Below are 41,182 nucleotides of genomic sequence, written 5' to 3'. Positions count from 1 at the left end.
GAGCTAGACAAATATCGAATTTGCAATATGCTAAAAAACCGCTGCTTTTAATGGCAGCGGTTGTTTTAAATATAAAGTATCTTTACTGTTTTTTGCTTCTCATCTCTTCATTCAATGTTTTAATTTCAGCTATCAGTGTTTTCATTTCATCTTTCGCATCAGGATATGTATCATTCCAGTGCTTGGCTAAAGGCGGCATGGATTTCGCAATAAAAGAATAAAGTGCCCAAGCTTCAACCTTTTCTTTTAACTCCGGAGTGGCCTCGCCGATTAGGAGTTCGGTATATTTTTCAAGCAGGCCATCCAGCTGTTCCTTCAAACGATCATTCATCAGGAATCCTCCTTTTACTGGTGCAGGAAAGTGGACAAGTCCCGCATCGTTTACCGCTGCTGGTCAAGTAGGAGTAGCAGCATGTTTTTCTGGGCCGCACCATTTCCCCGGTGTTTTCACTCAATATTTTCCTGTTGTCAAATTTCTTTAAGGGATTGGTATTTTCATCCCCGAATAAATTGCCTGGAGCTTCCTCCAGGATAAACCGATAATCTTCAGCCGCTCTTTCCGAATGTGTTTCCAAGGGTAAAATCTTTTCGTAAAGCCAGAACAGATAAATCGCTATATTCTCCCAAAGAATAAGTTTAGAGACTTTTGCTTCGCCAGCTATTCTATTGATCACCTGAAAGATATGGCCATTAAAAAGAGTTCTCACTGCATCCTCTCTCCATTGATCCCTATCTGTCCCGGCGCCTTGACCCTGAAGGCTGTCAAAACGAAAAACCGGAAGCCACAGACCGTCTCTTTCCTGACTGACAAATGTTATATTTTCATGCCTGATATCCAATTTCACGTTCCAGGACGTCATGCAATACAAGTAAATGACAGGCAGAAAGGCATACCTTTTGATTAAAATAGAAGCTGCCGTTTTGTTATCAGGTGCTCCTAAATGGTTCTTCACTTCTTTCAGATACGCACTCGTTTGAGATGAATCCAGCAAATTTTCCACTTTAATGGTTAAAGGAGAGCTTTCTCCTGAATTCCGGGCAAGCCTGAATTGCCCGAGAGCTTCTGCCTGTTCTCCTGTTAATTTAATCATCCCTGAAGTCCTTGCCCCTTTAAAATACATCTCCCTTTCCCATAGGGGATGCAAAGCGGTGTGCCGAATAACGGGTCTATCGTCACTTCGCATTCCATGCCAAACACGTTTTTAACCAATCCGCAATTAATGACATGTTCCGGCTTGCCCTGAGCAAAAACCTTTTGATCCTTTATCGCAACAATATTATGAGCATAGCGGCAGGCCAAATTCAAATCATGAAGCACCATGACAATGGTACGCTGCTCCTTTTCATTCAGCTCGAATAATAAATCAAGGATTTCAATTTGATGTGTCATATCCAAATAGGTTGTTGGCTCATCCAGCAGAATGGTATCTGTATCCTGTGCCAGAGTCATGGCAATCCAGGCCCTCTGACGCTGCCCCCCTGACAGGGAATCGACTGTCCGGTCTTTCAATTCTTCCATTCGTGTTGCCTTCAAAGCATTTCTGACTTTTAACTCGTCTTCAGTAGACCATTGCTTCAGCCATGTTTGATAGGGGTATCTTCCCTGTTTGACAAGCTGAAGAACAGTGAGACCTTCCGGAGCTAAAGGAGATTGAGGCAGAATCGCCATCTTTCTGGCAACATCTTTCGTGGAAAGTTTAGCTATAGCCTCACCTTCCAATAATACAGCACCAGATTTCGGCTTTAGCAGCCTGGCAATAGACCTTAGTAATGTCGATTTCCCGCAGCCATTTCCACCAATAAATACAGTGATTTCCCCTTTAGGTATTTCCAGGTCCAGTTCATTAATAATAATGGTGTCTCCATATGACAAGGTTAAGTCTTTGGTAGCGATTGCTTGCCCTGCTGTCATCTCTGCCCTCTCCTTTTCCTAATATTTATATCTATAGGCTCTCCAGTTGCCTGTATCATACGAGTTTCAAGCTTTTCCAGTTTATGCGTTTCTTGTCTTGAAAAGCAGGTAAATAAAGTAAGGTGCGCCGATGCTGGCTGTAAACACCCCCGCCGGAATCTCAAGCGGCGAGAACAAAGTCCTGCCTATCAGATCGGCTGCCATGACCAGGATTCCGCCAATCAGAGCAGAAGCCGGAAGCAAAGCGCCAAAAGCAGAGCCTACCATCCTTCGTGCCATATGAGGAGCCATTAAGCCGACAAAGCCTATCCCTCCACCGAATGCGACAGCTCCGCCAATTAATGCCGTGCTGACCATCAGCAGCAGAAACCGGTATTTCTGTACAGTGCTGCCTACACCCATGGCAATATCATCGCCAAGTTCCTGGATATTGACATTACGCGAGAGAACAAACGCCAGTACCAGAAACACGAGCGTCCATGGGACTAAAATTGCGACATTATCCCAATTTGAGCCGTAAACTGTCCCGGTTATCCAGATATTCGCCTGGCTTGCCTGATAAATTGGCCCAAATACCATCATCAAAGTGGTCAGTGCCTTCATTAAGCTTGCAAGCCCAATCCCAATTAAAACAAGGCGTATTGGCGACACTCCATCCTTGTAGGCCAGAAAATAAACAAGGAAAGCCAAAATAGCAGCACCCGCAAAAGCTGCAAGAGGCATCCAATTAATACTTACTGTTAATGCATTGTTTTTGTCACTAAAGAAAGCAAGAAACCCTACAACTGCTACAGATGCTCCCCCTGTAATCCCGATAATATCAGGCGATGCAAGCGGATTTCTGATAATTCCCTGCAGGATGCCCCCCGCTGCAGCAAGCGCCATTCCCACCATTAAGGCAACGATGATTCTTGGCAGTCTGAATGATTGAATGATCAGCCTATCCATATCCGAACCACCGCCAAAGAATACCTGGACTACCTTTAGAGGGCTAATTTTCATTTCACCCGTGCCGGTGCTGATTACGAATACTCCAGCAGCAGCTGCTGCCAATAATAAAAATGTGATAAGTGCTTTCCGATTTACTAAAAAAGATATCTTATCGCCAAAAAGGCGCAGATTATAATATTTTTTCATTATTTATTGAACCCCCTTCTGGCAATATACACAAAGAAAGGAGTTCCAATAACGGCGGTCATGACGCCGACAGGTACTTCCTGCGGCATGATGATGTACCTGGATGCTATGTCTGCAATCAGAAGGAGCATCCCGCCTAGAAGACCTGCATAGGGAATAACCCAGCGATGATCAATGCCCACGACAGCCCGGGTCAAATGTGGAATGACAATGCCTAGAAAGCCAATGGGACCTGCGACAGCTACCGCTCCTCCTGAGAGAAGAACGGTAGCAATACCTGCACCCAATTTAAGCAATCCTGTTTTCAAGCCCAGCCCCTTCGCAACGTCCTCACCCATTGACAGGACATTCAACTTTCCAGCAATGATTAATGAAAAGATCCAGCCGGCCAGCAAATATGGGAATACAGCTGCAAGGGTCTCAAGCTTCCTTCCGGAAACAGACCCTGCCAGCCAAAACAGCACCTGCTCCAGGGCAGTCTCATTAATGACGAGAAAGCCTTGTGTCATCGAAGAAAACATGGCACTCATTGCCGCACCGGCAAGGGTTAATTTCATAGGCGTCAGCCCTTCCCTGCCGATAGAGCCGATAATATATACAAATATAAATGAAACAGCTGCTCCCAGAAATGATACCCATGTAAAGACCTGCAGATTACTGATGGAAAATAGCGTTACTGTTATGACAACTGCAAATCCGGCACCTGCGTTAATTCCGAAGATCTCAGGAGCAGCAAGAGGATTCTTTGTTAATGACTGGAGCAGGACACCCGCAATGGCTAAGCTTGCCCCTACAGAGGCTGCAATCAAAGCTCTCGGCAGACGGACAGATTGAATGATTATATGTTCATTCGTTCCATCAAAATTTGTAAATGCATCAATTGCCATCTTCCAGGTTGTGTCGGTATATCCGTATACAATACTGAAAGACATTAATACTAGTAATAGGAGAACAGCTGCCAATAGCCCAGCCCATCTCAGAGAATTTGTTTTTAATAGCATCGAAAGACCCTTCTTGCATCTATTTAATAAGGTTTAGTTACATTTTCAGTCTATTGTACAGAGGATTAGCTGTCAACGAGTTTGAAAATCATTTTCAATGAAAATGATTTTCAATTACCTATTGACAATGTAAAGCGTTCACATTAGTATAAAAATATCAAATGAAAATGATTATCATTAACAACGCAAAATGGAGGAGTACATAATGAAATTAAAGTCTTTACTAGCCATTCTTTCCGTTTTCACAATCTTGTTCCTGGCTGCCTGCGGGAATAGCAGCGAACAGGACGAGAAAGCCGATAAGGAAAAAGAAGGAACCAAAACAGAAGATACAGGCTATACAGTTGAGCATGCAATGGGCACAACTAAGCTTGACAAAGCACCTGAAAAAGTAGTCATTTTGACAAACGAAGGTACTGAGGCATTACTTTCCATGGGTGTTACTCCAGTTGGTGCTGTTCAGTCCTGGACTGGCGATCCATGGTATGACCATATCGCTGATGATATGAAAGATGTTCAGGTTGTTGGTACAGAAAGTGAAGTAAATGTAGAGGCAATCGCAGCGCTGCAGCCAGACCTTATTATAGGAAACAAAATGCGCCAGGAAAAAATCTATGATCAATTAAATGACATTGCTCCTACTGTCTTTGCTGAAACATTGCGCGGAGACTGGAAGGAAAATTTCGAGCTTTACGCAAAAGCAATTAATAAAGAAGAAGAAGGCAAAAAAGTCCTTGCTGATTATGACAGCCGCATCGAAGAAATTAAAACGAGCCTTGGAGATAAATTAAACCAGGAAGTTTCCATTGTCCGCTTCATGGCTGGGGATGTCCGCATCTACCATAAAGACTCCTTCTCAGGCGTCATTCTTGATCAAATTGGACTTGCGCGTCCGGAAAGCCAGAATGTTAATGACTTCGCTGAAAAGAATGCTACGAAAGAGCGCATTCCTGCCATGGATGGAGATGTATTATTCTACTTCACATATGAAACAGGCGATGGCGAAGCAAACAAACTTGCTAAAGAATGGATTGAAGATCCATTATTCAAAAACCTTAAAGTAGCTCAGGAAGGCAATGTTCATGAAGTCAGTGACACCATCTGGAATACTGCCGGAGGCGTTATTGCTGCTAACCTGCTATTGGATGACATTGAAAAATACCTTGTGAAGTAATGCAAAACTTGTGATTGCGCTCCCATAATACCCCCTCTTTTATGAGAGCTCAAATATATTTTAAATTCAGCGCCTGCCCAACGGACTAGAGTGGCCAGGCGCCGGATCTTAACAAAAAAGGAACCTGACCCAGGTTCCTTTTTTATTTGCCCTCACTATCTTCTAAAATTACTCGACATCTAAACCTTTTTTTTTATTGCCTTCCATTCATAAGTTTTCCAAAACCGGCAACAATAAGCGTAATGCCGAAAATGATGGTGATTTACCTATGAGGAAATGGTTGAAGAATAAACGGATTAAAGAGGATATAGAGCATAAGGAATGGGAGCAATCCTTCATTAAATCCAAAGACTTTAAAAAAATCTTTTATTATAACCAAAAAACGAATGTGCGTTTTGGACTTACTTTCATGGCTACGTTAATCGATGAAAATATTATCCAGGATGGCATTCTCCCTAATCTGCTCGAAGACGAGTTCCGGGAAATCGAGGACATTAAACAGCTTGTTCCTGTGGCTGATGTGCAGATATGCGACGACCCTTCTTTAATTGAACAAAAGCTGATGAATGGCTACGTCATGCTGACCATTGAGACAGAGCTCAAACATTTCGGCTTTATAGCTGCTCAAAAAGAAATAGTCAGAGGCTTAAGCCAGCCTGAGGTTGAGTTTTCTGTTATCGGTCCCAAGGAAGCCTTTGTAGAATCAATGGGCCAAAATTTGAATTTAATCCGGAAACGTCTGCCTGTAAAAGAACTGATCATTGAAGAATTCACACTGGGAAGCCTGTCAAAGACTTCAGTCGCAATGCTTTATATGGAAAATATCACAAATGAGGATAATATAAATACTGTCAGGCAGAGACTTAAAAACGTGAAATTTGATGCCATCACAGACAGTTCCTATATTGTCCAGCTGATTAGTGATAATTCCAATTCCCCTTTCCCGCAGCTTCTTGATACAGAGCGGCCTGACAGGGTCGCGGGGATCTTGGCAGAGGGGAAAATTGCTATTGTGGTTGACGGCTCACCACATGTATTAATAACGCCAACCACACTAGTTGAGTTTTTCAGCTCTTTTGAAGATTATTTTTTAAATTATATTTTATCTTCATTTTTCCGGCTTATCCGATTGTTCGCGGTTGCATTTTCTATTCTGATTACACCTATTTATGTAGCAACTCTTTCATATCATTATGAACTGATTCCAAAGGATTTGATGAGTACTTTAATCACATCAAGACGGGAAATTCCGCTTCCTCCTATTCTTGAAGCGCTGTTTTTGGAGCTTACGATTGAATTGCTGCGCGAGGCTGGAGCACGCCTTCCGACGAAGGTCGGCCAGACAATCGGTATCGTGGGAGGAATTGTAATAGGAACTGCATCAGTAGAAGCAGGCCTGACGAGTAACGTCCTGCTTATTATTGTAGCCCTTGCAGCTCTCGCTTCCTTTACAACACCTGTATACAGGATGGGCAATACGATTCGTTTGCTTCGCTTTCCTTTTCTGTTTTTCGCAGAGTTATGGGGCCTGCTCGGAATTGTATTTTGCTTCTGTGTACTGTTGACTCATTTAACCAGGCTGACTTCACTTGGAAGGCCATTCCTTGAACCGCTCTATCCCCCTCGGGTGGTGGATATGAAGGATGCCCTTATCCGGCTTCCATTTGAAGCACAATCCAAAAGGCCGATATTTTTAAGGACAAAAAACCCTATCCGTTTTAATAAGAAAAAAGCAAAGAAGAAAAAAGATATTGATGAATAATGAAGCAGGTATCTGCTCAGAGTGTTTTGAGATTATCATATGGAGGTGAACCAGATGAAGGAACAGCCTATACCAGAGAGATTACAAATATCCCCCTTTTTAGTATTTTACATGGTCATGTCCATACAAATCGGAATTGGCGTATTAGGTTATCAGAGGATTATTGCAATGGATGCAGGATACGATGCCTGGATGTCTATATTATTTGCCGGCGGATGCATTCACGTAATTATTTGGATGATCTATAAAATCTGTGATACTGCTGGCGGTGATATTGTAACTGCACATAAATACGTCGCAGGAAACTTTATTGGCAAAGCTCTCAGCGCCATTTTTATTGGATATTTTATCCTGTTTTCTTTAACAGTATTAAGGACATTTATAGAAGTCATTCAGGTTTGGATGTTTCCGGAAATCAACACCTTCTGGTTCTCCTTCGGCTTTTTGGCGCTTTGTGTATACATTATTTTTGGGGGATTTAGGACTGTCGTGGGTATCGCATTCTTCGGGCTTGTTTTGCCGGCCTACCTTCTCCTTACATTTGGCTGGGCGATTAAATTCTCCAACTTTTACAATCTGCTGCCCATTTGGGATCATTCCGTAAAAGAGATGCTTACGGCTTCTTATCATATGTCCCTTACTTTTATTGGGTTTGAAAGCATCATTTTTTTCTATCCCTTTATAAAAGAACCAAAGAAATCCCAGAAATGGGCTCATTTGGCCGTAATGACAACTACACTTATATATACGGTTTTAGCCATTATTACCTTTGCCTATTTTTCCGAAGAACAGCTGTCTAAACAAATTTGGGCCAGTTTAACAATGTGGAAAATAGTAGAAATGCCCTTTGTTGAACGATTCGAATATATTGGAATCGCCAACTGGAACTTAATCATTCTTCCTAATATATGCATATCCGTATGGATCGCCTCTCGCCTTATTAAAAGGGTCTTTAATATCCGGCAGAAAGTGGGCGTGTTTTTTGTTGTTCTAGCAGTGCTTTCCATAATAACTTTTTTGGATACAAGGGAAAAAATTAATTTGCTTAATGACTCTGTTGGGAAAATGGGATTTGTTTTTAACTTTATTTATATTCCTTTGCTTTTCTCTGCTGTCATGATCGCAAAGAAGCTAAAAAAGGGGAAAAAGAAATGAGAAAGCTGCTTATACTTTTCAGCCTTGTCCTGTTCCTTACCGGCTGTGTGGATAAAGAAATACTGGATGATATTAATATTGAAGTAGGAGTGGGCTACGACTTAGCAGAGGATCCAAAAGACAAGTACAGAGGGACAGTATTATTTCAGGAATTTCAGCCTGATAAAAGTGTGATTAACCGGACCTTTTCAGGAAATGGAAAGCTCAGGCAAGATCTTACAATAGATGTGACCCGGCAATCATCTGAGCCGGTAGTGACTGGAGGGTTAAAGGTGGCGGTCTTTGGACCTAAAATTTCGAGGCAAGGGATCTATGACCTGATAGATTCCTTTCAAAGAGACCCAAGTATAGGAGCACGGGTATTTGTTGTGACCTCGGAAGATAAAGCAGAAGATTTGATGAAGGGAGAGTATGGAACAAGAGGAAATTCAACTTACATATATAATTTGATACAGCATAATATTGAGCATCGGGATATTCCGAAAACCAACCTCCACATTGTTTCCCGTAATTATTATGAGAAAGGGAGCGATATGTTTCTTCCCCGCCTCAAAAAGATTGCGGATGATAAAGTGGAGATCATTGGAGTTAGCCTTTTCGACCAGGATAAGGAGGTAGAAATCCTGCCTTTAAAGGATTTGTTCTTTTTTAAGCTGCTGGTTGACAAATATAGTGAAGGAAATTTCGACGTTAAATTAGAAAAAGGAAATCTTGCTGCTGTAAAGAGTATTAAATCCAAACATAAAATTAAAATTACTGATAATCATGCTTCCATCAACATTAATATTGAAGGCATAATCCGTGAGTATACCGGCACTAAACTGACTTCTGCGGTGGTTAAGGACGCAGAAAAAAAACTGGAGAAAAAGGTTGAAAGGGAATGCCTCAAGCTGCTTAAGCAGTTTCAGGAGCTTGGAATTGATCCAGTTGGACTGGGCCAAATAAAAAAAACACAGCACCGGAATTTTGATTATAAAAAATGGGAGGATGAATATAAAACCCTTGTTTTTGATGTTAAATGCAATGTCAATGTCGAAGAAACCGGAATTATTGAGTAAGAGCGGGCTGTCATAAGCCCGCTCTTTCTATTTAATCACTAGTCGAGAACATATATTTTTTATAATGGTAGCGAATGGAGAAGATCAGCCCCATAGCCAGCATATTCCCCATCAGCGAGCTTCCCCCATAGCTGATGAAAGGAAGCGGAATGCCTGTGATGGGCAAAAGGCCTATAGTCATTCCGATATTCTGAAAGACATGGAATGTAACCATGCTGATAACACCTACACAAATATAGGTATAGAAATTGTTCTTCGTTTCCATGCCAATCTTGGTAATATGATAGATCAGCAGAAAGAAAAGACTGACCACAATACTTGCCCCTACAAAACCAAATTCTTCACCTACAATACTGAAAATAAAATCGGTATGGCTTTCAGGCAGGTAGACCTCCCTCGTTCCATATCCTTTCCCGCTTGTTTCACCGGACCCAATGGCAAGGAGAGAACGTGTCAGCTGAAACCCGGTTGAACTTTGGTAATTATAGGGGTCAATCCAGGAATAGATGCGCGCAAACTGATATTCCTTTACTCCAAGATATTTCTCAAGGATATCGGGATGCCATAAAACAAAATATAAAATGGTGCCTGCAAGAGCCGCTCCTGTTCCAAATATAGGGGCCAGCAGCTTCCAGCTGATTCCTGAAATGAAGATCATGCCAAGCATGATTGCCAGAAATACAAGGCTTGTCCCTAAATCAGGCTGCTGCATAACCAGCAGCAGGGGCACCATTGTTAATCCAACCAATTTAATCAGCAGCCATAAATCAGACTGCATGGTTTTGTACACATTTTTTTGATGATGCTCGTCTATCGTTTTCGCCAATACCAGAATAATGAACACTTTAACAAGCTCAGCTGGCTGAAGGGATCCCATCCCAGGAACCTTGTACCATGCTTTTGCCCCATTAATGACAGGAGCTATGCTTGCTGGCGCCACAACCAGGAATCCAAGCAGTACAATCCCCAGGCCATACACATACCAGGAAATCTTCTTAAGCTGATCGGAATCCAGCGTGATTACCGCAGCGATGATTCCTGAACCAACGGCATACCAAACAACCTGCTTCAAAAGGAAGTTTTCTGTATATTGTCCTGTAGTCTGTGCGCTGTAAATAGATATGGCACTTACCAGGAATAGCAGCATTAATATTAATACTAAGCCCCAATCCAGCTTAGGAGGTGTATATCGATTTGAGGTCATGATCATTCTCCTTTAAAAAACAAAACCATTTACCTTTTAAGGCATAACGGAGCACAGCGAAAGGAATAGCATATGTACCTCACATTATTCCTCGCTACAATATTTCATTATATTTTTTATAGAGATAAATCACAACTTCTAAAAGCGAATGGTTATTATTTCAAATTTTTACAATTACTGAGAATGGTTATTTACGGCCATATTCAGCGTACTCTAAGATACTCTTTATTCGGATGCAAAAGGTATTAAGACCCGGTTTTAAACTCACCGCTGAAATATCTCACTTTTATATCATCTCTCATCCACTCGAGATTATTAGGCACCTGAGGGATGCTGTATCCAATGAAAATTGGCGTTGTAATATAGCGCGGAACAATTTTCGCGTAAATCTCCCTGCCCAGCTTGTAGAAAAACAAGTTATAACTATTGCTTGGAAAAGGAAAGGCATTCAGAATATAATGGGCAGCAGTCTGGATGCATTTCGCAAAGTACGGAATATCATCCTGATCGGCAAGCTTCACATTAAATTCATAAAAGCCGATTCTCGGGGAAGTCGATAAAGTGAACACCGTGCCGCTTTCCTCATGAATGAGAAGTCCTTCAAAATCCTTTGCCTGTATTTTTTCCTTATAATCTATATTTTTCAATCCCACAATCTGCATATGCGGATGGGCGATACTTCCCCCGGATAATGGCCCATGGTTTTTGAAAAATAATACAGATTCATATTCCCCGCTTTCTTCCATAAGCAGCCAATGTTTTAAACCAAATGAAATTAACCTGACCAAATGCTCCTCAGGGTAAACCGAAAGCTCACCATCACATTGATCCGTTTCAATCAGCACCGTCTGATAGGAGTTTTCCAGAACAGGAAACTTATTTTTCAGCAAAATAATTGAATCCTCTACCGCGATGATATCTGTCAGTTCCTCCCTTGCACAAAAAGGGCAGCTGATATCTTTATTCCGAATGCTATTAGGCTTTTGGACCCCAATCCCCGTATTAAAATGCAAATGTGTATCTGACATATCTCTGACACCTGCTTTTCTGTAATCTCTCCTTCTATATTATCATGAAACTGGGGGTGGGGTATCTTTGCCAGTTTCATGAGTGCTCTAGTCAGAAGGCTCCTGGGGGGCGGGGAGGGGTTTGGACATTCATCGGATTCTTCCGGGGTTTTGAGTCTGAAGTTGCACCTTGTTCTGACTCAAACTGACTGCTTCCTGCAGTTTGTGTCTGAAGTTGCCCTGACTTCCGACTCAAACTGAGTGCTTCCGGCGGTTTGTGTCTGAAGTTGCCCCGGCTTCGGACTTTAATCGAACTTTTCAGGGGTTTTGTGTCCGAAGTTCCCGCCAAAATTTTATCTGGTAAACTAAAAGAATCAGCGGGGTAATTAATCCTCCCCGCTGAAAAGTATTTATTGCACCGTTAATTCAGTTTCTGTGTGCTCGTGAATGTCGTCGCCTTTTTCGACATGTGTCGTAATGGTGTATGTGCCTGCATTTATAAACTGATGGCCGGCAGTGTATTTGCCCGGTTCTGTTTCAGACATATTCACCCATTGAGGTGTATCACCATTCAGTGAGATTTCAAGTTTTACTTTAGCATCCGCCAGCGGTTCCCCTTCATTATCAACCAGGACAGATAATTGCGTTTGTTCGTTTGCTTGGATTTGCTCAGGGGCCTGCAGCTCAATGGATACCTCACCGCCATGGCCATGAGAGTGGCCTTCTTCATGGCCCTCATTTTCCTGATCATGCCCCGTTCCTGAGTCCTCCGCTTTTGCTTCACCAACTTGTATCGAAACCATTGGCATAGTATGCTGGCTTCTTGCTGTTACATGGGACTGAACATAGTAAAGGCCTTCCTCAACAAAAGCATGATCAGCAGTATATTTGCCCTCTGATCCGTGCTTTGCCTCTATCATTTCTCCGTTTTCTTTTTGTCCTTCCTGCCAGACTTCAAATTTCACCTCATCTGCATCTGTTACAGCCTCACCGCCTTGTTTAACAGTGACAGCAAGGGATGCCTCCCCGCCAGGGTTAATCGTTTCAGGCACCTCGATGACAGCTTCAATGATTTGCGGCACTTCCTCTTTTTTTGCTGGCTTTTCTTCTTCAGATTGGCTGCATCCGCCAAGAACCAGCAACCCCGCCATTAGGCTGAATAATATCTTTTTCAATTTAGTGTCCCTCTCTTTATCTATATTGTTCTTTGATAAGCTAACTATAAAAGCCATTTGTGATAAAACAATGAAATCTTTTCAAAAAATAAAAGGCCTTTTCAGGCCTTTTGAGATTTAGTAAAAAGGATTGCTTTTTATTATGTATTTTATACTAAATGGTTGCAAGGTCATTCAGGACCACTTTTTTGTCCTCTTCTTTTGCGATCTCTTCGGCAGCCTCGTAAGCAAACTTTTTATATTGCTGCACTTTTTCTTCATCGCCGGCTATTTTATAGGCGCGGGCCAAAGCTTCGTAGGCGAATGCCAAATCAAAGTCCCTAATTTTGTTAGAAAGACAAATTTCAAGATTTCTTTTAGCATGAAATAGAGCGGGTTCAGCCCTGTTTAAGACTGTATATACTCTGGATATCTGCCACTCTCCCCTTGAGAGATTAACAGGCTGCCCGACAATTCCCCAATGATAGCGCGATGTATGTACCATATGGATCATTTCGAGGTTTTCTTCTTCCGTTCTATCGGGATTTTCCATCAGGTCCCATACTTTGTTGAATAAGCTGATGGCCAATTTTTTATGTTCGTCTTTTTCCATTAATACTTGCTGTACCATTTCAGTCATCTCCTTTTTATAGACTCCTTTAATAAATTCGTCAAACAGCCTGATTTCCCTTTCGTCCCTTGTCTTCTAATTCAGCTTATCCGTCATATATTTAGAGAGTGGAGGGATTGATATGAATTCTAAATTAAGTGTCCATTCTCTATTCTTTTATATAAACAGCTGGCTTTTCAGTATTTGTGCAGTCGTGGCGCTTGCCGGGACCGTTACGCTTTATCCGGCTGCCTTTTCTTCGTCACATATGAATGTGCTGCTGAAGGATATTAAAGCCGACCAGCTCTTCATTCACTTTCTAAAAGCTGAAAATCATTATTTTTATAAGGAAACTCCTGCCGAAAGCTACTCCCTGTCCGGAACCCTCTTTAAGCTGGCAACCAACACACAGCCGCAGGATATTAGAACATTCCTTGGCCGGGAGCTTCCTGGTTTTTCGATCTTTGATACCGGTATTGCCGTGGCTGGTGAGGGCACCGATTTTACCAACCTGCCAGTGGAATCTGCACCTCCACTTGAAGTTCTTTTAAAAGAAAAAGAACTGGCTATGAATAACGGCCAAAGTGAGGATAATGCTGCTCCCCCGGTAATTCCAGACAAAAAAGGGGTTTTTATTTACCAATCCCATAGCTGGGAATCGTTTGCTCCGTTATTAAAAGATGTAAAGAATACAGATGAGGCTGTTAGCCCCAATGAACAGGTTAATGTTATTGCTGTCGGAAAAAAGCTTAGTGAAGAACTGGCGAGAAAAGGCATAGGTGCTGAGCATGATAAAACCAATATAGCCGCAGAGCTGAAAAAGAAGGGCTGGAACTGGGAAAATTCCTATGCGATGTCAAGAGAAACTGTCCAGACTGCCATGACAGAGAATAAAGATGTTAAATTCCTGATTGATATCCACAGAGATTCGCTGCCACGCGGGAAAACAACCGCATTAATTGATCAGAAGCCATACGCGAGACTATTTTTTGTCGTCGGGAAGGAGCACAAAAACTATGAGCAAAACTTAAAAGTGGCTACGGAGCTCCATCAGGCACTGGAAGCAAAATATAAGGGAATTAGCAGAGGCGTCATTGTGAAAGGAAAAAGTGAAGGCAATGGCATATATAACCAGGATCTTTCCGAACGGGCCCTGCTGCTGGAATTCGGTGGTGTGGAAAATAATCTGGAAGAACTGAATCATTCCATTAAAGCATTTGCAGATGTGTTCAGTGATTATTACTGGAAGGCAGAGCCGGTCAATGCGAAAAATTAGCGCTTGCCATTATTGTCTCCTGTTTACTTTTTTCAGCACCTGTTTTCTTTACTTTCTGTTTGGCATAAGCACGATTACGGTTGCCTGCCTGTTTTCAGGAATGACCCTCTCCATTATCAATTTAATAGAGGATGAAATGAAGGCATTTAGGGAGGAACATTATGGCCGATACAGGAAAAAATAATTGTTTTCTGCTTTAATAGTAGATAATCAAGCAGAAAATAGGAGTGATGAATGTGAAATTGGCAATTATAACAGGCGCATCAAAAGGGTTAGGTGCTTCCATAGCCAGGAGAATGGTGATGGAAGGAACTGGAATCATTTCTGTTTCAAGGACCGAAAACCCGGAATTAGCTAAGCTTGCTGCAGAGAAAAATGTATTCTATGCTCAATATTTCTGCAACCTGTCCTCATCGGATGAGCTTGAATCTGTTTTCAGCGAACTGACAGCCTTATTGCAGGAAAAACAGCCGGAGACCGTATATGTATTTAACAACGCAGGGGTCATTGATCCAATCGGTACAGCCGGGAATCTCAATCATGCGGCATTAATTCAAAATGCTCACGTTAATCTGATTGCTCCTATAATGATTTCAAACATCCTGCTGCGTGAAGTTTCATGTGATATGGTCATTGTCAATATTACTTCAGGCGCTGCGGAAAGACCTATACAGGGGTGGAGTGCCTACTGCAGCACAAAAGCCGGAATAAATATGTTCACGGAAACTGCTGCATTGGAATTGCAGACAGCAGGAAGCAGCCATAAGATTATAGCCTTTAGTCCAGGTGTCATGGACACAGATATGCAGGGAACCATTCGTTCTTCAGCAAAGGAATCCTTTCATGATCTGGAAAAATTCCAGGCATATAAGGAAAAGGGTATGCTAAGGGATACGGAAACTGTGGCAAACACATTGGCCCGTCTGCTGCATAAGGAGATTGAGAGCGGCAAAGTGTATTATGTAAATGACTTAATTTAAAAATGTCAAAAGCCGGCTGGAGGGCCGGCTTTCTTATTTATCTTCCAATATATTACTATCAACAATACCATGATGAATACGCAGTACTTCATGGTTATTTCCTCTTTGTATAACAAAAAAACCATTTGAGAAATCGGAGGATAATGTTTTAAAGAAAGTGCCATTTATTCCATTCTCATGACTTTCTCCAAGGATTAGATGATAATCGGAGCCTTTCTTGACGACCTGTGCCGGCATCCCTTTATCTGTGTCATCAGAAGGATCATGGACCTTTCTGGAAACTTCTGCGACATGAATATCCACCCCATCAAGCAGCTGAAATAATTCATTGATCAGCGAAGCTTTTACCAGCCGCTCCAGCTTGGTTTGAACAGCCTGTCCAAGAATAATCTGGGTAATTTTATACTCCTCGGCCACATCGGCAATCACCCTGGCAGTTTTTTTCTCCCCGGCATACTTGGCGAGCATCTTCATCCCGTATTTCTCTGCTAAACTTTCGAACAAGTATTTTGTCTGAAGCTCGTTAAAGTTAAACTCTTCCTGTTTCCGGTTTTCTACGGAAAGAATATAACCCTCTCCCTGAAAAGCTTCCTTCAGTTTTTTGCCTCTCTGGACCAGTCTTTCCGCATGATCGGGATTGCTTACACATATTAATATATTTTCCTTCATAATTAGCACCTCTCCCACCGGATTCTATTTTTAGTATAGCACGAATAATATGGAATAAACCTCTAGCGAAAGGGCTCTAAATCAAGGGTTATTTTTTAAAAAAATATGAATAAGAACTCCTTTGTCCGGGCATACTAATCCTACAAGTGTAAATCCCCCTTTTTTTCAGCTTCCTTTCAAGGAAGCATTTTTTTTGCCCTATTTATAAGAATAACCCTCCTTTTTAAAAGAGGGTGTGCATTGGCTCTTATCCATAAGACGGTTTTTTCAAAGAGCATTTAGAAGCTTCTTCCGCCAGTTCAGGAGCATAGTAGCTGAGTTTTTTTATTAAATAGCAGGCTTCAGGGAAATGATGTTCGAGAAATCTCAAAGTTGTTTTATTGAGAATTCTTTTGCTGGCATACTTTTGGACAATACCTTTAATGTATTCATTCATTTCAATCACAGCAGCCCCAACGTCCCTCGCCATTTCCTGCTGGCGCGGAAACCCCGGCTGTGTGAATCGGAGATATCCCCTCATATGTCGGTTCTGCACGAGGAATCCCTGAAAAACCCTCGTATAAATTTGGGCCTGTTCTTCAACAAAAACCTCAATCGGATCAATCGAATTCCGTAGAAGAAGGACATGCCCCAGCTGATCCTCGAGCCACAAATCCAGCAGGTCAAAAAGGGATTGCGGCGGAGGTGTTTGCCCTTTTGCATAGTAAGACAGAAGCCGCAAATATTCCTGGTTTTCATTTAATGTGCCGTTAAAATACGTTGGCGAAAGATTAATATTGATCATGTTATTGATTCTCAAATTCTGAAGTTTTCCTTCGAATTGAAAATAGCCATTGGCAATCGGCCATATCTCCATGGCCATCGATGCAGCTTCCTGTGAGTTTGCCTGTGCTGAAGGAGATAACTGCTTAAGCCTGGTCCTAAGGTTCCGGAAGGCTTGCCTGTATTCATCCGCTCTTTTTACATACTTATCTTCTGCTGAGGAAAGATGGTCCCTGACAAAAATCGCATGATCCTCAAGAATCTCCAGCCAAAAAGCATGCTCCTCCCACGGTGTCAAACCTATTTCATTCATCCAGATCCCCCCATAATAATCCTTTTAAATGTATATGCAATTTAAAAGGAAACATGAAGGCCGGTCCGGATAAAAAGAAAGTGATTTAGAGACAATAAGGAAGCATTTTAACGAAAGGAGAATCCCCATGACTAAAAAGTTCAATAAAGGCAGCCACAATCAAAATTCACCAAGAGGGAATCAATCCCCGATCAGCGGTGATAACAGCAAGGGCAACAAGAGGAACAAAGACCAAAAAGATAAGACAGATTTGGATTAAGAAAAGCGCAAGGCGCCCGCCTATCGGCTACAAGCATAAGACAAGCCGGCTGAAAGGTTGTTCTTTAACCTTTTGGACGGATTGGCTTAGACCCGAGAGCCGATGGCGCCTGGAGCTAGACAGTTATCGAAGTTCAAAGTTATACTTTTAATCCTTTAAGAGAAAGCCGGCTTCAGTTAGAAGCCGGCTTTTAAATATTAAATACTATCCATAACTGAGTTTTCTGGAACTTTGAACGGGTCGTTTTTATCAATTCGATCATAAAACATAATTCCGTTCAGATGGTCGATTTCATGCTGCATGATGATTGACGGAATCCCCTTAAACCGGAGTGTCACTTCCTCGCCATCAAGATTATATGCTTTTACCTTAATGCGCTCATAACGGGGCACATACCCTTTTACATCACGGTCTACAGACAGGCACCCTTCACCCTCCGGAAGAAAAATGACACCGACAGAGTGGCTGATAATTTTCGGGTTAATGATATAATGCTCCTGCGGCTCACCTTTTTCATTGGTAAAATAAGCTGTAAACATGCGCTTGTTCAGGCCAATTTGGTTGGCGGATAGCCCAATGCCCGGACGCAAGCCATATTTCTTTGCAGCAGCAGGGTCCTGGCTGTTCTTCAAATACTGCATCATCGCAATCAGCGTTCCGCGATCTTCTTCAGTCAAAGGCACTGTGACTTCTTTTGTTACTTCACGCAGGATCGGATCACCCTCACGTACAATATCCTTCATCGTAATGATTGTATCAGCATTAAATTTACTCATAAATAAACAATTCATCTACCTTTACTTTAAGTGTTTTAAAAAATATAAAAGCGAGTTATTTTCTGTGCAATTGTTTTCCTGTACACTGCACTCTTGAGCGGGCCTTTTCCAAGCCGAAACTGATTTTATGTTAGCATTCGAGGCAGTGACATGTCCAATTCTTTTACATTACTGATTGTGTATAAAATCCATTATATACACCACATACCTACAGTGGTTATAGATTAATTTTCATAGCTTCTCCTATTTTTTCCTTTTATAATAAGGTAAAAGATGTGAAAAGAGAATACTTTTCAGAACGGCAGGCGGAATCTGCACAAAAAACATAATCCTATATCCCATACGCCTCAAGTCCTAGCAGGAAATAAAGCTGCGGCTCAATGTGCAAAGACCTCGCCTTTTTGTAAGATATACATAAGAAATCGATAGAATGAAAGCAGGGGATCACTTTGAAAAGGATATTTGTCATATTTATTATTTTAATCAGTTCCTATTTACTCTTTACCGGCGTGAACAGCTGGCTCAGCTTTGGAGGCAACAGTACCGAAGCTACCCTCAGCAAGAGGATAAATACTATCAGCATAGATGTATCAAGCTCAGATACAGTCATTATTCCTGAAAAGAGAAATGATGTTAGTGCCGAGCTTGACGGTAAAGGCAAAGTGACAATAAATAAGTCTGGAAACGAAATTCGTGTTGAATATAAAAGAAAGTGGCTGGATGGCTTTCAGTTTTTCAATAACAAAAGCAATCTGAAAATCTACATTCCTGAAGATTTCAATAAATCCATGTCCATTGACATCGGTTCCGGCCATTTGAATTTTGCCGGTGAATCCGAGAGCAGGCCTTTCGAGCTTGAGAGCCTGGATGTTAATATGAGCTCAGGAAAAGTCAGCCTGGCCAACATTAAGACGGATGAGTTTGAGCATGAAGGCTCGTCGGGAATGATGGATGCAGATCACTTATTTGCCCGTTCAGGCGAAATAGATATGAGTTCAGGCAAAGTGAAGATCCGCAACTACCAGGGCAAGCTTGACGCCGGGGTCTCATCTGGACAGCTCGATATAATGGTTGGCAAATTGATTGATTCTATTAAAGTGGAAGCCAGTTCAGGCTTTGTCCGCCTTGATTTGCCTGATGATGCAGACTTCACCTTAAAAGGCAAAGCAAGCAGCGGCCATATCAGCAGCAATTTCGAATTGGATGATGAAGAGAGGGATAAAAATGATATTTCTGGCAAACATGGATCAGGAGAACATGACATCCGCATCTCTGTATCCAGCGGGAAAGCCGAAATTAACTAAGTCCGGGAAACCGGGCTTTTTTTAATGCAAATAAGGATCAAGGAGAAGTTCATTGCCGGATAGGAACAAATAGGGAGACAGGCAATCACTTATGTGGATAAATTTAAAGAAGAGTATGTATGGGGATAACTTTTTATCTCGATCATGATTGCCTATGTGGATAACTCTATTGTCTCCTTGGATTATCCACGCTGTGTGGATGAAACGGGCAAAAAACCCTTCTAATTGTGGATACTTCTGAAAAATTCAAAAAATCAATGAATTAGTTATTCACATAATGGAAAACTCTAAATGAAAATACCTCCCATCTGTGAATGACTTTTACATTTAACAAGCGGTTTATTAGGAAATTTACCTCCTTTCGGGTAGTATATGAATGATTTTTTTAGAGGAGGAAAAACGATGCATACATTAAAAGGAAAAACAGCTCTCATCACGGGAGCAGGCAGAGGAATCGGCCGTGCAGCAGCTATCGCGCTTGCAAAAGAAGGCGTCCATATTGGTTTGCTTGGCCGCACGATTGAAAATCTGGAAAAAATGGCGGATGAACTTAGCCAGTACGATGTGAATGTATCTGCTGCAGCAGCCGATGTTGCTGACCTTGAAGCCGTTACTCATGCAGTCGAGCATATTAAATCGGACCTTGGCTCTGTGGATATCCTGATTAACAATGCCGGAATTGCTAAGTTCGGAGGATTCCTGGAGTTATCGCCTGACGAGTGGGAAAGCATCATCCAGGTCAACTTGATGGGTGTTTATAATGTTACAAGAGCCGTTCTTCCTGAAATGATCGAACAGAAGTCCGGAGACATTATCAACATTGCATCCACAGCCGGACAAAAAGGAGCGCCTGTCACCAGTGCATACAGCGCATCCAAATTTGCCGTTTTAGGCTTAACAGAGTCCCTGATGCTTGAGGTCAGAAAACACAATATCCGGGTTAGCGCGTTAACTCCAAGCACGGTTGCCACTGACCTTGCGATTGAGACAAACCTGACAGACGGCAACCCTGAAAAAGTCATGCAGCCGGAAGATCTGGCAGAATTCATGGTAGCACAGCTGAAATTGAACCCTCGGGTGTTTGTGAAAACAGCCGGCATGTGGTCGACAAATCCGTAAGCTCCGTAAGCAAGGGGAAGCAGACCTTCGTAAGGTCTGCTTTTTATGCAATTGGTTCTATGATTGATTTCTTCTCAGCACTCCCTGCCGAGTATTCCGAAACAAAATAACGTTCCAGACTGCACAAAGCGTTGCCACAGCAGGGGCAACGCTTTCATAAAAACTATTTATTACTCGGGAATGCAAATGACAAACCACTGTTTTCGCTTGGGGCCAGCCAGCGCTCTGAAACCATCTTTGATTTTGTATAGAAATTTGCCTGATCTGGACCAAACATTTGACCATCACCAAATCTTGAACCTTTAAAACCTGCAAAGTTATGATAGCCAACGGGAATCGGAATAGGTACATTTACACCAACCATTCCTACATCAATTTCAGTTGTGAACTTCCTTGCTGCCAGACCAGCATTGGTGAAAATTGTAACACCATTCCCTAATTCATGCTGATTGATTAAGTCAATCGCTTCTTCTAAATTATCTACGCGTACAATATTTCGAACTGGACCAAAGACTTCTTCCTCATAAATTTCCATACCCGGCTTAACATTATCAAGCAAGGTTGGTGCCAGAAAGAAGCCATTGCTATTTTTTGTAATGTCTTTGTAACGTCCATCGCAAACGATTTTCGCACCTTCTTCTTCACTGCGATCTATGGCTTTTAAAATATTTTCTTTCGCTTGTCGGGAAATAACAGGGCCATAATCGGCATTGTCTGTATAAGCCCCCACTTTTAAGTTTTCAATCTTTTCTTTTAATATTTCTACTAAACGATCAGCGGTTTCTTGTCCTACCGGCATTAATGTAGAGATTGCCATACAACGTTGGGAAGCAGCTCCATACCCTGCACTGATGAAAGCATTTGCTACTTGTTCCAGATCAGCATCCGGCATGACTACCATATTGTTTTTTCCTCCGCCTAAAGCAACAACACGTTTGCCATATTTAGCGCTTGTTTCATAAATATAATGTGCTACCGGTGTTGAGCCAACAAAAGAAACTGCCTGTACTGCCGGATTCTCGAGCAGTTCATTGACTGCCTCTTTATCTCCATTGATTACTGTCCAAATACCATCTGGGAGTCCTGCTTCTTTCCATAACTCACTCATGAATAAAGCTGTCATTGGAACCCGCTCAGACGCTTTTAAAATAACTGCATTTCCAACCGCTACCGCCATACTTGTCTGAGCGAGCGGCACCATGATTGGAAAATTAAATGGAGAGATTGCTGTTACTACACCTAGCGGATATTTAGCAGAATAAGCATTAATTTGCCCGCCAACATTTACTGAATATTCGCCTTTCATCAAATGAGGAGCATTAATAGCTAAATCTACAGATTCGATTCCACGGGTAATTTCACCTAATGCATCTTCTTCGGTTTTCCCGCTTTCCGTGCAGATTAATTCAATTAATTTTTCTTTATTTTCCGTCAGCAAGTGCCTGAATTTCATTACAATTTCTGCACGCTTTGCTACTGAGAGATCACGCCATGCAGGGAACGCAGCTTCTGCTTTTTCAATTGCCTCCTTCACTTCCCCTGCGGAAGCTAATGGCACTTTCGCAATGACCTCTCCTGTTGCAGGATTGAAAACTTCGGAGAAACGGCCGCTTTTACCAGTGATCATTTTTCCCTCAATAAAATGTGTAAGTTCTTTTACATCCGTAATGTTTGCCATCTACGTTTTCTCCTTTCGATATTAACAGGTCTTTACGCTCTCCCTGCTTTAATTCACCGGAAATTCTGCTCGTTGGAATATTTACTTACTTATAAAGTTTCAATTGCCTGCACTATGCCTGCAATAATAAAATCTTTCTCCTCAAGGGTAATGTTTAGCGGCGGGGAAAGTGTTAATACATTGTTGTATCCTGCCACTGTCACACCATTTTTCCCAATAATCAGACGCTTCTCCCTGCACTTTGCAATCACTTGATTCACTTTCTCTGCAGGTAAAGGACTTTTTGTAATGCGGTCTTCTACCAGCTCGATTCCTATAAGCAATCCTTTTCCTCGAATATCCCCAACATAAGGACAATGTGATATTTTGTCTTTTAATTCAGAAACAAGAATATCACCCATTGATGAAGATTGTTCAAATAAATTCTCACGTTCCATTATTTCAAGATTTTTTAATGCAACTGCACATGCAGCGGGAGAGCCCCCAAATGTATTAACATGGCGGAAAAAATCATAGTTTCCGTTTCTAGTAAACTCTTCATAAACTTCTCTCTTAACCGCTGTTGCAGAAAGCGGCATATAAGCACTCGTAAGCCCCTTTGCCATCGTAACAATGTCAGGCTGCACTCCATAATGCTGATGGCCAAAGGCTTTGCCAGTACGTCCAAAACCGCAGATTACTTCATCTACTATTAATAAAGCGCCATGCTTCTCGCAAACTTCTTTTACACCTTTTAAATAGTTATCAGGAGGCATGATTACTCCCCCTCCTGTAATAATCGGTTCCAAAATCATCGCCGCTATTGTATCTGAGTGTTCCCATGTCATAATTTCGTCTACCGCTTGAACAGAAGGTAAATCAGCTGCACTCTTATATCCATCCTCATTGTAACGATACTGATCCGGAGCTTTAGCATGAATAAATCCTGGAGCTAATGGTTCATACTTGTATTTCCGCTCAGCTTGCCCTGTTGCTGCGAGTGCACCCATAGAGTTTCCATGATATGCGCGATAACGCGAAACAATTTTATACCGGGTTCCTTGCCCTTTCTGCTGATAATACTGGCGGGCGATTTTAAATGCTGTTTCATTTGCCTCAGAACCGCTGTTGGAGAAAAACACAACATAATCTCCGCCTAATAGATTACTTATTTTCTCGGCAAGTAAAATCGCTGAAGGATGACTAACAGTTAAGGGAGTATAATTATTCTCAAGGAGCTGGTCATATGCAGCTTTTGCAATTTCTTCCCTTCCATAACCAACGTTTACACACCATAAACCTGACATGGCATCCAGATAACGATTCCCCTCAATATCCGTCAGCCAGGCTCCTTGCGCTTTTTGAATAATGGCTGTTGCTTGCGGGTTATATGGCTTCATTGAATGCCAAAGGTATTTTTCATCCTTCGCTGCTAAATTATCTGCAATATGAACATTGCCCATTTGAGTCACTCCTTTAGAAATTTGATTCATCTGTCTTTATTCTGAAGTTAAATTTCGTGTTTATCATCAGACATAATGTAAAATGTTTGCTAAATATCATTTCACATATTGACTCTGTATGATGTCTATTAAACTCGCTTTTCATAAGATCCGCGAACGGAAAATACGGTCAGGGAGACTTCTTTTAGCAAGACTTTGTACAGTATTTGAATGCGAAATGCCACGGACTGACTTTTTTGCTTTCAGCCCAGTTGCTTAAAGAGGCAGTGAGTTTTAACAACACTTATATTTACTATTTGACAAATGAAAGGAGCGCTTAAGGATAAAACCTCAAGCGAAACAATAACTGAAGATTCTAAAATTAATGATTATAAACCCTCTAATCCTGATTTTCGATGCCGGCAGACTGAAAGTTATATTGAGTAGCCAGCAGCATTATTTCTACAGCAAGGCGTTTGGGAGGAAGCATATAATCACTTCCTATTAAACTTTCAATTTTGGATAAACGATGATATAGCGTCTGGCGAACAATGAATAACTTTTGAGCGGTTTCTTTTTTGAGACAATTACACTGTAAATAAACTTGTAACGTTACAATCAGCTGTCCATTATTTTTTGCATCGTATTCATAAAGAGGCTTTAAATAGTTTTTAGCTAAATCCATAATTGCTTTATTTTTTTGCATTTGCAGAACTAATTGATGTATGTAAAGATCTTCATAAAAATAGGAAAGCTGAAGAGCGTTATTCCGGATTAACAGAGTATCCTGTGCAGTTTCGAAGCTTTGGCGGACTGATTTAAAATTATTGATAATCTGCCCCACAGCAGTAGTGACCGATAGATTTATATAATTATTGTTCTTTCTAAAGTTACTGATTTTCTCAATGCAGTCTATGATACGGTGTTTTATATCATGTCCATAGATATCAGCAATTACATATATAAGCCTTTGCTTTTCTTCTAATAAAAATGGGATGAAGCCTCTATTCTCAAAAATATTGCGGGAATATAATTTATAATAGTTTAAATCATACTCTTTTTTTGTATTTTTGATTTGATCGATTAATACAAAATAAGAGCAATTTAATAAATTATGAAAACCCTGTTCCTGTAAGAAGGATGTAATGGCAGAATCTTCAACTGTTCCATCCAGCCAGGACTCCAATAAAAGACGGGAGTGAATGTTTTGTTTCTCCTCTATATATAGACTTCGCAGCAGATATTGTGATAATGCAGTAACCGTTCTATCCAGCACCAATAATTCAAACTCATTTATAGTTCGGTTCTCTGTGAAGATACATACCTCTCCATAGCTTTCCTCTAAAATATTTACTTCACATTTGGCGAAATGCTTTCCTTCCCCTTTTTTTTCGTACTTTTCCCTTAAGTTATGATATATGTGATGCTTCTCATTTGGAATAAACAATGGCTGCTGCCCTTTTATAATGAATGCAACGCTTAGATTTAAATATTTATAAAGCCTCATTAAAATATGTTCATAATGGGTTATTTTTAAAGTTAATTTATTAATTTCCTGTGAATAATTTTCGAGACGTTTGATCATTTCGTACTGCTGGTTAATTAACATACTATGTATCTCTTGCGTTATTTCAATAAATGGGACGATTTCGTTAAATACAATAATCGGTAAATTGTACTGATTAGCCAGTTCAATTACATTCTTTGGAACCGTTTGAATATGTTCACCAAATTCAATGCATAATGCAGCAGCTTCTTTATTGATGAGCTGTTCAACAAATTCAAACAGTGTTTCTTCATGGATTAGCTGAATTCCCATCGTTAATATTAATTCATTTCCTTTAATGAAAGTGCCTATCTCTTTTGATTCCAGTATATGTACCCACTTGATCGTATTCAAAATTCCGTTATGACCTGCTATCACTTCTGCCTTTTGGAAATGGTTTTTATCAAATAAGTCTTGAACTGTCAGTGAATATGACATATTTTACCCTCCCCAGAAAAAAGGTTTATGAAACTTTATACAGAAAAATATAACATAATGTAAAACGATATAGGGAACTACTTTACATAATGTTCATATCAAGCTCTTAAATAGCTATGTTATATTTTTTTTATAACCTTATTTGTGACAAGGAGGGTGAGCCCATGAATCAGACAGCTTTAATTAATGGCGAAGTGATTACAGTTAATAGTAAAAACGAAGTCTATGAAGCATGTTTGATAGAAGAGAATAAGATAGCAGCGGTTGGTAAAACAGAAGAAATAAAAAAACTCGTTAAATCCTCGGCAAAAGTCATTGATTTGCATGGAAGATCTGTTTTGCCTGGTCTAATTGATGCTCATATGCATCTTTTTTTATACGGCAATACATTAATGCATCTCAACTGTAAAGACCCTGTGATTACTTCGGTTGAAGAACTTTTGAGCAAATTATCAGAAATTGTCCAAAAGACTAAAAATGGACAAATCATACGGGTTTTTGGGTTCAATGAGCTTATGGTACAGGAACAGCGTTATCCTTCAATCCAGGAACTTGATCACCTATCACAAGAACACCCAATCGTCATTACCCGTACTTGCGGTCATATCGGCATGGTTAATTCAGCTGCCTTAAAGCTGGCCGATATAGATTCATCAACTTCTGATCCCCAAGGCGGAACCATTGAAAAAGACGGCCGTGGAAGATTAACGGGCCGCCTCATCGAGAATGCCTTTTTACATTTTAATCAGTATGTGACTTATAGTGATGAAGAATTATTTAACGCACTTTCAAAGGCCCATGAACAATTATTATCCTATGGAATTACAAGTGTACATGATGCAGGAGGATTTGATGAAAACAGCTTTAGAATTATGCAAATTGCTTCACACAAGAAGCTAATAAAGACCAGGATTTATGCAATGATCGGCAGTCTGAATGATTGCGAGAACTTTACTAAAAACATGCTGAATGCTGGTGTAATAACCCATACAGGCAATGACTTTTTCAAAATTGGCCCTGCTAAACTATTTACTGATGGAAGCAGTACAGGGCCGACAATTGCTACTCGTGAGCCCTATACAAGTGATGAAAATAATTACGGTTACTTGCAGTATACAGAAGATGAGCTTTATGCAATTTTCTCAACAGCTCATCAAAATGGCTATCAAATTACCGTGCATGCTCAGGGAGATAAAGCAATAGAGCAATATTTAAATGTCGTGGAAAGACTGCTAAACGAGTATCCGCGCGAGGATCACCGCCATCGTGTAGAACATTTAGGCGTATGTCCCCCAGATTTGCAGGAAAAAGCAAAGGCGCTGAAGGTCATTCCGATTCTCAACCCTTCATTCCCATATGAATTCGGAGAAAGTTATATCCGCAATTATGGTGAACGTATTCATTATATGTATGCCGCAAGAGATTTATTGGACCAGGGCATCATTTCAGCTGCTGGTTCAGATGCGCCGATAACAACAGTTAATCCATTTATGGGTATTTACACTGCTGTCAGGCGTTTAACACGCGAAAATACAGCCTTTGGGCAACAGCAAAAAATATCTCTCATGGATGCCATCCGATTGTATACCTATAACGCTGCTTACGCTAGCTTTGATGAGGATGACAAAGGAAGCATTGAAGCAGGGAAATTGGCGGATTTAGTCATCTTAAACACTTCCCTATTAAATTGCCCTATTGAGGATATCCCCAAAGTGAAAGCAGATTTAACAATGCTGGATGGTGAAATAGTCTACGCAAATGAAATCTAAGAATGGAGAGTGAAGCATGTGAAAAAGTACTCACAACTATTACTGCTTATTCCTTTCATAGGAATGTGTGTCCTTCTGCCAGCAGCTAATCGCATTGAACCCTATATTTTAGGATTGCCATTCTTATTATTTTGGATTGCCGTTTGGATGATTCTATCATCTGTCATTTTGTTCATCGTTTATAGATTAGACCCTGCAAATGAAGGAAGTGAAGTCGAATGAACGTCGCCTTAATGATCATCTTTCTCGTTGCTGCTGTCGCTTTATACTTAGGTATTCGTGCTACTCGCGGAAAAGAAATGAACGTAAATGAGTTTGCGGTTGGGAACAAAGGATTCGGTACGCTGTTCGTATTCTTATTAATTGCAGGTGAAGTTTACACGACCTTTACTTTTTTAGGCGGCAGTGGATGGGCCTATTCAAATGGTGCAGCAGCTTACTATGTTCCAGCCTATATTTGCTTGGCTTATGTGCTTTCTTATTGGATTATCCCCAAAATTTGGCGTTTTGCAAAAAAGCATAACGTCATTTCTCAGCCCCAATACTTTATGGAAAATTATAACAGCAAAGCACTGGGTGTAGTCGTAGCTTTTATTGGTTTAATCGCTCTTGTTCCATATATTGTAATTCAATTAAAAGGTTTAGGAATTATTGTATCCGAAGCCTCATATGGAGCTATATCGCCATTAATTGCCTCTACCATCGGTGCAGTAATTGTCACAATTTATGTCACAGTCTCAGGTATCCATGGGTCCGCCTGGAATGCAGTATTAAAGGATATACTGATTTTATTTGTCATCGTATTTTTAGGCATCTATATTCCATATCATTATTTCGGCGGCATTCAGCCCTTATTTGAGGCCGTTCAAACAGTAAAGCCAGAAGCTTTAACCTTTGCAGCTGAAGGCTATAGTATGCCATGGTTTATTTCCACCATTATTTTAAATGCATTTGGTTTTTACCTGCTCCCGCAATCTTTCAGTGTAGTATTATCTGCTAAAAGTGAACGCTCATTAAAGAAAAATGCGATCACTTTGCCTTTGTATACCATTTTAATATTATTTGCCTTTTTTATTGGATTTGCAGCGATTATTCAGGTTCCGGGATTACAAGGAGCAGAAGGTGACCTATCACTGCTGCGTCTAACTATGCAAACATTTGATCCATGGTTTGTAGGAATTGTAGGCGGGGCTGGCCTATTAACTGCGTTAGTACCGGTATCCGTTATGGTTATGTCCGGTGCTGTAGGATTGATGACAGGTTTTTATAAGTTAATTAAGCCAAACTCCAGTGACCGCCAGCAGCTTACTGTATCCAAACTATTCGTTTTATTGATTATTTTAATAGCTTATGTTTTCACTATTACAGGCGGTAATGCATTGGCTATCTTAAACATTATGTCATATGGCTTGATCACACAATTAGTGCCAGCGCTGATTTTCGGCTTCTTTAATACCAAGTTTATGAATAAATACGGTGCTATGGCTGGAATTTTAACAGGAGTTTCGATTGTATTATATAACGCAATAACATCTTTTAAATTAATCAATATCTTCCCAAATATTCCAAGTGCTATTAATGATATCAATATTGGATTTGTAGCAATAGGGATTAATTTATTCATCGGAGTGAGTGTCAGTCTCCTTACTAACGCAATCGTAGAAAGAGAAAATGCCCGGGTAGCAGAAGAAGTTGCCCAATAATTAAGGGAGGGTCATTCTTTGAAAAAGTGTAATGCTAATCGGCTTCAGCAATTAATTGAATTATTCAGTGGATACGGCAAAACCGAAAACAACGGAGTAACAAGGCTTTCATTTTCGGCTGAGGATCTTGCAGCAAGGAAGAAATTCCAGGAATTATGCGAGGAACTGGACATGATAGTAACCCGCGACGATATGGGAAATATATATGCAACTTTGCCTGGTAAGCAAAACCTGCCTCCTATCGTAATAGGTTCTCATTTGGACTCTGTGATCAAGGGTGGGCGTTTCGATGGCGTGCTGGGTGTCCTTACTGCTTTAGAGGCTGTCTATACAATTAAAGAAGAAAATATCGAATTAGATTATCCTATTACGATTGTCAATTTTACTAATGAAGAAGGAGCCCGATTTGAGCCATCCCTTATGTCTTCTGGTGTTCTATCAGGCAAATTTGATAAAACGAAGATGCTTGCTTCAACTGATACAAATGGCATTTCATTTGCCCAAGCATTAAGTGAAAGCGGTTTTGAAGGTCCAGAAACAAATCGTTTGCAGGAAGCCAGTGCTTTTATCGAATTGCATATTGAACAAGGACCTGTGCTAGAGCGGAAAAACTTAGATATTGGTATTGTTGAAGGTGTGCTTGGAATGGTATGCTACGAAATCTCTGTCTATGGAGAATCCAATCATGCAGGTACTACTCCAATCAATATGCGTAGGGATCCAATGTTTGCCGCTGCCAATTTGATAGCAGATATGCAAAAGCAGCTGCAAAGACTAGATTCTGATATTGTCTACACAATCGGTCGTATAAATGCTTATCCTAATATTCATACAGTCATTCCTTCTGAAGTAACCTTTACTTTAGAGGCAAGACATAAGGATCCAAAAGTCATCGCAGAAGTAACGAGAATAGTAAATGAATTACCAGAAAACCCTAATTTCTGTTCAGTGGACTCGAAACAGCTTTGGGAGCGTGATACAGTTGACTTTGATGCAGAAGTAGTTGATGCTGTGGAGTATGCCTGCAATGAATTAGGGTATAGGGGGCATCGAATGTACAGCGGCGCTGGACATGACGCACAATTCATCGCTTCATATATTCCAACAGCAATGATTTTTGTTCCAAGTGTAAATGGGTACAGTCACCGTGAAGATGAATTTACTTCTTATGAAGACTGTGCTAAGGGAGCTAATGTACTACTTAACGCTGTATTAAAATTGTGCAAGGAAAAGGTAAACTCATAGTCTGAAGCAGTTTTCTTCGCTAAGAGAAAGGCTGCCTTCTCACGAAGGCAGCCTCTCTTTTCTTTAGTTAGCACTTCTTTTAAACGGCCACCAGTTTGCCTGGCCGAAGTTCTTGACCATGACCGGTATAAATAGCGGCAGCACAATCAGTGCGTAGAGCATTAATCCGATCAGAATGATGGACGCGATCTGCAATAGCGACAGCATTCCGGATGGCATCATTGCCGCGAATGTTCCGCCCAGGATTACCGCAGCTGAAATAATAACAGTGCCCATCTTTTTCATGGATAACAGCATTGCATCTGCGATTGAAAGGTCACGATATTCATTAAAACGGTCCATCAAGAAAATGCTGTAGTCAACGCCAAGCGCCACGAGAATAACGAATGCAAAGAATGGAACCGCCCAGCTGATGCCTGTGTATCCTAGCAGATTCACAAAAATCGCTTCATTTATTGCCATACTTGTATAGTAGGTCAGAATCAATGATCCAATTAAATAGATTGGCATGATGATTGATCTGAAGAGGAACACAAGGATGATGGAAATGCCCAGCAGCATCAATACGACTGTACGGGAGTAATCCTGATCTGACATTGTGCTTAAATCAGCATTGGTACTTGTAATCCCGCCTACCGCGACAACTGCATTTTCAAGCTTAGTCCCTTTTGTCGCTCTTTCCACAGCTTCCTTGATTTCATCCACCTGGTTAATGGCTTCGTTAGAATAAGGATTTGCTTCAAGCACAACATCCATTGTCATGACTTTTCGGTCCTCAGACAAATAGACATCAAACACCTGGGCAAACTCTTTATCCTCCAGAACCTCAGGCGGCAGATAGAAACCATCCATATTATCCGAGTTTGAAAGACCTGCCAGGTAATCCTGTGCAGAACCGAGTCCTTCAGATACCTGCTCAAGCCCATCTGCACTCTGGCCAAGGCCATCTGTCAGCTGGCTGATTTGTCCGCCAAGATCGCCAAATCCGGCAAGAAGCTGTTCCTGCCCTCCATTGATTCCGGCTAAACCATTTGTCAGCTTTGGAAAATTATTAACGATTTGTCCCTGGCCGTCCGCAAGCTGATTGAGCCCTGCCTGCTGGGCTTCGATTCCTTTGATCAGCTGCTGGAGCCCGGCAGCTAATTCCTTTTGGCCGGATATGGCGGTCCCGAAGTTTTTATTTGCTTCCGCCAAGCCGTTTTGCAGCTGTGTTAACCCCCTATTAGCAGCATTGATACCTTCTGAAACTTTTGGAAGCTGCTGCTGAAGGCCAGCTACTTGACCTTTAATTGCTTGGTATTGAGGGTCTTGGGCCAGCTCAGGGTCCTTGGTTTCAACATAGCCAAACAGTGCTTCATTTGCCTGTCTGATGCCATCCGACAACTGATTTAAGTTCGTCTGGATTTCTTTATAGCCCGCCATTAAGGAAGGAATGGCCTCTTCTGCTGACTGATACCCAACTAGCAGCTGCTGATATCCAGCGAGAAGCTCTTCGGCACCGGCCTTGGATTTTTCTAATCCCTCTTTAATTTGATCTGAACCTGCCGATCCCTGGCGAATACCATCTTCGATTTTTGCCAGGTTCGTCTGAATTTCACCAAGGCCTGACTTGATTTCATTGGTGCCCGAAATCAAATCATTGATTCCTTTTGCGGCATTCTGCAGTTCAGGTTCTGATTTGGACAGTTCGCTGCTTGCTTCATTCAAACCATCAGAAATTTTGTTCAGTCCATCTTTTCCTTCCCCCAGCCCTTCTTCAAGCGTTTCAGCTTGTTTGGCAACAAAGAAGTCTTCTATTGGCTCTCCAGTTGGTCTTGTAACAGAACGGACTGTATCCACCAAATCTACTTTTTCAACTTCCCGGCTAATTTTCTCAGCCAGGCCTACATATTCTGCTGAATCCATTTCCTCATCGTTTTTCAAGACGATCTGCGTTGGCATGGATTCTCCCGGCCCAAAGCTGTCAGCTATGGCATTAAATGCCTTAATGGAATTAACATCCCCGCCGATTTCCTCAAGGGAGTTGTAGGAAAGGTCTCCGTCATATGTTACCAGGAATGGCACACAAACAGCTGCCACGATAAGCAATGCCAGGAATGGACGCGCCAGCGAGAATCGGCCGACCGTACCCCATAGCTTGCTTTCACCATGCTCGGCACTCTTTTTCGAAGGCCAGAATATTTTCTGTCCCAGCACCGCCATAAAGAATGGCACAATGGTAAATAAAGCAATTAAGAGAATCGCTACACCAATGGCCACAGCTGCTGCTGACTGGTAAAGAATAAACTGCGAGAAGCCAATTGCAGCAAAGCCAATCATAACAGCCAGGCCGCTGAAAAATACTGTACGCCCCGCATTTCGGTATGTTGCCACAATGGCGTCTGCTGTGCTCTCGTTATAGGAAAGCTCTTCTTTAAAACGGCTAAGCAGCAGGATACAATAGTCTGTTCCAATCCCAAACAGAATCGCTACAAGGAAAATTTGGGTATAGTTTGAAATCGGAAAATCCAGTCTATCTACTAAAAATGCCACAATGGATTGTGAAGCAAGATAAGTGAATCCCACTGTCAGGAGCGGGATAATCGGCGCAACCACTGATCGGAATACCAGCAGCAAAACAACCAGAATAAAGACGACTGTGATCCCTTCCGTCTTTTTCAGTCCTTCCTGAGAACTGTTCATGAGATCTTCATTGATCAGCCATTCACTCGTATAATAGTGATCTACCTTAGCATCATCAATAGCTGAATAAAGCTCTTCACTCAGCTCTGCTGGCTCACGATCGTTCCAGCTTACATTTACAGAAGCAAGAATCGACTTGCCATTCTCTGAAACAAGCTGTTCTTTTAAGCTTTCTTCATTAAAATGGGTAAGAATTTCAGTGATTCCCATTTCTGAGCTTTTGTCTTCAAGCGTCCGGATAGCTTTCTCCGCTTCTTTGATTTCTTCTCCTGTGAGCTTTTTATCATTATGAAAAACAAGTGCAATCTGGGTCTCATCCCCGCCGCCTTCCTGTTTCTGCACTTCTTGCATGATATCCCCGGCAAGTGTGGATGAATACTCGTCAGGAACAGTAATCTGCCCTTTATCACGGACCAGATCTGCCATGTTCGGAGCTGCCATAAACAAGCCGGCAGCCACTGCGATCCAGACGGCAATGACAAGCCATTTTCTTTTAATAATTGAATACACTATTTTATCCCCCGCTTTGTTTTCTGATAAAAGTGAAACTTCAATCAGCGGGAACTTTCCTCCGCTGATTGTTAGTCTTACTGCCCGTTAGACTGCGATAGTACTTTATCCAATTTCTCAAATGTTTCGATGAACTGCTGGATTTCGGTTTGATCAAATTTATTTATCAGCGATTCTACAAGGTTATGAATCTTTTCTTCTGCTTTCACGTACAACTCATTCCCTTTTTCGGTAAGGGTCAGATAGACGACCCTGCGATCATTTTCATCACGCGTCCGCTGAATCAGGCCCTTTTCCCACATGCGTGTTATCATGGCGGTGATCGCACTCTTTTTTACATCAAACACTTCTGCAAGCTCTGACGAAGTACAGGAACCTGCCTGGTTTATGTACCTCAGAGTAAAATGCTGATCATTGGTCAGATCGCTGCCAATCTGATCTTTCACAAGGGACGCAGCCTTTTTCTCAACAGAAAAAGAAACGGCAATATACCGGTCGACCAAATCCTTAATGTCTGGCACACTCACTTATATATTCACCTCACAGTGTGATTATTCTATCGTTTAACTGTTCAACTACTTAACTATTAACGTAGTTAACTTTAATATAGAGAAGGATTATTGTCAATTTAACTTTATCAACTGGAATAAAATAAAGTTTACCTTGCTCATTTGCGATAACAGCGAAGATTTCTAATTCATTGAGTTTGAACTTATCGCCGAAACTAAAAAAAAGACCCCATCTCTGGAGCCTTGTCCTTAAAATTCGATTTTAATCTTCTCTGCATCTTCAATCTTGTTCTTATCACCACTAAACACGTCGCTGGTAGTTATTTCAATACTTTTCAGATCTGATTTCTCAATGATAAAGCCAACATTGCCGGCTTTGGATTCGTTAGGCCCAATTTCTTTGTTAAGCCCATCAAGATACATATCTTTTTCCCAGGTTATTTGCTCACCTTCGCTTGTTTCTAGGATGGCTGCCGGGGCAAAATTCACTTTTTGATCAGAGGTGTTCTTAATTTGCACAAAAAAATTAACAAAGTCAAATTCCTCGTCATGGGTCAAGGTGTGAAAATAGTCAACCAGACTGTAGTCAGGCTTCAGATGCATCACTTTTGCATCAGTTACTTTCATTTCGATTGGGCCAATCTTATAATTTCCGTCCACAGTTTTTGCTTTTTTTAAAGTGATTTCACCTTTTTCATCTATGTGAGTCTTCCCTTCTTCCCGCAGCTGCCGGTCATCCGGAACCTGAGGGTTTGGGTCATAATTTTCCACCGCTTCGTTTTCCGCCGGAACTTCTGCCTTAGCATCTGCAGGCTGTTCCGGGGCACTTGAGCAGCCGAACAGGACAGTGGATAAGAGCGTAATCACTGTGATTATTTTTATCATGATGATCCCCCTTCAGTATTGAAAAAAGTTCCCGCTGCATTCCGAAAGCAGCGGGAGATAAAAATTTATTTATCTTCAATCTTTACTTTAGACTTTAATATCTCAAAGATCAGTTTAGCCTGGTCAGTATTCTCAATTTGCCCTGCAAATCGGTCGCTGGCTGGGCCAAATGCATACACAGGCACATCTTCACCTGTATGGCCGCCTGTTGTCCAGCCCGTATGGGAGCGCTGGTTGAAAATTTCTTCAATGGCATTATCGATGTCAGCTGCCTTTTTCGTTTCAGCAGCTTTTTTAACAGATTGAATTTCTCCTTCTTTTAAATCAAGATCAATATACTCCTTTAGCGTTTCTTCCACACCGGCTCCATTGGCAATTTCCTGCGCCATGAAATCTGGTGTGCGCTTCGCTGCTTTAATTGGCTCGCTGAACCAGTTGTAGTTGCCATCAGAACCGATGGAATAGCCGCCAGTTGAATGGTCAGCAGTTGCCACCACAAGAGTGTGCTTGTCCTTCTTCGCAAACTCGACCGCAGCTTTGAATGCTTTCTCGAAGTCTTCCATTTCACTCATAGCGCTGACAATGTCATTATCGTGGCCAGCCCAGTCTACCTGACTTCCTTCTACCATCAGGAAGAAGCCGTCTTTATCTTTGTTCAAACGCTCGATTGCAGAAGCAGTCATATCCTTCAGTGAAGGTGTGTCTTCTGTGCGGTCAATCATTTTAGGCATGCCGCGTTCTGCAAACAGACCAAGAACTTGTTCATTTTTATCAGCCAATAATTCTTGGCGGTTTGTTACATAGCTGTATCCGTCTTTCTTGAATTCCTCCGCGATGTTTCTGTCTTTGCGGACAAGCAGATCAGTTCCCCCGCCAAGTAGAACATCTACTCTGTGCTTGCCATTGATAAGTTCATCATAATAATCATCGGCAATGGCATTCATATTCTGCCGGCTTTCGTCATGCGATCCGAATGAGGCAGGAGTGGCATGCGTAATTTCTGATGTAGCTACAAGACCAGTCGCTTTTCCTTGCTCTTTCGCTGCTTCCAAAACTGTTTTTACCTCAGAGCCGTCATTATCAACAGCAATGGCATTGTTATATGTTTTTATGCCTGCAGACATGGCTGTGGCTGCAGATGCAGAGTCTGTAACATTTTGTTCGGGATCTTCCGGATAAGTCATTTGCTGGCCGACCAAATATTTATCCAACTCAGTACGTTCAACAAATTTTGTGCCGGGATCGTCTTTTAAATATCGGTATGCAGACGTGTAGGATACGCCCATCCCGTCGCCGATAAGGAAAATAACATTTTTGATCTTTCTATTATCTGTTTTGCCCTTAGCTTCTGTTTGCTGTACTGAACCGATTAGTCCGCCAAACGCAACTGCAGAAGCAGCAAGGATTGGAAGTGTCTTTTTTGTGAATTTCTTAAATTTCATTCTATTAACCTCCCTTTATTATCTTACAAATAGTAGTATAGAACCCTAATGTAAATGAGAGATTAATAGAATGTAAAAATGAACTAACACTAATGTAAAGATGCTTTTTTTGCTTCCCCCAATATTTTTATGTAAAATTCATACAAGGACGATAGTCGAAGGAGAGATTTCAATGAAAGTATTGGCTTTGCTGGGCAGTACAAGAGAAAACGGGAACTCGGAGTATTTGGCAAATAAGATTGTGGAAGGGACTGATCACACCCTTGTAAAATTAGCAGATTTGCATATCGAACCGATTGTGGATCAAAGGCATGCGGATGGCGGCTTTACAACGGTTAATGACGACTATGAACAATTAGTGAGGAACATGCTGTCACATGATGTTTTCGTATTCGCTACCCCTTTATACTGGTATGGCATGAGCGGTCCAATGAAGGATTTCTTTGATCGCTGGTCCCAGTATCTAAGGGATGAGCGCTTTAATCTGAAAGAAGAGCTGGCTAAGAAGAAGGCATACGTAGTTATTACCGGCGGCAGCAGTGCGAAAGTCAAAGGACTTCCACTTGTTCAGCAATTTCAATACATTTTTGATTTTGTCGGGATGGAATTCGCGGACTATATCATCGGGAGCGGGGTAAAGCCGGGAGAAGTGAAAGAAGATTCTTTAGCATTAGCGAAGGCCGAACAATGGAATAAAAGATTTTCAAAATAAAAAGGCGGACTCGAGGGTCCCGCCTTTTTATCTGGATGATTCCTGTCTCACCCTGGAATCTTTTTTTAGCTGATTTTCGCCATCAGGATCCAAGTATAGCTTCCTGCTAGGCATAGCCACATAAACACGCTCATTTTCAAGAATGTCCATAATCTCAAAGTTGATTTCTTCCTTTATTTTCAGGAACTCGCCCCAATTTGTTGTTTTTGTAAAGAAATAAAGGAAGATATCAAGCCCATTTTCTTTATAATCGTCAAAAGTGACAAAGATGGTATCCGGATGAATGTCTGAATGGTGTTTCAAAAGGTATTCAATTTGCCCTACCACATTCGCCATTTGATCTTTTGTCGTATCATGAGTAACACGCAATCTGAAGCTGATTTGCCTTTTTCCCATCTTGCTCCAGTTTGTAATCGACTCATTTGCTAACGTAGCATTTGGCACTGTGACAAGTGCCTGAGCGAATGTTCTAACTTTCGTGCTTCGGAAAGAAATGTCTTCAACTGTTCCCTCCACACTCGGCGTCATAATCCAATCACCAATTGTGAATGGCTTTTCTGTAATAATGACGAATCCGCCAAACAAATTGCCAAGGACATCCTTTGCTGCAAACGCAATGGCAACTCCGCCTAATCCAAGGCCCGCTACAAAGCCATTCACATCATAACCAAACTCCTGGGCAACGATGCTAAAACTGATGGCCACAATAACGACTCTTAAGGCCTTTGAAATAAACGGAATGAGAATATCATCAATTTCCAGGCCGTACCTAACCTTCAGGCTGGTAAAAAGGGCAGATGACGCAGCTGCCATATTGTACAATCCCCACGTGAGTAAGATTATGAATGAAGAACTTATTATATCCAGAAATAAAGAATTATGCTGATTTAGATATGGAAAATAGCCAACTGAAAAGTAGATTCCTATAATGATAAATAACCACTGAATCGGCTTCTGGAATGAAATAAATATATGAGAGAAAAAGTCATTTGGCGCTTTTCTGCTCAGCTTTAATAAAAGGGTAAATACATATTTAGTAAAAAGCTTGCGGAAAATGAGAAAAAGCAACAGGATCCCAATAGAAATTCCTATATCCACTAATTTATCATTTGTTAAATAAGATTCCCAAAACATTTTATTACCTCCTCGATGCTATTTGTTATCATAACATAATTCTTCGAACAGGTTATCATACAAAATTCCCTAAGTTTGTGTCGGTAAACCCTCACTCTTCACCTAATAAAGGCTCCCAATTCAATTCCAATAAATGCCAGGGCTGTTCCTCCCCCATAGCTCAAAATATTATATAGAATAAAATCCTTTTTCCTTTTATCCATGTGCAGCTGCATCGCTTCCAGCTTCAATGTAGAAAAAGTGGTGAATGCCCCCATGAATCCTGTGCCAAGCAGCATAAAAGTACTTCCTTCTATCCCTGAGCCCACCATGATTCCAAGAAGAAGGGAACCAAATAAGTTAATAACAAGCGTGGCAGCCGGGAACTTCGATACAAATCTTTTACTAATGAGCTGACTGACCCATAGCCGGGAGATTGCTCCAAAGAAACCGCCTATTCCCACCATTAATACATATAACGCACTCATCCGGCTTCTTCTCCTTTCCTGACCTGAAATCCTAAGCGACTCATCCATAATCCGCCCAAAAGACTGGCTGCAATATACAAAACGGCCAGAGCTGTCTGTCCAGTGAGAAAAAGTGTTACTGTTTCAACGCTCAATGTCGAAAAAGTCGTAAAGGATCCAACAAAGCCCGTTCCCAGTGCTGTTTTTATATGGGCTGGCAAAGAAAGACGAACCATCAGCCCCGTTGTCAGCCAAGCCAGGAGGAAACTTCCCAGGAGATTAACCGTCAAAGTGGCAAAAGGAAAAACGGCACTTTCCTGAAAAAGAAAAACGCCCATGCTGTAACGTAATGCGGCACCTAAAAACCCTGCGGCACCAACCAGTATATAAACCATCCAGAACCCTCCATTTCCCTTATTTTACCCAAAACAAAAAGACTCCTGCCAGTTACCACATAACTGACAGGAGTCATTAGCCAAAAGGCGGTTAATGGTGAACTCCATCACCTGATGAGTTTATCTTTACTAACACTTTAAAACATCGGAAAAAGAATTAAAAGACTTTTATCCCAATTTCAATAAGATTTCCTCTTTTTTATAAACAGCACAGAAAGAAGCAGACCATATAACAGATGGCCTAAAAGCCAAATAAAGATGGCAGGTAAAGATGTAAGTTCAGGGGTTCGTGCAGATAATGCAGTTGTTGGATAAAGCAGGACTCCTATGGAAAAGGTGATGAATAATGTGCGGATGAAGATTTGTTTCCAGCGGTATTTTTTTATTAAAAATAATAAGCTGACTCCTAAAATGACTGAAATGATCAGGTGAAATCCAAACTCGATTAATTCGGGAAAATGATAGTTTTTTAAAATCGGAAAGTAATCCACATTTAATAACAATGTGTACACTTTTATTCCCGTGGTTATCTCAGCCATTTTCAGAAATAACCCCAGGAAAGTTCCAGATAGCAGCCCCGTAAATGCACCGTTTGCCAAAAGTCTCCGCATTGAATCTATCCTTCCCGTTGATTGAGACTACTTAATATCCGGGAGATTTCCTACCTTAGTCCCATTCTTGGACTGTTTAATAAAGTCCTGTATATCCTCAATTGTTAACCCCAGCTGTTTGGCTGTCAGTATTAGCTCTACCCATTCTTTATCAATCTTACCCTCACAGGTTTCCATTCCCTTTTCCACTCTCCCGTAAAGATTCTGTTCCCCTCAGAAGTCTTCATTGAGTGCTGCTTTTATTAATCATTCCATATAGGAATAAATGGACAATCTCTGTTGCTAAACCTTCTGGAGTTTTTAACCCATTGAATAATTTTGTTAATGTCAGGCGTTCAATAACCCCCGTCAGACTCTCAGCGACAGTTCCCATATCAATATCTTTCCTGAAGTACCCTGCCTGCTGTTCTGATAAGAGATTGGCTTCAATTTGACCAGCTAGTATCTCCTTAAATTCCACGGCATCCGGGGCCATGAAAAAACCGATGCGGGTTAAATTTTGGTTTTCCATAAAAAATTTAAAAATAGCAGATAGGCCTGAGGTTATTCGTTCAGGAAGTGCAGGTAAATCAAGGCCTGATTCCACACGGCTATTGGACGTAAGTTCGGAAAGCCGGTTACGAAACAAATCGACCAGTTCTTGGAAAATGGCGTCTTTGCTTTCAAAGTACAGGTAAAACGATGGCTGTGTGAGACCTGCTCTTTGCACAATCTCGCTAATTTTTGTAAGAAAGTAACCCTTTAGCGCAAATTCCTCTGCGGCAATTTCAAGAAGCAGTGCACGGCTCTGCTCCCCGCTGACCCCTCTTTTCCGTCCTCTGTTCCCCATAAATAACAGCTCCATCTGCAATATATTACTCATAAGTATTATCTACTATCATTATTGGAAAAGTCAACCAATTATCTGAATTTTTTATTAATAAACAGAGAAAGTTATGTTATACTCAAAAAGGGAACGTACATTCTTATTTTACGCTGGGGGATGGGAAATGGAAAGTTTTGAAGCAGCTTATATTGCAGGAATTATAGACGGTGAAGGAACAATCACTCTAACCAGGATGCATGCGAGAGAGCATCGTCGGCCCTGTATAACAATAGCATCTACTGATAAGGAGCTGTTAGTTTATATACAAACATTAACAGGCGGGACCATAATTAATAAAAAAAATTACAAGCCGGGTATTCACAAAAATTCTTTCTCTCTGAATATTAAACAAAAGGAAAAAGTTATGTCCGTACTAAAACAAGTATCACCTTACTTAAGAGTGGATAAAAAGAGAAACCGGGCTTTGTGGATACTCGAAAATTATGTAAGAGTAACTCCGAGAAATGGCAAATATGATATGGAGAAGTTAAGACAGAAGATTTTATTCGAAGAAGACTTTTTTAAGATATAAAGTGAAACTTCAATCAATGGGGGTGTT

The 41,182-nt window shown here is 41.2% G+C and carries 40 protein-coding genes and 1 riboswitch; of the genes, 15 read left to right on the top strand and 25 right to left on the bottom strand.

Annotated elements, in window-relative coordinates; translation table 11 throughout:
• Positions 1–82: 82 nt before the first annotated feature.
• From CHI10_RS06815 to CHI10_RS06795, 5 genes are all read right to left on the bottom strand, one after another.
• The gene (locus CHI10_RS06815) at positions 83–331 is read right to left on the bottom strand and encodes a YusU family protein (RefSeq protein ID WP_095243552.1); all 249 of its coding nucleotides are present in this window, start codon (positions 329–331) and stop codon (positions 83–85) included.
• Positions 324–1,091 (bottom strand): IucA/IucC family C-terminal-domain containing protein, encoded by a 768-nt coding sequence (locus tag CHI10_RS06810; RefSeq protein ID WP_286137215.1) that lies wholly within the window; start codon positions 1,089–1,091, stop codon positions 324–326. The genes CHI10_RS06815 and CHI10_RS06810 overlap by 8 nt, the downstream gene beginning before the upstream one ends.
• Positions 1,088–1,912 (bottom strand): ABC transporter ATP-binding protein, encoded by an 825-nt coding sequence (locus tag CHI10_RS06805; protein WP_095243550.1) that lies wholly within the window; start codon positions 1,910–1,912, stop codon positions 1,088–1,090. The genes CHI10_RS06810 and CHI10_RS06805 overlap by 4 nt, the downstream gene beginning before the upstream one ends.
• Before the next feature lie 81 nt (positions 1,913–1,993).
• On the bottom strand, positions 1,994–3,049 hold the full coding sequence (locus CHI10_RS06800; protein WP_095243549.1) for a FecCD family ABC transporter permease: 1,056 nt from the start codon (positions 3,047–3,049) through the stop codon (positions 1,994–1,996).
• A complete protein-coding gene (locus CHI10_RS06795) occupies positions 3,049–4,050 on the bottom strand; it encodes a FecCD family ABC transporter permease (RefSeq protein ID WP_095243548.1) in 1,002 nt (333 codons plus the stop codon). Before CHI10_RS06795 ends, CHI10_RS06800 begins: the two co-directional genes overlap by 1 nt.
• 205 nt (positions 4,051–4,255) lie before the next feature.
• Between CHI10_RS06795 and CHI10_RS06790 the strand changes: the two genes are divergently transcribed.
• The 4 genes from CHI10_RS06790 to CHI10_RS06775 all read left to right on the top strand — a co-directional run bounded on the left by CHI10_RS06790 (position 4,256) and on the right by CHI10_RS06775 (position 9,199).
• Positions 4,256–5,224 carry an ABC transporter substrate-binding protein gene (locus CHI10_RS06790; RefSeq protein WP_095243547.1) on the top strand — a complete coding sequence of 323 codons (969 nt, stop codon included), beginning with the start codon at positions 4,256–4,258 and terminating at the stop codon, positions 5,222–5,224.
• Between the two features lie 268 nt (positions 5,225–5,492).
• Positions 5,493–6,986 (top strand): spore germination protein, encoded by a 1,494-nt coding sequence (locus CHI10_RS06785; RefSeq protein ID WP_095243546.1) that lies wholly within the window; start codon positions 5,493–5,495, stop codon positions 6,984–6,986.
• Positions 6,987–7,040: 54 nt separating this feature from the next.
• Complete coding sequence (locus CHI10_RS06780) at positions 7,041–8,141, top strand: GerAB/ArcD/ProY family transporter (RefSeq protein WP_095243545.1); 1,101 nt, start codon at positions 7,041–7,043, stop codon at positions 8,139–8,141.
• Positions 8,138–9,199 (top strand): Ger(x)C family spore germination protein, encoded by a 1,062-nt coding sequence (locus CHI10_RS06775; RefSeq protein WP_095243544.1) that lies wholly within the window; start codon positions 8,138–8,140, stop codon positions 9,197–9,199. The genes CHI10_RS06780 and CHI10_RS06775 overlap by 4 nt, the downstream gene beginning before the upstream one ends.
• Before the next feature lie 31 nt (positions 9,200–9,230).
• On the opposite strand, the gene rodA is transcribed toward CHI10_RS06775, so the two are convergent.
• The 4 genes from rodA to CHI10_RS06755 all read right to left on the bottom strand — a co-directional run bounded on the left by rodA (position 9,231) and on the right by CHI10_RS06755 (position 13,195).
• Positions 9,231–10,403 carry a rod shape-determining protein RodA gene (gene rodA / locus CHI10_RS06770; protein ID WP_095243543.1) on the bottom strand — a complete coding sequence of 391 codons (1,173 nt, stop codon included), beginning with the start codon at positions 10,401–10,403 and terminating at the stop codon, positions 9,231–9,233.
• Between the two features lie 245 nt (positions 10,404–10,648).
• Positions 10,649–11,431 (bottom strand): DUF4931 domain-containing protein, encoded by a 783-nt coding sequence (locus tag CHI10_RS06765; RefSeq protein WP_095243542.1) that lies wholly within the window; start codon positions 11,429–11,431, stop codon positions 10,649–10,651.
• A gap of 389 nt (positions 11,432–11,820) precedes the next feature.
• The gene (locus tag CHI10_RS06760; protein WP_286137212.1) at positions 11,821–12,585 is read right to left on the bottom strand and encodes a FixH family protein; all 765 of its coding nucleotides are present in this window, start codon (positions 12,583–12,585) and stop codon (positions 11,821–11,823) included.
• A gap of 154 nt (positions 12,586–12,739) precedes the next feature.
• Positions 12,740–13,195 carry a hypothetical protein gene (locus CHI10_RS06755; protein ID WP_095243541.1) on the bottom strand — a complete coding sequence of 152 codons (456 nt, stop codon included), beginning with the start codon at positions 13,193–13,195 and terminating at the stop codon, positions 12,740–12,742.
• Positions 13,196–13,316: 121 nt separating this feature from the next.
• Here CHI10_RS06755 and spoIIP point away from each other — a divergent pair, with 121 nt between their 5' ends.
• Positions 13,317–14,450 carry a stage II sporulation protein P gene (spoIIP, locus tag CHI10_RS06750; protein ID WP_095243540.1) on the top strand — a complete coding sequence of 378 codons (1,134 nt, stop codon included), beginning with the start codon at positions 13,317–13,319 and terminating at the stop codon, positions 14,448–14,450.
• A 230-nt stretch (positions 14,451–14,680) separates the two neighbouring features.
• Positions 14,681–15,430 (top strand): (S)-benzoin forming benzil reductase, encoded by a 750-nt coding sequence (locus CHI10_RS06745; protein ID WP_286137216.1) that lies wholly within the window; start codon positions 14,681–14,683, stop codon positions 15,428–15,430.
• A gap of 33 nt (positions 15,431–15,463) precedes the next feature.
• On the opposite strand, the gene CHI10_RS06740 is transcribed toward CHI10_RS06745, so the two are convergent.
• Together CHI10_RS06740 and CHI10_RS06735 are read right to left on the bottom strand one after the other, a co-directional pair.
• Complete coding sequence (locus tag CHI10_RS06740) at positions 15,464–16,099, bottom strand: adenine nucleotide alpha hydrolase family protein (RefSeq protein WP_095243538.1); 636 nt, start codon at positions 16,097–16,099, stop codon at positions 15,464–15,466.
• A gap of 247 nt (positions 16,100–16,346) precedes the next feature.
• Positions 16,347–17,174, bottom strand: coding sequence for a DUF2935 domain-containing protein (locus tag CHI10_RS06735; protein ID WP_095243537.1), 828 nt, complete (start codon positions 17,172–17,174; stop codon positions 16,347–16,349).
• 127 nt (positions 17,175–17,301) lie between these two features.
• Between CHI10_RS06735 and CHI10_RS22625 the strand changes: the two genes are divergently transcribed.
• Complete coding sequence (locus CHI10_RS22625; RefSeq protein WP_286137211.1) at positions 17,302–17,433, top strand: hypothetical protein; 132 nt, start codon at positions 17,302–17,304, stop codon at positions 17,431–17,433.
• Positions 17,434–17,630: 197 nt separating this feature from the next.
• Here CHI10_RS22625 and def read toward each other — a convergent pair whose 3' ends face one another.
• Positions 17,631–18,209: a peptide deformylase gene (def, locus tag CHI10_RS06730; RefSeq protein WP_095243536.1), complete on the bottom strand. Its 579-nt coding sequence runs from the start codon at positions 18,207–18,209 to the stop codon at positions 17,631–17,633.
• A gap of 449 nt (positions 18,210–18,658) precedes the next feature.
• Here def and liaG point away from each other — a divergent pair, with 449 nt between their 5' ends.
• Positions 18,659–19,513: a LiaG family protein gene (liaG, locus tag CHI10_RS06725; RefSeq protein WP_095243535.1), complete on the top strand. Its 855-nt coding sequence runs from the start codon at positions 18,659–18,661 to the stop codon at positions 19,511–19,513.
• Positions 19,514–19,915: 402 nt separating this feature from the next.
• The gene (locus CHI10_RS06720; RefSeq protein ID WP_095243534.1) at positions 19,916–20,632 is read left to right on the top strand and encodes a 3-ketoacyl-ACP reductase; all 717 of its coding nucleotides are present in this window, start codon (positions 19,916–19,918) and stop codon (positions 20,630–20,632) included.
• A 163-nt stretch (positions 20,633–20,795) separates the two neighbouring features.
• Here the strand turns inward: CHI10_RS06720 and CHI10_RS06715 are convergent, their stop codons facing one another.
• The 3 genes from CHI10_RS06715 to CHI10_RS06705 form a co-directional block, all read right to left on the bottom strand.
• Positions 20,796–22,310 carry a CoA-acylating methylmalonate-semialdehyde dehydrogenase gene (locus tag CHI10_RS06715; RefSeq protein ID WP_095243533.1) on the bottom strand — a complete coding sequence of 505 codons (1,515 nt, stop codon included), beginning with the start codon at positions 22,308–22,310 and terminating at the stop codon, positions 20,796–20,798.
• Positions 22,311–22,399: 89 nt separating this feature from the next.
• Positions 22,400–23,752, bottom strand: a complete 1,353-nt coding sequence (locus CHI10_RS06710) for an aspartate aminotransferase family protein (protein ID WP_095243532.1) — start codon at positions 23,750–23,752, stop codon at positions 22,400–22,402.
• A gap of 379 nt (positions 23,753–24,131) precedes the next feature.
• Entirely contained in the window at positions 24,132–25,715 is a 1,584-nt protein-coding gene (locus CHI10_RS06705; protein ID WP_095243531.1) for a PucR family transcriptional regulator, read from the bottom strand.
• A gap of 164 nt (positions 25,716–25,879) precedes the next feature.
• Between CHI10_RS06705 and CHI10_RS06700 the strand changes: the two genes are divergently transcribed.
• The 4 genes from CHI10_RS06700 to CHI10_RS06685 are packed head-to-tail and all read left to right on the top strand — an operon-like array spanning position 25,880 to position 30,432.
• A complete protein-coding gene (locus CHI10_RS06700) occupies positions 25,880–27,484 on the top strand; it encodes an amidohydrolase (protein WP_095243530.1) in 1,605 nt (534 codons plus the stop codon).
• 18 nt (positions 27,485–27,502) lie between these two features.
• Positions 27,503–27,706, top strand: a complete 204-nt coding sequence (locus CHI10_RS06695; protein WP_286137210.1) for a DUF3311 domain-containing protein — start codon at positions 27,503–27,505, stop codon at positions 27,704–27,706.
• Positions 27,703–29,187 (top strand): sodium:solute symporter family protein, encoded by a 1,485-nt coding sequence (locus CHI10_RS06690; protein WP_095243529.1) that lies wholly within the window; start codon positions 27,703–27,705, stop codon positions 29,185–29,187. Before CHI10_RS06695 ends, CHI10_RS06690 begins: the two co-directional genes overlap by 4 nt.
• 18 nt (positions 29,188–29,205) lie before the next feature.
• Positions 29,206–30,432, top strand: a complete 1,227-nt coding sequence (locus tag CHI10_RS06685) for a Zn-dependent hydrolase (protein ID WP_095243528.1) — start codon at positions 29,206–29,208, stop codon at positions 30,430–30,432.
• 63 nt (positions 30,433–30,495) lie between these two features.
• Here CHI10_RS06685 and CHI10_RS06680 read toward each other — a convergent pair whose 3' ends face one another.
• The 4 genes from CHI10_RS06680 to CHI10_RS06665 form a co-directional block, all read right to left on the bottom strand.
• Positions 30,496–33,624 (bottom strand): MMPL family transporter, encoded by a 3,129-nt coding sequence (locus CHI10_RS06680; protein WP_095243527.1) that lies wholly within the window; start codon positions 33,622–33,624, stop codon positions 30,496–30,498.
• A 77-nt stretch (positions 33,625–33,701) separates the two neighbouring features.
• Positions 33,702–34,151 carry a MarR family winged helix-turn-helix transcriptional regulator gene (locus tag CHI10_RS06675; RefSeq protein ID WP_095243526.1) on the bottom strand — a complete coding sequence of 150 codons (450 nt, stop codon included), beginning with the start codon at positions 34,149–34,151 and terminating at the stop codon, positions 33,702–33,704.
• Positions 34,152–34,382: 231 nt separating this feature from the next.
• Complete coding sequence (locus CHI10_RS06670; RefSeq protein WP_095243525.1) at positions 34,383–35,018, bottom strand: DUF4352 domain-containing protein; 636 nt, start codon at positions 35,016–35,018, stop codon at positions 34,383–34,385.
• 65 nt (positions 35,019–35,083) lie between these two features.
• On the bottom strand, positions 35,084–36,460 hold the full coding sequence (locus tag CHI10_RS06665) for an alkaline phosphatase (RefSeq protein WP_095243524.1): 1,377 nt from the start codon (positions 36,458–36,460) through the stop codon (positions 35,084–35,086).
• 172 nt (positions 36,461–36,632) lie between these two features.
• Between CHI10_RS06665 and CHI10_RS06660 the strand changes: the two genes are divergently transcribed.
• Entirely contained in the window at positions 36,633–37,172 is a 540-nt protein-coding gene (locus tag CHI10_RS06660; RefSeq protein WP_095243523.1) for a flavodoxin family protein, read from the top strand.
• Positions 37,173–37,199: 27 nt separating this feature from the next.
• On the opposite strand, the gene CHI10_RS06655 is transcribed toward CHI10_RS06660, so the two are convergent.
• From CHI10_RS06655 to CHI10_RS06630, 6 genes are all read right to left on the bottom strand, one after another.
• The gene (locus CHI10_RS06655) at positions 37,200–38,306 is read right to left on the bottom strand and encodes a mechanosensitive ion channel family protein (RefSeq protein WP_095243522.1); all 1,107 of its coding nucleotides are present in this window, start codon (positions 38,304–38,306) and stop codon (positions 37,200–37,202) included.
• Between the two features lie 98 nt (positions 38,307–38,404).
• Entirely contained in the window at positions 38,405–38,773 is a 369-nt protein-coding gene (gene crcB / locus CHI10_RS06650) for a fluoride efflux transporter CrcB (RefSeq protein WP_095243521.1), read from the bottom strand.
• Positions 38,770–39,147, bottom strand: a complete 378-nt coding sequence (locus CHI10_RS06645; RefSeq protein WP_095243520.1) for a fluoride efflux transporter FluC — start codon at positions 39,145–39,147, stop codon at positions 38,770–38,772. Before CHI10_RS06645 ends, crcB begins: the two co-directional genes overlap by 4 nt.
• A 60-nt stretch (positions 39,148–39,207) precedes the next feature.
• A riboswitch (Fluoride riboswitch) is annotated at positions 39,208–39,268 on the bottom strand.
• A 58-nt stretch (positions 39,269–39,326) separates the two neighbouring features.
• Positions 39,327–39,758: a hypothetical protein gene (locus tag CHI10_RS06640; protein WP_095243519.1), complete on the bottom strand. Its 432-nt coding sequence runs from the start codon at positions 39,756–39,758 to the stop codon at positions 39,327–39,329.
• Positions 39,759–39,785: 27 nt separating this feature from the next.
• Positions 39,786–39,935: an anti-repressor SinI family protein gene (locus CHI10_RS06635; protein WP_095243518.1), complete on the bottom strand. Its 150-nt coding sequence runs from the start codon at positions 39,933–39,935 to the stop codon at positions 39,786–39,788.
• A gap of 46 nt (positions 39,936–39,981) precedes the next feature.
• The gene (locus CHI10_RS06630) at positions 39,982–40,587 is read right to left on the bottom strand and encodes a TetR/AcrR family transcriptional regulator (RefSeq protein WP_095243517.1); all 606 of its coding nucleotides are present in this window, start codon (positions 40,585–40,587) and stop codon (positions 39,982–39,984) included.
• A gap of 160 nt (positions 40,588–40,747) precedes the next feature.
• Here CHI10_RS06630 and CHI10_RS06625 point away from each other — a divergent pair, with 160 nt between their 5' ends.
• Positions 40,748–41,155, top strand: a complete 408-nt coding sequence (locus CHI10_RS06625) for an LAGLIDADG family homing endonuclease (protein ID WP_095243516.1) — start codon at positions 40,748–40,750, stop codon at positions 41,153–41,155.
• Positions 41,156–41,182 lie beyond the last annotated feature (27 nt).

Origin of the sequence: Bacillus sp. 7894-2 (assembly GCF_002272225.1) — a bacterium.
Lineage (GTDB): Bacteria > Bacillota > Bacilli > Bacillales > Cytobacillaceae > Cytobacillus.
The sequence above is the reverse complement of the archived record's forward strand: the minus strand, read 5'-3'. Positions and strand labels throughout refer to the sequence as shown.

What these genes read in the sequence shown, in the direction of transcription:
- CHI10_RS06795 (WP_095243548.1), bottom strand. Translation starts at nt 4,050, where the DNA reads ATGCTATTAAAAACAAATTCTCTGAGATGGGCTGGGCTATTGGCAGCT.
- CHI10_RS06710 (WP_095243532.1), bottom strand. Translation starts at nt 23,752, where the DNA reads ATGGGCAATGTTCATATTGCAGATAATTTAGCAGCGAAGGATGAAAAA.
- CHI10_RS06640 (WP_095243519.1), bottom strand. Translation starts at nt 39,758, where the DNA reads ATGCGGAGACTTTTGGCAAACGGTGCATTTACGGGGCTGCTATCTGGA.
- CHI10_RS06810 (WP_286137215.1), bottom strand. Translation starts at nt 1,091, where the DNA reads ATGATTAAATTAACAGGAGAACAGGCAGAAGCTCTCGGGCAATTCAGG.
- rodA (WP_095243543.1), bottom strand. Translation starts at nt 10,403, where the DNA reads ATGACCTCAAATCGATATACACCTCCTAAGCTGGATTGGGGCTTAGTA.
- CHI10_RS06785 (WP_095243546.1), top strand. Translation starts at nt 5,493, where the DNA reads ATGAGGAAATGGTTGAAGAATAAACGGATTAAAGAGGATATAGAGCAT.
- CHI10_RS06790 (WP_095243547.1), top strand. Translation starts at nt 4,256, where the DNA reads ATGAAATTAAAGTCTTTACTAGCCATTCTTTCCGTTTTCACAATCTTG.
- CHI10_RS06645 (WP_095243520.1), bottom strand. Translation starts at nt 39,147, where the DNA reads ATGGTTTATATACTGGTTGGTGCCGCAGGGTTTTTAGGTGCCGCATTA.
- CHI10_RS06735 (WP_095243537.1), bottom strand. Translation starts at nt 17,174, where the DNA reads ATGAATGAAATAGGTTTGACACCGTGGGAGGAGCATGCTTTTTGGCTG.
- CHI10_RS06705 (WP_095243531.1), bottom strand. Translation starts at nt 25,715, where the DNA reads ATGTCATATTCACTGACAGTTCAAGACTTATTTGATAAAAACCATTTC.
- CHI10_RS22625 (WP_286137211.1), top strand. Translation starts at nt 17,302, where the DNA reads ATGACTAAAAAGTTCAATAAAGGCAGCCACAATCAAAATTCACCAAGA.
- CHI10_RS06740 (WP_095243538.1), bottom strand. Translation starts at nt 16,099, where the DNA reads ATGAAGGAAAATATATTAATATGTGTAAGCAATCCCGATCATGCGGAA.
- CHI10_RS06625 (WP_095243516.1), top strand. Translation starts at nt 40,748, where the DNA reads ATGGAAAGTTTTGAAGCAGCTTATATTGCAGGAATTATAGACGGTGAA.
- CHI10_RS06745 (WP_286137216.1), top strand. Translation starts at nt 14,681, where the DNA reads ATGAATGTGAAATTGGCAATTATAACAGGCGCATCAAAAGGGTTAGGT.
- CHI10_RS06805 (WP_095243550.1), bottom strand. Translation starts at nt 1,912, where the DNA reads ATGACAGCAGGGCAAGCAATCGCTACCAAAGACTTAACCTTGTCATAT.
- CHI10_RS06765 (WP_095243542.1), bottom strand. Translation starts at nt 11,431, where the DNA reads ATGTCAGATACACATTTGCATTTTAATACGGGGATTGGGGTCCAAAAG.
- CHI10_RS06655 (WP_095243522.1), bottom strand. Translation starts at nt 38,306, where the DNA reads ATGTTTTGGGAATCTTATTTAACAAATGATAAATTAGTGGATATAGGA.
- CHI10_RS06630 (WP_095243517.1), bottom strand. Translation starts at nt 40,587, where the DNA reads ATGGGGAACAGAGGACGGAAAAGAGGGGTCAGCGGGGAGCAGAGCCGT.
- CHI10_RS06720 (WP_095243534.1), top strand. Translation starts at nt 19,916, where the DNA reads ATGCATACATTAAAAGGAAAAACAGCTCTCATCACGGGAGCAGGCAGA.
- crcB (WP_095243521.1), bottom strand. Translation starts at nt 38,773, where the DNA reads ATGAGTGCGTTATATGTATTAATGGTGGGAATAGGCGGTTTCTTTGGA.
- CHI10_RS06665 (WP_095243524.1), bottom strand. Translation starts at nt 36,460, where the DNA reads ATGAAATTTAAGAAATTCACAAAAAAGACACTTCCAATCCTTGCTGCT.
- CHI10_RS06700 (WP_095243530.1), top strand. Translation starts at nt 25,880, where the DNA reads ATGAATCAGACAGCTTTAATTAATGGCGAAGTGATTACAGTTAATAGT.
- CHI10_RS06635 (WP_095243518.1), bottom strand. Translation starts at nt 39,935, where the DNA reads ATGGAAACCTGTGAGGGTAAGATTGATAAAGAATGGGTAGAGCTAATA.
- spoIIP (WP_095243540.1), top strand. Translation starts at nt 13,317, where the DNA reads ATGAATTCTAAATTAAGTGTCCATTCTCTATTCTTTTATATAAACAGC.
- CHI10_RS06800 (WP_095243549.1), bottom strand. Translation starts at nt 3,049, where the DNA reads ATGAAAAAATATTATAATCTGCGCCTTTTTGGCGATAAGATATCTTTT.
- CHI10_RS06775 (WP_095243544.1), top strand. Translation starts at nt 8,138, where the DNA reads ATGAGAAAGCTGCTTATACTTTTCAGCCTTGTCCTGTTCCTTACCGGC.
- CHI10_RS06815 (WP_095243552.1), bottom strand. Translation starts at nt 331, where the DNA reads ATGAATGATCGTTTGAAGGAACAGCTGGATGGCCTGCTTGAAAAATAT.
- CHI10_RS06690 (WP_095243529.1), top strand. Translation starts at nt 27,703, where the DNA reads ATGAACGTCGCCTTAATGATCATCTTTCTCGTTGCTGCTGTCGCTTTA.
- CHI10_RS06780 (WP_095243545.1), top strand. Translation starts at nt 7,041, where the DNA reads ATGAAGGAACAGCCTATACCAGAGAGATTACAAATATCCCCCTTTTTA.
- CHI10_RS06660 (WP_095243523.1), top strand. Translation starts at nt 36,633, where the DNA reads ATGAAAGTATTGGCTTTGCTGGGCAGTACAAGAGAAAACGGGAACTCG.
- def (WP_095243536.1), bottom strand. Translation starts at nt 18,209, where the DNA reads ATGAGTAAATTTAATGCTGATACAATCATTACGATGAAGGATATTGTA.
- CHI10_RS06670 (WP_095243525.1), bottom strand. Translation starts at nt 35,018, where the DNA reads ATGATAAAAATAATCACAGTGATTACGCTCTTATCCACTGTCCTGTTC.
- CHI10_RS06715 (WP_095243533.1), bottom strand. Translation starts at nt 22,310, where the DNA reads ATGGCAAACATTACGGATGTAAAAGAACTTACACATTTTATTGAGGGA.
- CHI10_RS06755 (WP_095243541.1), bottom strand. Translation starts at nt 13,195, where the DNA reads ATGGTACAGCAAGTATTAATGGAAAAAGACGAACATAAAAAATTGGCC.